General features: G+C 40.9%; 52 protein-coding genes and 1 pseudogene (2 of these 53 running past the window's edge). 21 read left to right on the forward strand and 32 right to left on the reverse strand.

Annotation, left to right across the window (positions count from 1 at the left end):
* Window positions 1–922 carry the 3' portion of a porin gene (locus L4C38_RS04655; RefSeq protein ID WP_428796368.1) on the forward strand. Its footprint begins 47 nt before the window's first position, so only the last 922 of its 969 coding nucleotides appear in the window; the start codon falls outside the window, past its left edge; the stop codon is at window positions 920–922.
* Window positions 923–1,150: 228 nt separating this feature from the next.
* Here the strand turns inward: L4C38_RS04655 and L4C38_RS04660 are convergent, their stop codons facing one another.
* The 16 genes from L4C38_RS04660 to L4C38_RS04735 form a co-directional block, all read right to left on the reverse strand.
* On the reverse strand, window positions 1,151–1,591 hold the full coding sequence (locus L4C38_RS04660; RefSeq protein ID WP_428796369.1) for a hypothetical protein: 441 nt from the start codon (window positions 1,589–1,591) through the stop codon (window positions 1,151–1,153).
* 214 nt (window positions 1,592–1,805) lie between these two features.
* The gene (locus L4C38_RS04665) at window positions 1,806–2,465 is read right to left on the reverse strand and encodes a hypothetical protein (protein ID WP_428796370.1); all 660 of its coding nucleotides are present in this window, start codon (window positions 2,463–2,465) and stop codon (window positions 1,806–1,808) included.
* Window positions 2,455–3,732 carry a hypothetical protein gene (locus L4C38_RS04670; protein ID WP_428796371.1) on the reverse strand — a complete coding sequence of 426 codons (1,278 nt, stop codon included), beginning with the start codon at window positions 3,730–3,732 and terminating at the stop codon, window positions 2,455–2,457. The genes L4C38_RS04665 and L4C38_RS04670 overlap by 11 nt, the downstream gene beginning before the upstream one ends.
* 10 nt (window positions 3,733–3,742) lie before the next feature.
* Window positions 3,743–4,825, reverse strand: a complete 1,083-nt coding sequence (locus L4C38_RS04675) for a glycosyltransferase family 4 protein (protein ID WP_428796372.1) — start codon at window positions 4,823–4,825, stop codon at window positions 3,743–3,745.
* Between the two features lie 2 nt (window positions 4,826–4,827).
* Complete coding sequence (locus L4C38_RS04680) at window positions 4,828–5,784, reverse strand: glycosyltransferase (protein ID WP_428796373.1); 957 nt, start codon at window positions 5,782–5,784, stop codon at window positions 4,828–4,830.
* Window positions 5,781–6,842, reverse strand: a complete 1,062-nt coding sequence (locus L4C38_RS04685; protein WP_428796374.1) for a glycosyltransferase — start codon at window positions 6,840–6,842, stop codon at window positions 5,781–5,783. The genes L4C38_RS04680 and L4C38_RS04685 overlap by 4 nt, the downstream gene beginning before the upstream one ends.
* Window positions 6,843–6,851: 9 nt before the next feature.
* Window positions 6,852–8,018, reverse strand: coding sequence for a nucleotide sugar dehydrogenase (locus L4C38_RS04690; RefSeq protein WP_428796375.1), 1,167 nt, complete (start codon window positions 8,016–8,018; stop codon window positions 6,852–6,854).
* Between the two features lie 78 nt (window positions 8,019–8,096).
* Window positions 8,097–8,996, reverse strand: coding sequence for a glycosyltransferase family 2 protein (locus L4C38_RS04695; RefSeq protein ID WP_428796376.1), 900 nt, complete (start codon window positions 8,994–8,996; stop codon window positions 8,097–8,099).
* A 16-nt stretch (window positions 8,997–9,012) separates the two neighbouring features.
* Window positions 9,013–11,214 (reverse strand): GumC family protein, encoded by a 2,202-nt coding sequence (locus tag L4C38_RS04700; RefSeq protein ID WP_428796377.1) that lies wholly within the window; start codon window positions 11,212–11,214, stop codon window positions 9,013–9,015.
* Window positions 11,215–11,259: 45 nt separating this feature from the next.
* The gene (locus L4C38_RS04705) at window positions 11,260–11,844 is read right to left on the reverse strand and encodes a polysaccharide biosynthesis/export family protein (RefSeq protein ID WP_428796378.1); all 585 of its coding nucleotides are present in this window, start codon (window positions 11,842–11,844) and stop codon (window positions 11,260–11,262) included.
* A 26-nt stretch (window positions 11,845–11,870) separates the two neighbouring features.
* Complete coding sequence (locus L4C38_RS04710; protein WP_428796379.1) at window positions 11,871–13,271, reverse strand: undecaprenyl-phosphate glucose phosphotransferase; 1,401 nt, start codon at window positions 13,269–13,271, stop codon at window positions 11,871–11,873.
* Between the two features lie 725 nt (window positions 13,272–13,996).
* On the reverse strand, window positions 13,997–14,746 hold the full coding sequence (gene pstB, locus L4C38_RS04715) for a phosphate ABC transporter ATP-binding protein PstB (protein WP_428796380.1): 750 nt from the start codon (window positions 14,744–14,746) through the stop codon (window positions 13,997–13,999).
* Window positions 14,747–14,796: 50 nt separating this feature from the next.
* Window positions 14,797–15,660, reverse strand: coding sequence for a phosphate ABC transporter permease PstA (pstA, locus tag L4C38_RS04720; RefSeq protein WP_428796381.1), 864 nt, complete (start codon window positions 15,658–15,660; stop codon window positions 14,797–14,799).
* A gap of 15 nt (window positions 15,661–15,675) precedes the next feature.
* The gene (gene pstC, locus L4C38_RS04725) at window positions 15,676–16,608 is read right to left on the reverse strand and encodes a phosphate ABC transporter permease subunit PstC (protein ID WP_428796382.1); all 933 of its coding nucleotides are present in this window, start codon (window positions 16,606–16,608) and stop codon (window positions 15,676–15,678) included.
* Between the two features lie 96 nt (window positions 16,609–16,704).
* The gene (locus tag L4C38_RS04730) at window positions 16,705–17,526 is read right to left on the reverse strand and encodes a phosphate ABC transporter substrate-binding protein (RefSeq protein ID WP_428796383.1); all 822 of its coding nucleotides are present in this window, start codon (window positions 17,524–17,526) and stop codon (window positions 16,705–16,707) included.
* 262 nt (window positions 17,527–17,788) lie between these two features.
* Window positions 17,789–19,657: a fructose-specific PTS transporter subunit EIIC gene (locus tag L4C38_RS04735; RefSeq protein WP_428796384.1), complete on the reverse strand. Its 1,869-nt coding sequence runs from the start codon at window positions 19,655–19,657 to the stop codon at window positions 17,789–17,791.
* 231 nt (window positions 19,658–19,888) lie between these two features.
* Here L4C38_RS04735 and L4C38_RS04740 point away from each other — a divergent pair, with 231 nt between their 5' ends.
* Window positions 19,889–20,188 carry a PTS fructose transporter subunit IIB gene (locus L4C38_RS04740; protein WP_428796430.1) on the forward strand — a complete coding sequence of 100 codons (300 nt, stop codon included), beginning with the start codon at window positions 19,889–19,891 and terminating at the stop codon, window positions 20,186–20,188.
* Window positions 20,189–20,199: 11 nt separating this feature from the next.
* Window positions 20,200–20,976: a PTS sugar transporter subunit IIA gene (locus tag L4C38_RS04745; protein ID WP_428796385.1), complete on the forward strand. Its 777-nt coding sequence runs from the start codon at window positions 20,200–20,202 to the stop codon at window positions 20,974–20,976.
* Window positions 20,977–21,001: 25 nt separating this feature from the next.
* On the opposite strand, the gene L4C38_RS04750 is transcribed toward L4C38_RS04745, so the two are convergent.
* Entirely contained in the window at window positions 21,002–21,841 is an 840-nt protein-coding gene (locus L4C38_RS04750) for a helix-turn-helix transcriptional regulator (RefSeq protein ID WP_428796386.1), read from the reverse strand.
* Between the two features lie 369 nt (window positions 21,842–22,210).
* Here L4C38_RS04750 and L4C38_RS04755 point away from each other — a divergent pair, with 369 nt between their 5' ends.
* The 5 genes and pseudogenes from L4C38_RS04755 to L4C38_RS04775 form a co-directional block, all read left to right on the forward strand.
* A complete protein-coding gene (locus tag L4C38_RS04755) occupies window positions 22,211–24,118 on the forward strand; it encodes a fructose-specific PTS transporter subunit EIIC (RefSeq protein ID WP_428796387.1) in 1,908 nt (635 codons plus the stop codon).
* Between the two features lie 80 nt (window positions 24,119–24,198).
* Entirely contained in the window at window positions 24,199–25,416 is a 1,218-nt protein-coding gene (gene manA / locus L4C38_RS04760) for a mannose-6-phosphate isomerase, class I (protein ID WP_428796388.1), read from the forward strand.
* A gap of 242 nt (window positions 25,417–25,658) precedes the next feature.
* Window positions 25,659–26,471 carry a crotonase/enoyl-CoA hydratase family protein gene (locus tag L4C38_RS04765; RefSeq protein WP_428796389.1) on the forward strand — a complete coding sequence of 271 codons (813 nt, stop codon included), beginning with the start codon at window positions 25,659–25,661 and terminating at the stop codon, window positions 26,469–26,471.
* 325 nt (window positions 26,472–26,796) lie between these two features.
* Window positions 26,797–26,961 carry a hypothetical protein gene (locus L4C38_RS04770; RefSeq protein ID WP_428796390.1) on the forward strand — a complete coding sequence of 55 codons (165 nt, stop codon included), beginning with the start codon at window positions 26,797–26,799 and terminating at the stop codon, window positions 26,959–26,961.
* 48 nt (window positions 26,962–27,009) lie between these two features.
* Window positions 27,010–27,456, forward strand: a pseudogene (locus L4C38_RS04775) (HAD-IA family hydrolase); the annotation flags it as partial.
* Between the two features lie 221 nt (window positions 27,457–27,677).
* Here the strand turns inward: L4C38_RS04775 and L4C38_RS04780 are convergent.
* The 3 genes from L4C38_RS04780 to L4C38_RS04790 all read right to left on the reverse strand — a co-directional run bounded on the left by L4C38_RS04780 (window position 27,678) and on the right by L4C38_RS04790 (window position 30,006).
* Window positions 27,678–28,112, reverse strand: a complete 435-nt coding sequence (locus tag L4C38_RS04780) for a MarR family winged helix-turn-helix transcriptional regulator (RefSeq protein ID WP_428796391.1) — start codon at window positions 28,110–28,112, stop codon at window positions 27,678–27,680.
* Complete coding sequence (locus L4C38_RS04785) at window positions 28,105–28,521, reverse strand: SRPBCC family protein (RefSeq protein ID WP_428796392.1); 417 nt, start codon at window positions 28,519–28,521, stop codon at window positions 28,105–28,107. The genes L4C38_RS04780 and L4C38_RS04785 overlap by 8 nt, the downstream gene beginning before the upstream one ends.
* A 435-nt stretch (window positions 28,522–28,956) precedes the next feature.
* Window positions 28,957–30,006: a quinone oxidoreductase family protein gene (locus tag L4C38_RS04790; RefSeq protein ID WP_428796393.1), complete on the reverse strand. Its 1,050-nt coding sequence runs from the start codon at window positions 30,004–30,006 to the stop codon at window positions 28,957–28,959.
* Between the two features lie 121 nt (window positions 30,007–30,127).
* On the opposite strand from L4C38_RS04790, the gene L4C38_RS04795 reads away from it, so the two are divergent.
* The 3 genes from L4C38_RS04795 to L4C38_RS04805 are packed head-to-tail and all read left to right on the forward strand — an operon-like array spanning window position 30,128 to window position 32,456.
* Window positions 30,128–31,033 (forward strand): LysR family transcriptional regulator, encoded by a 906-nt coding sequence (locus L4C38_RS04795; protein WP_428796394.1) that lies wholly within the window; start codon window positions 30,128–30,130, stop codon window positions 31,031–31,033.
* Window positions 31,034–31,089: 56 nt separating this feature from the next.
* A complete protein-coding gene (locus L4C38_RS04800; protein WP_428796395.1) occupies window positions 31,090–31,476 on the forward strand; it encodes a tetratricopeptide repeat protein in 387 nt (128 codons plus the stop codon).
* 38 nt (window positions 31,477–31,514) lie between these two features.
* Window positions 31,515–32,456, forward strand: a complete 942-nt coding sequence (locus tag L4C38_RS04805; RefSeq protein WP_428796396.1) for a DUF1848 domain-containing protein — start codon at window positions 31,515–31,517, stop codon at window positions 32,454–32,456.
* 128 nt (window positions 32,457–32,584) lie between these two features.
* On the opposite strand, the gene L4C38_RS04810 is transcribed toward L4C38_RS04805, so the two are convergent.
* The gene (locus L4C38_RS04810; RefSeq protein ID WP_428796397.1) at window positions 32,585–34,042 is read right to left on the reverse strand and encodes a DUF3360 family protein; all 1,458 of its coding nucleotides are present in this window, start codon (window positions 34,040–34,042) and stop codon (window positions 32,585–32,587) included.
* Window positions 34,043–34,406: 364 nt separating this feature from the next.
* On the opposite strand from L4C38_RS04810, the gene L4C38_RS04815 reads away from it, so the two are divergent.
* The 4 genes from L4C38_RS04815 to L4C38_RS04830 all read left to right on the forward strand — a co-directional run bounded on the left by L4C38_RS04815 (window position 34,407) and on the right by L4C38_RS04830 (window position 40,800).
* Window positions 34,407–36,968: a DUF294 nucleotidyltransferase-like domain-containing protein gene (locus tag L4C38_RS04815; RefSeq protein WP_428796398.1), complete on the forward strand. Its 2,562-nt coding sequence runs from the start codon at window positions 34,407–34,409 to the stop codon at window positions 36,966–36,968.
* Window positions 36,969–37,319: 351 nt separating this feature from the next.
* The gene (locus L4C38_RS04820; protein ID WP_428796399.1) at window positions 37,320–37,760 is read left to right on the forward strand and encodes a PTS sugar transporter subunit IIA; all 441 of its coding nucleotides are present in this window, start codon (window positions 37,320–37,322) and stop codon (window positions 37,758–37,760) included.
* Window positions 37,761–37,771: 11 nt separating this feature from the next.
* A complete protein-coding gene (locus L4C38_RS04825) occupies window positions 37,772–39,172 on the forward strand; it encodes a PTS fructose transporter subunit IIBC (protein ID WP_428796400.1) in 1,401 nt (466 codons plus the stop codon).
* 260 nt (window positions 39,173–39,432) lie between these two features.
* Window positions 39,433–40,800, forward strand: a complete 1,368-nt coding sequence (locus L4C38_RS04830; RefSeq protein WP_428796401.1) for a helix-turn-helix transcriptional regulator — start codon at window positions 39,433–39,435, stop codon at window positions 40,798–40,800.
* 37 nt (window positions 40,801–40,837) lie between these two features.
* On the opposite strand, the gene opgC is transcribed toward L4C38_RS04830, so the two are convergent.
* The 4 genes from opgC to L4C38_RS04850 all read right to left on the reverse strand — a co-directional run bounded on the left by opgC (window position 40,838) and on the right by L4C38_RS04850 (window position 45,002).
* On the reverse strand, window positions 40,838–42,397 hold the full coding sequence (opgC, locus tag L4C38_RS04835; RefSeq protein WP_428796402.1) for an OpgC domain-containing protein: 1,560 nt from the start codon (window positions 42,395–42,397) through the stop codon (window positions 40,838–40,840).
* Window positions 42,398–42,661: 264 nt separating this feature from the next.
* Window positions 42,662–42,895, reverse strand: coding sequence for a hypothetical protein (locus tag L4C38_RS04840; RefSeq protein ID WP_428796403.1), 234 nt, complete (start codon window positions 42,893–42,895; stop codon window positions 42,662–42,664).
* Between the two features lie 199 nt (window positions 42,896–43,094).
* A complete protein-coding gene (locus L4C38_RS04845; protein ID WP_428796404.1) occupies window positions 43,095–43,835 on the reverse strand; it encodes a sulfite exporter TauE/SafE family protein in 741 nt (246 codons plus the stop codon).
* Window positions 43,836–44,159: 324 nt separating this feature from the next.
* Window positions 44,160–45,002, reverse strand: coding sequence for a DUF6279 family lipoprotein (locus tag L4C38_RS04850; protein ID WP_428796405.1), 843 nt, complete (start codon window positions 45,000–45,002; stop codon window positions 44,160–44,162).
* A gap of 217 nt (window positions 45,003–45,219) precedes the next feature.
* Between L4C38_RS04850 and L4C38_RS04855 the strand changes: the two genes are divergently transcribed.
* The gene (locus L4C38_RS04855) at window positions 45,220–45,582 is read left to right on the forward strand and encodes a cystatin domain-containing protein (protein ID WP_428796406.1); all 363 of its coding nucleotides are present in this window, start codon (window positions 45,220–45,222) and stop codon (window positions 45,580–45,582) included.
* 102 nt (window positions 45,583–45,684) lie between these two features.
* On the opposite strand, the gene L4C38_RS04860 is transcribed toward L4C38_RS04855, so the two are convergent.
* The 4 genes from L4C38_RS04860 to L4C38_RS04875 all read right to left on the reverse strand — a co-directional run bounded on the left by L4C38_RS04860 (window position 45,685) and on the right by L4C38_RS04875 (window position 50,607).
* Window positions 45,685–47,295 (reverse strand): RCC1 domain-containing protein, encoded by a 1,611-nt coding sequence (locus tag L4C38_RS04860; RefSeq protein ID WP_428796407.1) that lies wholly within the window; start codon window positions 47,293–47,295, stop codon window positions 45,685–45,687.
* Window positions 47,283–48,002, reverse strand: coding sequence for an EAL domain-containing protein (locus L4C38_RS04865; protein ID WP_428796408.1), 720 nt, complete (start codon window positions 48,000–48,002; stop codon window positions 47,283–47,285). Before L4C38_RS04865 ends, L4C38_RS04860 begins: the two co-directional genes overlap by 13 nt.
* Window positions 48,003–48,042: 40 nt before the next feature.
* Complete coding sequence (locus L4C38_RS04870) at window positions 48,043–48,330, reverse strand: ribbon-helix-helix domain-containing protein (protein ID WP_428796431.1); 288 nt, start codon at window positions 48,328–48,330, stop codon at window positions 48,043–48,045.
* Window positions 48,331–48,699: 369 nt separating this feature from the next.
* Window positions 48,700–50,607 (reverse strand): methyl-accepting chemotaxis protein, encoded by a 1,908-nt coding sequence (locus L4C38_RS04875; RefSeq protein ID WP_428796409.1) that lies wholly within the window; start codon window positions 50,605–50,607, stop codon window positions 48,700–48,702.
* Between the two features lie 437 nt (window positions 50,608–51,044).
* Here L4C38_RS04875 and L4C38_RS04880 point away from each other — a divergent pair, with 437 nt between their 5' ends.
* Window positions 51,045–52,088 (forward strand): OmpA family protein, encoded by a 1,044-nt coding sequence (locus tag L4C38_RS04880; protein ID WP_428796410.1) that lies wholly within the window; start codon window positions 51,045–51,047, stop codon window positions 52,086–52,088.
* 4 nt (window positions 52,089–52,092) lie between these two features.
* Window positions 52,093–53,508, forward strand: a complete 1,416-nt coding sequence (locus tag L4C38_RS04885; RefSeq protein WP_428796411.1) for an RCC1 domain-containing protein — start codon at window positions 52,093–52,095, stop codon at window positions 53,506–53,508.
* On the opposite strand, the gene L4C38_RS04890 is transcribed toward L4C38_RS04885, so the two are convergent.
* The gene (locus L4C38_RS04890) at window positions 53,499–54,407 is read right to left on the reverse strand and encodes a LysR substrate-binding domain-containing protein (protein WP_428796412.1); all 909 of its coding nucleotides are present in this window, start codon (window positions 54,405–54,407) and stop codon (window positions 53,499–53,501) included. The two genes, L4C38_RS04885 and L4C38_RS04890, sit on opposite strands and share 10 nt — an antisense overlap.
* A 199-nt stretch (window positions 54,408–54,606) precedes the next feature.
* Between L4C38_RS04890 and L4C38_RS04895 the strand changes: the two genes are divergently transcribed.
* On the forward strand, window positions 54,607–54,780 hold the full coding sequence (locus L4C38_RS04895; protein WP_428796413.1) for a cystatin domain-containing protein: 174 nt from the start codon (window positions 54,607–54,609) through the stop codon (window positions 54,778–54,780).
* Window positions 54,781–54,995: 215 nt separating this feature from the next.
* A complete protein-coding gene (locus L4C38_RS04900; protein WP_428796414.1) occupies window positions 54,996–55,355 on the forward strand; it encodes a hypothetical protein in 360 nt (119 codons plus the stop codon).
* A gap of 79 nt (window positions 55,356–55,434) precedes the next feature.
* On the opposite strand, the gene L4C38_RS04905 is transcribed toward L4C38_RS04900, so the two are convergent.
* Together L4C38_RS04905 and L4C38_RS04910 are read right to left on the reverse strand one after the other, a co-directional pair.
* On the reverse strand, window positions 55,435–56,082 hold the full coding sequence (locus tag L4C38_RS04905; protein WP_428796415.1) for a DUF8692 domain-containing protein: 648 nt from the start codon (window positions 56,080–56,082) through the stop codon (window positions 55,435–55,437).
* A gap of 361 nt (window positions 56,083–56,443) precedes the next feature.
* Complete coding sequence (locus tag L4C38_RS04910) at window positions 56,444–56,644, reverse strand: restriction endonuclease subunit S domain-containing protein (protein WP_428796416.1); 201 nt, start codon at window positions 56,642–56,644, stop codon at window positions 56,444–56,446.
* Window positions 56,645–57,119: 475 nt separating this feature from the next.
* On the opposite strand from L4C38_RS04910, the gene L4C38_RS04915 reads away from it, so the two are divergent.
* Window positions 57,120–57,671 carry the 5' portion of an AAA family ATPase gene (locus L4C38_RS04915; RefSeq protein WP_428796417.1) on the forward strand. 405 nt of this gene lie beyond the right edge of the window, so 552 of the gene's 957 nt are visible here — the first part of the coding sequence; its start codon is at window positions 57,120–57,122; the stop codon falls past the right edge of the window.

Raw genomic sequence — 57,671 nt, forward strand, 5'->3', positions numbered from 1 at the left:
ACCTTCAGTCAGCTACGAATTAATTGATAATGATCTTGCCTATCTGCACTTCTATGGGGATATAAAAGCCAGAGCGCTTATTCTTGACGAACAGGACAATGATTACACATTTGGTGATTCTAAAGTTGGTATCCTAGGTCTATATGCCATAACAGATTTGATTGCTTTAGCTGGCGGGTTAGAAACTCAAGTTAACTTCGATGCCGATGAAGATAAAGATGAAGACGATATATTCGTTTCTCAGTATTTTATTGGTCTATACGCAGAAGCAATTGGACGACTCACTTACGGTAAGCACAACACCTCTTCTGATGACTTAAATGGTGTCGACTACTCTGAGGCATTTGGCGGCGAAGCAAACCTAAACGCAGTTGGAGTAAAAGGCGATACAATTAAGTATGTATACGACAATGAACTCTTTGCACTTAACGCAACCTACGGCTTTGAAGATGGTAACCAAAAGCGAACGGTGAAAGAGCTGTTTGGTCAATATAACCTCGCAGATCTCGTGTTAACCGGCGGTATTGGCAAGACAGACACGAATACCCAAAACCATCAAACCGACGCGACTTATTTTCAAGTAACAGCTCGTATGGAAATGGGTGACACCAATCTAGGTCTAACCTATTACAACCAAGACCTAGACAATAATTTGCAACCAAGCCAATCCATCGACAAAAACGCCTTTGCATTGTCAGGGCAAATCGCATTTACACAAAGAACAACAGGCTACCTTGGTCATGAGGTTATTGAGCAAGATTCCAATTCATCAGCGTTAAACGGTACAAGAAATAATTCATACATTGGGCTTTCATTTGTACCGATAGAATATACAAAATTATTTACGGAAGTTAACTACGATACCCCGGTAAGTTCGCACGATGAACTCAATATAGCGTTAGGTGCCGTAATAGCTTGGTAAAACATCATGATTATACCCAAGTCGCCTCAAGATTCAGGATTCACATGCTTGAGTTTATTTGGGTATATACCCAAGAAACTTGAAGGTGCAGGTAGGCGGCAAGTAAGAAAGCCCCCTGAGCATAGGTGAACTATGTGATTGGGGCGCACGAACACAGCCAACACCGCTGCAGCTTCAAGTATGACGGGTATAAAAGAAGGTTTAATTAAACACAAACCTTCCTCTTTGTTAGTTAGCAGAGATAGGATCTTTTTTAGTTGGAACATTGGGAGTTGGCGCGGCAACGACACTCTGTATACCTGCCGCCGTAGCATCCGCAATAACGGTTGGGTCAATACCAGCTTCGATGGCTGCAATAGTAATATCCTGACTCGTCATCTCCAAACTACGTGCAATCTGCGCGATTAGGCTTATATGTTGAGGATAGTTAGCAAAAATTTGCGTCAATATATCCGTCAATTCTCCAGGCCTTAATTGAGTAGCCGTTGTAAGAAATAATGCTAAGTTATCCTCAATCGTATAATTTCCAAATTGCTCAACAAGAACAGTTGGTGAGGCAGTTAAATCATCAAACAACATATTTACTTGTTGTTGAGACATAACCTCAGCCCTGGCTAGGTTGGCCAAAGACAATACGGTTAATACACTGATAAATTTAATAATTTTCATTGTTACCCTAATCTCCTCAATGTCATCATATAAACCATAGCCATAAGAACAGCTTAGCCATCGTTTAAACCCAGCGTATACCCAAAACACCTGAAGATGCAGGTAGGCGGCAAGTAAGAAAATCCCCTGAGCATAGATGAACTATGTAATTGGGGCACACGAACACAGCCAAGACCACTGTAACTTCAAGTATGACGCGTATAGAAAAACCTCACTACTTACGGCAATAATAAGGCGTTAAACCATTAAACTTTAATAGTGAGCATGCTCGCCCACCCACTATCGGCTTTTTAAGTAAATCATCAAATTGCCATATTTTCATTGCATATTTTTCATGGTCCAACAAATATGAAATCGCTATTTTTTTATCTGCTACTGTTAATTCAGGCCAATTAGACAGATAAAAATTCAATGATTCCATTAACGTCAGTTTTTCAAAATTGCCTAGCCTTTGAGCCAACTTAAATTGTGCTAGAACATCATCAAAACTACCCCCTTCACGCCACATTTGATTCGCTCTGAAGATAACCACTTTGGAATCTAACGGTTTAAGCATTTGCTGAGATTCAAATTCAACTGATGATAAGTGATTGTAATGCTCAACAAGCGTTGGGTTCCCTTTTGCATTAAAAGCGAGCCAAGAGTAATAGAGTCCGTATGTTTCATGATCATTAAATGGAACCCAAACTAAAGGTAAAGGTTCCATTGCGCCTAAAAGATCCGGGACCATTTCGTTATTCGATAAAGGCTCAAACTCAACCAAGTGATTTTTGCGTGATTGACTAAGGTAATCATCCGCCCCTTTAAACACCGCCAGCACAGTGACAATTATAATAAGAAACAAAAGACTGGCTAAGCCGACTTTATGATACATGTATAGCCCCACCGCTCTCTAACTGTCGAGATCGCTCAATGTCAGCCTTAAGATTCTTTGACACGATAGAATAACGAAGCACTAAAAATCCAAGAGCGAATGGTGCAATGTAGCGCACCTCTATCGACATAAAGAAAGTCGTCGCCAAACTCAAAAACATCAAAATTGCGAAGTCATATGGCATACGATTCTTAATAAAAAACATCAGCAAACGACCAACGTACTTACAATAGAAATAGACGAAGAACACACCACCAAAAATGGTCCAATCAAAGAAAAATGACTTAGTAGAGACACTTTTTGTCTCACCGACAACCAAATATGCGGCAAATTCGGTGAAATTGAATAACCGTGGTGCTAAACCATCCATGAACTCCATTGCGACTGCGCCGTATTCATACATTGATGGCAAGTAGCCAAAAAATCCCCCGCCAATAGGATTATGGATCAGCGACATGATAGCAGTCATTACAGCAGTACCACGTGTCGCTATACTAGAATAGCGTTCGACATCATTAATAATGGAGTCACCCAAAAACAAATAGAGGAATATCGTACTAAAACCAACCAGAATGACTGACGCTAATAGTTTATGAAATAGATTAATGCGGTTAAAAATAACAAAGGTAACCAGTAAAGTGATAAAAAAGCTGATCAGCGTTCCTTTTGAAGTAATAAGAACAACGCTCGCAACTATTAATGGCGCCAACAATAAGAGATTAATTCGATATATAGCGGCAACCATTAATAATATCAACACATACTGAAAACCAAAAGTGCTGGCTTCCAATGTAAAACCTCTCATTCGATGCGGTGACATAGCAAAGTTATGATGAATAAATGAAGGACTGTTGATAAAACCACGAGCGACTAGATTGAGTGCAAATGACATAACAATAACTGTCGCCATTATCATTACACCCTGATAAACAAGCTTTTCATCGTGGCGCATCACGGTTAAAAACACGATAACGAGAGGAATGAATAGCAGAGCAAATCGTAAGCCACGGTCCAATAAAAACACTTTATTGTAGTCACTATAAAATAACGCTAGCAATACAAATGAATAAGCAAAAAATCCAAATAGCAGTTTTATCGTACCAAACTCAATCTTAGATAACTGTTTGTAAGAAAAAACAATCTGTAGCGCAATTAATGGGATAAGCGTAATACCAAGAGGTGCAGTAAACACACCGCCTATAGAGGCGAGTGCAGTATTCTCAAACGGAATCATAAAGCAGAATAATAGAAACAGTCCTCGTTGCACTCATTAACTCCTATCTAAGCTCTACGAAAGATTGGTAGTAGTTGCGATTCATTACATCTTCATGAAAATTCTTTTCAAAATGAGCAATACAGTCACTTCGCTCGATCTCTTGATACATCTTATCCTGCAATACGCGAGCAGTAAGTTCCGAAAGACTATCAGGTTTGGCTTGATCAAATATCCATCCTGTACTGTTCGTTACCATATCAGCTAGCGAGCCGGCGTTTGATGCAAGAACAGGCGTACCATTTCGAAAAGACTCGGCAACGATTAAACCAAAACCTTCCCACAACGAAGGAACCACCACGAAATCCGCTTGCTGAAAATAGCGATCTAAATCGGTATTTTCCACCCAACCTAGCTTGTTTATTGTCACTTTGTCTATCGATGCATTGAGTAAGTCCACGAGCTCTGGGCTATCATTTCTCACTGGCTCGCCTATTACATTGAGCTCTATCGGGTTGGGTAAGTGTGCTTGTTGCTTCAAAGCACACAAAAAACGGTCAAGCCCTTTTTGTTTGTCCAATCGACCTACAAATAGTATTCGTGTCACTCCATCTATATTGTCAACGAGATCTGAGACCAAGACACTCCCCTTCACACCATTCCAAACCAATGAAGCTTTAGTTGCTTTCAAACCGATCTGTAGCGCAGAACGATATTCATGTTGCGAGATACAATAGATTTGGTCGCAAAACACCGCCATGATTTTCTCAACAGCTACATAGATGGATTTGTAAACGCGCTCTTTCAGCGCCGAATCATAATGAATATCAAATGCCCAACCATGGCTACAATAGACTAATTTAACTCGGTGCCATTTAGCTAATGGCCATAAAAATGGGCGAAGTAGCCCTGCAAACGTGCTGTGCAAAAATAGGATTTGGTACTGTTTGACTTCCAACTTGAAATAGAGAGCCCAAAGCAACATCATGACATTGAAAGGACGAAAGCCTTTGTTACCTAGCTCCAATTTAGATCGGTTATATCCAATCGCTAAAAAGTGATTATCCACAAAATGAGAACGCGACAAAGATTCAAAATAGGTTTCGATGCCACCTTGTGTTGTTTCAGCTATATTCAAAACCTTCATATTCACCTCATGATACTTATTTTTCGTAAGGCATAATGATTGAATAAACCATCAAACTTAAATAACACCCGCAACGTGAATACAATCACCGAGTAACGACTCAATCTCGGAGTCGTTTTTCCAAACAAGAAGTGACTATTGCTAATTATTTTATCAAACACTTCTTTTTCGCTCGTCTTGTTTTTGACAAGAAACTTGAGCAAATTTATATAGCACGTGGACATAAATAAATTCACATCAGACTCAAATGCTTTCTTTTTCGCTTGATAGGATATTCTTTCAAACGCATCAATGTGGGTGGTATCTTTACTTTTCAGCGGGCTGTTAATTGCAGAACCTTGACGGAGAACATGGTTGTAAAGCGGTTTTCCACTAATAAAACACTGCTGAGCGATGGATAAATATTCGATAATAAACAATACATCTTCGCTGAAATGTAATGATTCATCGAAGCGCAGATTATGTTCAATTAGTAACCTGCGCGAAACCATCAGCCCACATACATGTATACGAATTTCCTTAGTCAAAAACTGCGAAAGAGCACAGTTGGAAGTCACTTTTTGTTCATGGTTTTCAACAGTCGTGATTTTAGTGTCTAAGATTTTTCGAAAAGAAAACAAAATTGAATCAATATCGACTTGCTTAACAAGAACATCATCAAGATAAGCGAATATACCCAATTCAAAGCTATCATCTGAGTCTAGAAATAAAATGTACTTGCCACTTGCTTGTTCCACACCACAATTTCGTGCACTAGAAACACCGCCATTCTCTTTTCGAACCAACTTTATTGCAGGCGAATCGATGGGATATCTTGCTGCTTGCTTGGAACCATCATCAACAAGTATCAATTCGATATCTTGCTGTTGCCTAGATGCTTGTTCAATTAGAAACCAATCAATAATTTTTTTGGCATAATCGAAAGTATTATAAATCGGCACAATGACTGAATATTTCATGCAATTGCCTCCTGCCAAAGTCGATTTACAACCGAGATTTCCGTCTCCTTTGCTTTGTCTAGGGAATTGGACGAAAGCTGGTTAAACAGGACATCGTTTTCACAGATTTCTACGATTCGATCTGCGAATAACGCGCAGTTCCCTACTTCAACTTTGTACCCGTTAACACCATCCTCCACGATCCAAGGTAGCGCATCAAACGTATTAAAAACAACAACAGGCAAACCTTGGCTCCTCGCTTCAATGAGCGTTTGACCAAAGCCTTCATAATGAGATGTCATAATAAAGAGGGCGTAGTCACGCAGTACAGAAGCGACATCATTGGTAGAGCCTTTAAAAGTGATCTTATCGTTATTAGCGATCAGTTCGCGTAGTCTATCCAACTCTTCGGAGGTCCCATCCCCATAGATATCTAAACTGTAAGCCTCCGGTAATCTTGCCAATACATCGACCATGCCAGTAAAGTTCTTCTGTCCTTCATCGATACGCGCAACCGTGACTAGTTTTTTACTTAACTTTGGCTGGTTTACTGCTGTTTCAATTTTGCATCCACGAGGAATAATCTTTACCTTGTGTTGAAACTTAGGAAAGAGTGCCAGCAATGCTTTTTTATCCTGCTCGGTATATACAGAAAACACGTCTATATATTGATGCAGAAACGACATCAACAGCTTTGAAAATGGCTTAAAATACACGTCAAACTTATTCGTTTGAACAAGTACAACTTTACTGTTTTCGCGCACCTTGCGTGGTAAATACAAAAGATCATTAGGATGAAACAAAACGACGACATCTTGCGAGGTAAGATTGAGTTCTTTGATACGATTCACTTGGTTAAGTTTAGTTTTATACTTACTCTGCTTACCGTAATGTAGATACTTAACATAACCAGATTCAGAATAGTGTTCTGTACTAGGTAAATGTTCAAACAGCTCATAGTTCTTACATTCAAATAGCTCTAAATTTTTGCATTCAAACAAACTATGCAAACTACGAATAAGAGTTTCGACTCCGCCCATCGTGGTCGACTTTTGTGGGTTTATCGTAACCAATTTCATATTCAAACCTTAATCACTACCAAATAAATCGCGGGTATATACTTTCTCAGTAACATCAGCTAGCTCTTCAACCATTCGGTTGCTCACAATCACGTCACTGATTTGCTTAAACGCGGCAAAATCATTTAGCACTTCTGAATTGTAAAAGGTCGGCTCTTGTAGCAGTGGTTCATAAACCACAACCTCAATCCCCTTGGCTTTAAGTCGTTTCATGATGCCTTGAATACTCGATGCGCGGAAATTATCTGAACCAGACTTCATGATAAGGCGGTAGATCCCAACAACTTTTGGCTGCCTTGCTATGATGGCATTGGCAACAAAATCTTTGCGTGTGGTATTGGCATCAACAATTGCTTGGATGATGTTGTTTGGAACATCTTGGTAATTTGCCAATAGCTGCTTGGTATCTTTAGGTAAGCAGTAACCACCATAGCCAAAGGAAGGATTGTTATAGTGCGAACCTATTCGAGGGTCTAGCCCTACCCCTTCGATGATTTGACGAGAACTCAAACCATGACTTTCTGCGTACGAATCTAACTCATTGAAATAGGCGACACGCATAGCTAAATATGTATTCGAAAACAACTTAACCGCTTCCGCTTCTGTCGAATTGGTAAACAATACCGAGATATTCTCTTTCTCTGCCCCTTCAACTAACAAACTTGCGAATGCTTTCCCTCTTGGGGAATCTTCACCAACGATAATGCGCGAAGGATGCAGGTTGTCATACAATGCTTTACCTTCACGGAGAAACTCTGGCGAGAAAATAATATTACTAAAGCCAATATCTTGCTTTACTCGCTCGGTGTAACCGACAGGAATGGTCGATTTAATCACGACGACACTTTGTGGCGAGTATTGCTTCACATCATGAATCACTGACTCAACAGAGCTGGTGTCAAAATAGTTGTTTACTGGGTCATAGTTGGTTGGTGTCGCGACAATGACAAAATCTGCGTTCTTATAGGCTAATTCTTTGTCTGTTGTCGCCAAAAGATTCAACCTCTTTTCAGCCAAAAACTGCTCTATTTCTTGGTCAGAAATAGGTGATTGACGACGATTGATCTTATCCACTTTCGACTCATCAATATCAAGCGCAACCACTTGATGATTCTGAGCAATTAAAACCGCATTTGAAAGACCTACGTAGCCAGTTCCAACGATTGTCACTCTCATAATTTTATCCATAAAATTAGTCATTTAAATATAATTCATTCGCGAAATGTATTGCGGAAACAATTCATCCGTTGTTACTTATTTACTTAAAAACCGCTCTCGAATTCGACTCGGTTTTTTTAAATAGAAATAGGTCCGACTGGGTAGCAAGGTTATTTTGCTTTGAAAAAGCAGTTTGAATACTTGGTTGTAGTCTTCCCAATTCATGACCTTGTGAAAATTTTTGATCATCTTGTAGAATGAATAAGACTCTGTCGGAATACCATTACTATGGATATACGCCACACGACGCATTTGTACATCAAACCTCGACCGGACAGCGGTTGAAGTGAAGGTTCCGGTAATGGTACCTTGCCCTTTCGTCACGCAATAAATTGCATCGAGATGAGAAGCAATGCTGTTTGATTTATAACCGGAAACCAAAGAAAACATCACGTCATTCCAAGCGATTACCTGATCAAAATAGAGACTTTTCCCTTTTATGAAGGAGGTTCGATAAACCTTGCTCCATGGGACAGCAAAATGAAAACGAATGTCCTCATTACCAGTCTCTATATGTTGCTTTACAAGGTTCGCCCAAGTTTCATGTCTATCGGTTGTCTCACCAGTCACTTCACACTGACTGATCGGTGCAAAGTATGTAATGTCATTTCCAGCCAACTTCCCATCAAGAATACTGAACGCATCTTGGGTAAAAAAATCATCCGCATCGGCGAAAATAGTATACTCAGAGTCCAAATGCTTTAACCCGACATTTCGGGCTGCTCCAGCACCCTTAACGCCGGAATCATTCGCGTAAATTGATAAGTTAAGCTGAGGGAATTCTTCCGAAAAATAACGGGTATCCGGCGTATCCTTGCTATTGTCATCAACAACAATGACCTGAATGTCACTTCGCTGTGGAATTGACGCTAGCAACCTCTCTAAACCCACTAAGCTGTTATAGTGCGGCACCACAATCGAGTATTTGAAGTTCATAGTTATCCTTGAGCTATTAAGCTTTTTGACCTTCAGTTTCGGCATCGAGGTTGTAGATATAGTCCCCATAGACATAATCTTGCTTACCCTTGCTTTCACTAATTTGGTTAAGTATCACCCCTTCAAATTGCACGTCGTGTGTCATGAATCGAGAAATGGTATTTCTGAGTGTCGTAATACGCGTACTTGACGCTTTCAATACCACGACAACTTTTCCGGTAATCTTGCTAACGATCATACTGTCGTTCACAACAAGCGCTGGCGGAGTATCAATCACAACTCTATCGAACCGCTCCTCTAATTGAGCAAGTAATGATGAGAAGCGATCTGAACTGAGTAGCTCTTGCGGATTTGGCGTTGGCATCCCCGCAGGCATAACCGTTAAGCCTGTTCTATCATCAACAAACAAACACTCCTCTAGATCAGTATTCATTAACAAATGATTGGTTAAGCCGGGCTTAAAACGCTTATGACCAAACCGCTCCGAAATAGCTGACTTACGCAGGTCACAGTCAATCAATAGGGTGTTTTCTACTCTAGAAAATGCCAATGCCAAATTAATGGAACACGTAGTCTTACCTTCGTTTGGTAATGACGAAGATAAGGTAATAAATTTATTCTCGCGATTGGTTAATGCCAATGCCGTCCTAGTCGAACGTACTGATTCATTGAAGTTAATATGCTTGTCGCTAAAAAACACATTACTGTCTAATGAGTCTTGCTTATCCCTGCGTATCTTAGGAATACCACCTAGCGGGACTAAACCCAGTTTTTCTTCACAATGCTTAACCGTGGTAATGGTGTTATTGAGTAACTCCAGCAACATAATTGCGGAAACTGCCACCAACAATGATGCGACCATAGCAAAGCCGACGATTAACTTTTTACGTGGTTTCGCCTGATATTGTGGCGCTATGGCTTGGTCGGTAAAGCGAGCATTGCGTGAATCAAAATCACTCGTAGCGGTCGTTTCTTTTTGACGGTTTAAGAATATATTAAGAACATTTCGATTGGTTTCTTCTTCACGAACCAATGCATCATATTGGCGCTTCTTGACCGTCAAACTTTGAAACTCTTGTTTTTTCTTCTCAAGCTCTCGCGAGATCAGTCGCTCTTGAGAGCGAGCCGTTTGTACCTCTTTACCGATACCACCTACTAGCTGACTAATTAACTGATTCAACTGTGATTGCAAGTTTCCAAGCTTTGCAGTCACCGCGATCATTTTTTCATGCTTAGGTCCATAAGTTTTTGACAGCTCACTCTGGTCTCTTTCTGCGTCAGCGAGAAGAGCACCTAAATTAATCACTTGCGGATGTTTGGAAATCGCTGGAACTGATGATGCATGATCAACTGAGAAAGAGTTTCCACTGTTCAATGTGCCATATGCTGACTCGAGTTGGATTCGTTTATCGGTGACCTCACTTAGGCGAAGGATTAAATCATTAATTACGGTACTGGCTTGCACGTCAATCCCACTGTCATCAACCAGTTTTTCTTTTGCTAGGAATTCAATCAGTGTGTTTTCCGATTTTTTAAGTTGCTCTTGCAACTGCTCCATACGCCCAGAGATCCAGCTGGATGCATGTTCAGTTGCATCTAAGCGTGCTTGCAAGCCTTCCATGATATATGCTTCACCAACGGCATTAGCGATATCCGCAGCGAGTTGAGGGTCGAGTGACTCAAACGTAATTCGGACTAATTGAGTTTTACGAATTGGGGCTATTGAAAGCTTCGAATGGAATCGGTCCAGTACCGCATAACGAGTTCTGGCAGATACTTTGTCTTCCGGTTCAGGGCGTGCTTTATCTTCCGAGCGAAACATGGGCAAAGCTTTCACACTGCCAAAGAAAGACCGTTTGGGTTCAATGTAAGGATTAAACTCCGGCAAGTTATCCAAAGCAAGTTTGTCTATCACGCGCTCAGCAATTGAACGAGACTTCAGTATTTCAAATTGAGTCAGGTAATACTCTTGCTGACTAGAGTCAATGCCAACAACTTCTTCAATAGATACGGCTTTGGTCGTATTTGACTCAATTAGTAACGTCGCAGTCGCTTGATAACTTGGCTTAATGGTGAGAGTAAACAACACCGCAATAGCAGTAACCAAGACCGTAAACAGTAGGATCTTCAACCCGTTGTTTTTTAACAAGACGACATACTTGCCAAAATCAACCGATTCCCCTTCCATTGTGTGCTTGTTTTCACTTAGTAACTTCATAGTCTTCCTATAAATCGACAAAAACTAACCATCTAGATTTAGCTACTACCAAAATGAAGCGACGACATAAATCGTGTCACCCGGTTGAATAACTTGATACAGCTCAGCTTCCGTTTTTGTATTTTTTTCAAACTCTTCAGAAAGCTGGTCAGCAGTCAAATTAGCGTACTTATTTTCATCACTCGATTTCGTTCTATAAGCACGAGCACTGCGTCGATATTTGCTCATTACTCCACCAGCCAACGAAATTGCTTTTTGTACTGTAAGACCTGGTTCGTACTCGTACCCACCAGGCTTATTCACCAAGCCATTGATATAAACATTACGGTATTGAACAATAGCGACGTTGACTTTCGGGTTAACTAAATAGTCCCCTTTCAGTCCCATCGATATCTCGTTTTGCACTTGACGCAAGGTCTTGCCACCCAACTTGATCACACCTAAGTAGGGATAATCAATCACTTCTCTGTTATCAATTTTTTGCTCAGCGATCGTTAGATTTTCTTCACCATAAACTTTTATACTGATCACATCTCCGGCAGCGAGCTTATATAACTCATCTATATTGGCGTGCGCGACACCAATATATAAACAACCAATTACAATGAATTTAAATATCCGAACAATCACGAGTTCACCTAATACTTTCATATATTTTAGTATGCTGAATTTCCGATAAATCCTTTAAAAATAGTTAGGAAAATTATTTTTAAATCGAAGAACAACGACCACTGGCGAATATAGTTAAGATCATACTCAACACGCTTTTCCATCTTATCTACAGTATCCGTTTCACCGCGATATCCGTTAATTTGCGCCCAGCCCGTAATACCTGGCTTTACCTTATGACGCAGCATGTATTTATTCACAATTTGACGATATTCTTCATTGTGCGAAACCGCATGAGGACGAGGACCAACAATAGACATTCGACCTTGTAATACATTGATAAACTGCGGCAATTCATCGAGAGAAGTTCTGCGAATGAATGCACCAAACGGTGTCACTCTTGGGTCGCCTTTTGTCGCTTGCTTTACGACGTCACCATTGTCCATTGAGCGCATTGACCGGAACTTCCACACCTTGATTTTCTTACCATCAATGCCATAGCGATCTTGCTTAAAAATAACCGGACCCGATGAAGACATCTTTACTCCAATCGCTACGGCAAAAAGTACTGGGCTTATCAAGAGCAAAATCAATGTCGATACGACAATATCTTCTAAGCGCTTAATAAAAGTCGACATGCCGTAGAATGGAGTATCGTGAATACTCAGGGTTGGAATGTTGCCAACATTTCTCCAGCGTGATTGTATCAAGTCATAGGTAAAGAAATCTGGAACGATATAAACCCGTGCTGTGCTATCGGAGAAATAATTGATTACTTGCTTAATTCGGTTAGACGCTTCCATAGGTAGCGCGACGTAGACATGGCGAAAATTACGCTCTTTTGCCATAGCTAATGCATCATTAATTGAACCACTAATTTGGATTGCGCTCTGCTCTTCAGAGAGTCGTTCTTCACTACGGTCATCAAAAATACCGACCAAGCGCATTCCATGTTCATGCTTTGATTCGATTTCTTTTGCTAAAGCAACGCCTGCAGGAGTAGCACCTATGATGATCGTTTTCTGTGTATAAGACTCAGCCCTCGCAGAAGAACGAATTTTCATCGTCAATAACCGGAAAAAAATAAGAGTCACTGGCGTCGCCACAAACCATATAGTTAAGGTGACACGGGAAAAGAGGTCTGTAATTTTGAAGCCAAACCCAATCACCAGCACAAACCCAATGGCACACAGCCACGACAGCAATATTGGAGCCAATGTTTGGCGTAGTGAGGAGGCAAACGAAGGGTTATACACGCCTAAAAGTTCAGCCAGCACACTAAAAGAAACCACTGCGATACTAGTGACTAGAATATAATAGATATTCCATGACCCAACATAGAGATATGATGTAATCACGATCGTCGCGATAATAATGGCAATATCAATTACACGATAGGCAATGATCTGTTCATCACCATGTCTTTTAATTATCCCGCTTTCTCTCATAACGCGCTTCCTTGGCTTTCACGTCACTCTAGCGACCCACAAAAAATTCAGGATCACTTACAGGAACGATAAAAATTGGCCATTAATTGACCGTCAACTGACGAAGCCATAGTTTGAATTTTTTCTGACAAAAAAAAACCATTATTATTTCTATAATTAGTGAGTTCCAAATAGTGAGAGTGCAAAATGCTTTAAATTTAAGACAAATCAATATCAGTTTTAAAATAAAGTACTGAAAAGGTATTTATGTGATATATATCACTTTGATAATATTATCTAAAAGTAAATTATTAGCATTTTTAGGCGAGGAGTCATTCTAATATCAAACTTAATAACCATGGCTTAAAAATATTTAACTAGACCATATCTATTACAAGTGACCATGTTTATTTTCCCAGTAGCTCTGTCACATTAGCATTCGGATAGGTTGGTATTTCTATATCCCCATGAATTCGTCATTGGTTAAATTGTGCCTTTGATAGCACTGATTTAGTTATATTCTATACAGAAATAAAAAAAGCCCCTCGTTTATTGAGGGGCAAAAGAACCATCGTTTATAGTTATAGTGTTGTATAGCCCAGTGACTTCAAGATGCAGAATTCAGCGTCTTGAGGTTATAAAGGTGCAGGTAGGCAGTCCCCTGAGCATAGGTGGACTATGTGATTGGGGCGCACGAACACAGCCAACACCGCTGCAACTTCAAGTATGACGGGTATAAGCATTAATTAGCCAAAGTCACCATTCACATACCCTTGCGTACGGTCATCACGCGGTGTACTAAAAATGACATCTGTCGCGTCATGTTCTACCAACTCCCCCATTAGAAAGAACGCGGTACGGTCTGAAATACGGCGCGCTTGCTGCATTGAGTGAGTAACAATAACAATGGTGTAGTTTTTCTTTAGTTCTTCCATTAACTCTTCAATTTTGTGCGTTGCGATCGGATCAAGAGCAGAGGTGGGTTCATCCATCAAAATGACATCTGGTTCCATTGCAATTGTACGGGCGATGCACAAACGTTGTTGCTGACCACCAGAAAGACCAAAAGCGTGTGATTTTAGACGATTTTTCACCTCATCCCAGAGTGCAGCACTGCGTAGCGAACGTTCAACGACCTCATTGATGTATTTCTTATCTTTAATACCTTGAGCACGAAGACCATACGCAACATTTTCAAAAATACTCATTGGGAATGGGTTCGCTTTTTGAAACACCATCCCTACTTTAATTCGTAAGTCTGCCACATCGATGTTGCCATAGATATCTTCCTCGTCCATGGTCAACTTACCTGTAATCTTCACGCCTTCAATTAAATCATTCATGCGATTCAAACAGCGTAACAGCGTCGATTTACCGCAACCTGAAGGACCAATTAACGCAGTGACCTGTCGCACAGGAATTGGTAGGTTAATCGCCTTCAACGCTTGGTTTTCGCCATAAAACAAATCTAAATTTTCGATGTTAAACTTATTCATAATGTCATCTCTTAATTCTTAAATTCTTTCTTGATACGTGTGCTATTTGATTAATAGCTAGCAGTATTGAAACGCTTTGCAATCAACTTAGTGAACGTGTTGATTAAAAGGACCACTACTATCAGCACCGTTGCCGTACCGTAAGCTTGATTCCATTCTTCAATGGTAAATAGCTCTGTCGTTAATTTGTATAGGTGTACCGTTAGTGTGCGTCCAGAATCAAGAAGTGAATCAGGGATTCGCGCCACCATACCAGCGGTTAGAAATACCGGTGCAGATTCACCAATAACACGACCAATACTTAAGATAACCGACGTTAAAATACCGGGGATAGCACTAGGTAAAATCAAGCGCCAAATAGTGTAAATTCTTGACGAGCCTAGGGCGTATGACCCTTCTCGATATGTTTGAGGCACAGCCATAAGCGCTTCTTCTGTCGTGCGAATAATCACTGGTAGAATTAGAATGCTCAATGTTAATGCACCAGATAGAATCGAGAAGCCTAAGCCCAGTATCTCGACGAAAAAGGTCATACCAAATAGACCAAAGATGATCGATGGAATACCCGCTAGTGATTCTGTACAAAAACGAATCACCTTGACCAAGCGGCTGCCTACTTTTGCGTATTCAGTTAAATAGATCGCGGTCATAATACCGAGTGGCGCCGCAACTGAGATTGATGCTATCACCATATAGACCGTCGAGACGATCATAGGGAAAATACCGTGTTCATCGCCAGTGCGTGTGTAATCGTCAGTAATAAAGTTCCAATCTACATGCTGTAAGCCATTCGAAAGGATGTACCAAATAATCCAGAACAAGAAACCAACGGTTAGGGCTGCTGCCCCCCAAATTAAACCAGTTAAGATATTATCTGTAAGCTGGCGAGATTTTTTTAATTTTGCGTAATCCATAGTCAACACCAGTAATTATTTAGCTTTTTGACGATTGAGATACAGCAAAGCTGCATTCAACATCATGATGAACACCAGTAGAACGACGCCTGTCGCATAGAGTGCATTGGCATGTATGCCACTTGCGTACGACATTTCAATCGCAATATTTGCTGTTAGTGTTCGTGCTGAATCTAAAATTCCTTCTGGCATTGCGGGAGCGTTGCCCATCACCATGATGATTGCCATTGTCTCCCCCAATGCACGACCGATACCTAAAATAACACCGGTCATAATGCCTGAACGCGCGGCAGGAACTAACAGCTTAAAAATGGTGTAGATCTTAGATGCACCTAAAGCAAGCGAACCTTCTTTATAGGTCCGAGGGACGGCTCGAATTGATGTTTCTGATACCGTGATTACTGTCGGTAATATCATTACGCCCAGTACAATGATTCCCGCCAAAATCGTATTGCCTGCAGGGACATCAAAGATATTTTGGATTAATGGAACAATAATCACCAAGCCGAAAAATCCGTATACAACGGACGGAATACCCGCTAATAGCTCAACCGCTGGGCGAATAATATCAGCGAGACGCTTTGGTGCTATTTCTGCAATAAAAATTGCGGTTAGGACCCCAACAGGCACTCCCACAACGACGGCTCCAAATGTAGACACCATCGAAGCAACAATCATAGTCGCCACACCATATAAAGCCGGTGGTAACCAATCTTGTCCCAACACGATATTCTTAACCCCTACCTCTTGGAAAGCAGGAATGGATTCTTTAACAATGAAGTAGGCGATAACGGCAAGCGATACAATACCGATTACCGCACTGGCAAGAAATAAACCGTGGAAAATGCGCTCTTGCCAATCTACGCGCTTCTTAGTGCGCAGTCCCGATTTAACTACTTGAGTCACTTCAGAGTTCATAAGCTTTTCACTATTTGTTGCGATGGTCATAAAAAATCTCACTAGGCTAACGGTATCAATCTATTAGCCGTGAAAGAAAAGGCTCAGCCCAATGTGGACTGAGCAATTTAAAGTTGTTCAAGTAAATTAGTTAACTGAGATATAGCCGTTTTTGTCGACGATAGTTTGAGCTTCATCAGCGATCATCCAATCAAGGAACTTCTGCGCCTGCTCAGAAGGGTTGCCTTCTTTGTATAGTACTAAGAATGGGCGCGCCACCTTGTAAGACTGGTTTTTAACGTTGTCGACTGTTGCAGGAGTGCCGTTGATTGATAGCGCATTCACTGAGCTATCTACCGTGCCTAAAGAGATATAACCAATTGCGTATGGGTTAGAAGCAACCATCGTTTTAAGCGCGCCATTACCATTTGCTACTTGAGCACGTTGCGAAATAGCTGATACCTTCATGCCAGAGATTTTTTTCTTAAGCTTCATGATATCTTCAAATGCACCACGGGTACCCGAAGCGGTATCACGTGTAATGGCTACGATAGGCTTGTCTGCGCCACCAACATCTTTCCAGTTGGTGATTTCACCTTTATAGATTGCCGTTACTTGCTCTGAAGTCAGACCTTCGAGGTCATTTTTTGGGTTAACTACAACCGCGATGCCGTCTAACGCTACTGTCAGTTCTTTCAGTTCTGGTTCTTTTTCAGAATCTTTTAGGTTGCGTGAAGACATACCTAAATCTGCACTACCTTTTTTCGCAGCTTTTACACCAGCTGAAGAACCAGGTCCCTGTACTTCAATGAATACGTCTGGATTCTTCTTCATATATGTTTCAGAGAAAACTTCCATTAGCGGAGTTACACTACTAGAACCAACCGCAGAAATAGTTTCTTTCGCTAACGCTGGAGTTACTGCTAGTGTTCCAAGTAGTGCGAGTGCACCGATAACTGTCTTTTTCATCACAATTTCCTTAATGGCTTGATTGCCGTTGTGTTTTATTCAACGGTGCTCACTTTAGGTTTTTAATGTGACAGTTATATTTCACTTAATTGAAGGCTATATGACAGTTCACTTGCTGACTAACCAAATTGCTTAATTAGTCACCTAAAAGCTAAAAAGCCAGTCAGATTACCTGACTGGCTTTATGCCCAACTCTCGTTGGCTTGCAGGAGCATAACCGTCTGGGGGAGTGACAATTATACTTTTAGGATCTAGTCATTACTCATCGAGTCGATTGCAACAATGGCATCGCGCTCAACATCGCATCTTTTGTGCTCACATCAACAATTTTTATATTGTTAAATCTTTCTGGTTCTTTGATGGCAACATCATGAGCAAATATTACCACCCTTGCTTTTCTTACGTCTTCAGCGGTAATTCGGTTATTGATACCGTTTGCACCTTGAGTCTCTACCTTTATTGTCATTCCTAAGGAATACGCCGCTTTCTCTAATGATTTAGCCGCTAAGAAGGTGTGCGCCACGCCTGATGGGCATGAAGTGACAGCCAGTACTTCCGCATCTCTTTTTCCCTCACTTGGCGCAAATGATTGTTTTGGTGACAATAATTCATCATCTTCTGTCACTGTTTTCTTCAAAAAAATCACTATAATCGCGGTCGTCAATGCGCCCGCTAACGTACCAATAATATAGCCAAGTTTGCCATCGACGACTGGCAATACAATCCAGCCGCCCCACGGAGCATGGTTCAAGACATGAAACATAAAACCAATCACATTGCCCACTATGCCACCAGCAACAATAGCGGGTAACACGCGCGCTGGATCTGCCGCCGCAAACGGGATAGCGCCTTCGCTTATACCAATCATTCCCATGATGCCCGCAGCCTTGCCCGCTTCACGTTCATCACGTTTAAATTTCTTCGGTGCCAGTAACGTGGCAAGCGCCATTCCTAACGGTGGTGTACAAATTGCGATTCCCACCCCACCCATCAACCATGGTTGAGTATTCACTTGTGTTTGAGCAAACAAAGTCGCGACTTTGTTAATTGGCCCGCCCATATCAAATGCCGTCATTGCACCCAATACCGTTCCCAATAGCACTTTACCCGAGCCAGCTAAACCCGCTAGCCACTCATTTAAGTTCATCATGGCGTTGGCGATTGGTGCGCCAATCAGCCACATAACGGCACCACAAGTAACAAAGGTACCGATAAGGGGATAGATAAAAATAGAACTGAGCGAACTCATGCTATCTGGCAATCGGATTTTTTTGAGCGAACTGACGGTAAAACCAGCGATAAAGCCAACAATAATGGCACCGAGGAAGCCAGTATTGTAATGACTAACCGCAATCCATGACCCAATCATCCCTGGCGCTAAACCGGGCTTATCTGCAATTGAATAGGCAATATAGCCGCCTAATACCACGGTAAATAACGTTAACCCAGCAACACCCATTTGCGCGACATCAGCCAATACTCCCGTTTGAGGTAAAGCCCCCTGCCCTGACAACATAACAGATAGAGACAACAGCACCCCACCCGCGACGATAAACGGGATCATGTGTGAAGTACCAAACAACAAGTGTTCTTTCACTCGCGCAATACCTTGCTTCCAAGGAGTGAGTTGTTCCGGAACGAAATCAACACCTGTTGAATTTTCAAAACCACTAGTTTGAGATTCAATATCGAACAACAGCTCAAGAGCCTGCCTAGGTGACTCCACAGCCTTTAACTGCGCAACGAAATCATCTTCGATTAACTTGGTCGATACTTGCGCCAGTACTTCAATATGATGGTGGTCATCGCCATTTGGTGACGCAAGCATAAAAAACACATCGGAAAGTTCACCGTCCTCAGCACCATAATCAATACCAGTACGGCTGATACCGATGGCGACAGCCGGCGCTGCAACCGAATTACTTTTTGCATGAGGGATAGCGATCCCTTCTTCAAAGCCAGTATTTCCGATTTGCTCTCTCTGCCAGATATCGAGTAAGAACTGGTCTTTATCAAACAGCTTCCCAGCGGCATCAAGCATCTCGACCAATTCAGATAACACTTCCTGTTTGGTTTGAGCTTTGAGATCTAAACAGATGGTGTTTGCATCAATTAGGGTGGTTATATCCATTTTCATTTACCTAATACTTAACCATTGATGTCCGTATATATACCCTTCTAGCAGTGCATATAAGGTTAACCAGACAAGTGACTGTGCGATATAGTACGAAACAAGCATTAACTGGAGTAATGTACCACAGCTTTTAAACTGTGATAGAGCTCTTACCTTTAGCTGGTTTAGATCAACGCTTTGTAGCGCTGATATGCTAGTATCCTGCGAAAATAAAAGCCGAGAATGACCATGAAAATTGTAGCGGTGACAGCATGCCCTACCGGCATTGCACATACTTATATGGCTGCCGATGCGCTTGTAAAAGCAGCGCCTAAATTCAACGTTCAAATCAAAGTCGAAACACAAGGTGCAATGGGAATAGAAAACCTACTTACGCCCCATGATATCGCCCAAGCCGATAAGGTGTTGATCGTATCAGATATCGATATTGAGCAAGCTGCACGTTTTGAGGGCACGAACAAGGTCCAAATTCCGATTGAAGACGTATTGCTTAATGTTGAAAAAGTCTTTCTTATTCATTGCCGCTAATCATTAAGCCGATGAACGAATACCAAATAACATTTTTAGTCGATGATGTTACTGGCAGTGCTCATATAGCACTGCCACTTTGCCGAATAGCAAAGAAATTCAAAAGCTCTTTGCACATTATCAATATCACACAAAATCGCTGCGCAATGCTCACTAAGTCATCAGCAATGTTGCGCGCTGGATTACAACAAGGCGACCTGTGCCAAATTACCGCCATCGGTATTGATGCGGAATTAGCATGCTTTGTACTCAAAGATATTGTTGCCGAACATTTTAGCTTGATCGGCGCACATATAAATTATCAGTTTTCAAGTCAACTTGCCGAGCGTCTACCACAAATATGCCCACCATGTGAGATCCAATGGCATTATGCTAAAGCACATACTGAGCTCACTAAGTTCGAGTGTTTGAAAGGACTTTCCCAACTCATTTATCCCCAACACCCAGATGAATTGATTCTTGCATTTGTGAAGCGTGAAGAACGTTCATCAACCTGCGTCACCCCTGGGATTGCCTTGCCACACGTTATGTTTGCTGATGTTACCGATATTTCAATTGCCGTGATTAGCAATGATAAAGCCATTGATTGGGCATCTAAAATGGGAGCAGTTCATATCGCGATTGCGTTGGTTATGCCGCTGTCGCCAAGTCGAGAACAGATCATAGCCGCCACAAACCTCACTCGTAACTTACTAACAGGTCAAATGGCGGAGCGACTTCTGCTAACCCGTTGCAGTGTCGATCTACAAGCGTTGCTGATGTACGCCATGTCACGCTTATTAGCCTGACATTATTCACTATATATAAAACAGCTTAAACTGAGCCTCGATACTCCGTTGGAGTACGACCAGTACGAGTTTTAAATACACGACAGAAATAATTCACATCCTTAAAGCCACACCGTGCCGACACTTCGTTTAATTTGAAGTTGTACTTCTTGAGCATAAACTTTGCTCGGTCGATCCTTACCCAAGTAATGTAGTCTGCCAATGTCATATGCCCTTGCTGCCTAAATAGACGAGACAAATGATTAGCTGAAATACTAAAGCGAACCGCAATGCTGTCACGAGTAATTTGGCGATGAAAGTTCTCTTGAATATAGATACAAATCCCTTGATAGAGATCTTGCACCCGGCTATGAGATTGTTCGATTGGTTGATCTAGCATGATTTTGCTGTATTGAAGCAACGCTTGAAGTAATAACTCATCCATTGGCTTTTTATTGCTTTCACGCGCCAATGAGCTCAATGCTTCTAAGATATTATCGATAGCAAATCCAGAGCGAGTTTGAATGCTGTGCTTTTGAATATCGTAAAAGTTTGCTTCTCCTTTGCGCTTACTCACCAAACTCAAACCTAATTGCCTGCGGCCAAACAACATACTTAGCACTGAACAGTTAGTATCCCAATCTGGTTTGTTCCAACAGTTTGGGGGAATGAAAATCGCGTCACCCTGTTTCGCTATAATCTGGCTGATCTTACGCTCATGATCTTCCATTTCATTAATATACTCTCCATCTAATACCAGCTCTAAACGTGGAAAGTTAACCTGATAACTGCACTCAGAAGGAGTATGAAAATCGCCTGCAAACCAAATGTTGTGAAACGGCTCTCGCTCGCTTAATACCGAAGAAATCAAATCATGGAAAATCATTTTAATTACTCCAAAAATGCATGCTGAATGCTATAAAGAAGATATACATTGCTCGACTACAATACACCATAGTACCGAATCACAATTCGAACTATAGGTTACAATATTTTAGTAAAAGCACCAATCCTATAGTGGGAACTTGCTTATAACTCTGGCAAACAGCGTCAAGCAGATAAATACAGCTTATCAGTACTGATGATTAAACAAGTTACATATAAACAGTACTAGCACTCATAGCGATCGACATCACACCCTAACAGTTGGGGTACAAAAATCCAGTAAATGGTATTTTTATTCACTTCATTGTTTTTATAAATTCACTCAAGCTGACGACATCACATAGAGAACAATAAACCAATGGGGTGTGGCATGATCACAAAACTTATTAATCAAAATTTGATTGCACTTGATTTGCAAGCGAGCTCAAAAGAAGACGTTTTCCATGAACTGATTGAAATACTTCACTCCCAAGGTCGTATTTCAGACAGGGACCAATTTCTAACTGATATTAAAGCGCGTGAAGAATTAGGTAACACAGGTTTCGAAGAAGGTATCGCGCTGCCACACGCTAAAAGTGCCGCGGTTATTGAACCAGCAGTTGTGATTGGTATTAGTCGTAAAGGTATTGAATACGGAGCAGAAGATGGCATGCCATCAAAACTGTTTTTTATGATTGCTTCCCCTGATGGCGGCGACAACCACCATATTGAAGTATTGGCTGAGCTATCATCTAAATTAATCGAAGATGGCTTCATTGACCGCTTCCTTGCTGCAGAAAACAACCAACAAGCACTCGACTTGCTGCTTGAGAAACAACAAGACCAAACGGAAAAACCGGATTCATCAGAATCAAAAGGCTTTATCATTGGAGTTACTGGCTGCCCTGCTGGTGTTGCACACACCTACTTAGCTGCAGAGGCACTAGAAAAAGGTGCGACTGAACTGGGTTACCAAATCAAAGTAGAGACTAACGGCTCTATTGGCGTAAAAAACAGCCCAACAGATGAAGAAATTGCCCGCGCAGAGGCCATTATTGTCGCTTGCGACAAGCAAGTAGATATGGCGCGTTTTGCTGGCAAGAAGCTGATTGAAACCAACGTAAAAGCCCCTATTCGCAACGCAAAAGGGCTGATTAACGAGGCGTTAAGCGCGCCAACTTACCAAGCCGATACCACACCTAAAAGTCAATCAAGCAGTGAGAAAGCATCTCAAACACGCTCAGATCTCTACCGCTACTTGATGAATGGCGTGTCACATATGATCCCATTCGTTGTGACTGGTGGTCTACTGATTGCTCTTGCTTTGGCGATTGGTGGTGAACCAACTGAAGCTGGTATGGCGATTCCTGCTGGCAGTCTATGGAACCAGATCCTCGAAGTGGGCGTGGTAGCCTTTACCTTAATGATCCCAATTCTATCGGGTTACATCGCTTACGCGATTGCTGATCGCCCTGGTCTTGCTCCTGGCTTAATCGGCGGCTGGATTGCTAACAATGGTTCATTCTATGGTGCAGAGGCTGGTACCGGCTTTATCGGTGCAATCATCGCCGGTCTATTAGTGGGTTACTTTGTTAAATGGGTAACATCAATCAACTACCACAAGTTTATTCAACCACTTGTGCCTATCATGATTGCGCCAATTACGGGCTCACTGTTTATTGCTGGTCTATTCATCTTTGTTATTGGCGCGCCAATCGCAAGCCTAATGGATGGTTTAACTGCCATGCTAACCAGCCTAAGCACTGGTAACGTCGTATTACTGGGCATCGTACTCGGTGGTATGGCTGGCTTTGATATGGGTGGCCCATTTAACAAAGTGGCATTCCTATTCTCAGTAGGCATGATTGCAAGTGGTCAAACACAATTCATGGGCGCAATGGCATGTGCTATTCCTGTTGCCCCTCTTGGCATGGCAATGGCGACCGTATTAGGTCGTAAACTTGACCTATTTGAATCATCAGAAATTGAAGCGGGTAAAGCTTCAGGTGCGATGGGCTTAGTCGGTATCTCTGAAGGTGCCATTCCATTTGCAGCGCAAGACCCGATGTCTGTTATCCCTGCTAACGTGCTTGGTTCAATGGTAGCGGCAGTAATGGCATTCTCTTTCGGTATCACTAACAGCGTGGCGCATGGCGGTCCTGTTGTTGCTCTACTAGGTGCTATGAACTTCCCACTTCTTGCGCTTTTATCTATGGCAGCAGGTGCGACAGTGACGGCTGTAACATGTGTCACTCTTAAAAAAATCCGCAAAGCGAAACAAATTGCAGCCACTGCATAACTCGCTATAAACTCTCATGGTCTAAGCAATTTTGTTTAGGCCATGTTGCATTACAAGCTTGCAAATTTATGGTGACAATGATGTCTGAGACTCTGAACAAAAATAATCAAACTCTACACTCTGTATTCTTCCCAATGACCAATGTCATCCAAGATTATGCTTGGGGAAGCCCAACGTCGTTCAAGCAACTTTTTGGTACTGAAAACCTAACTGGTGGGCCTCAAGCTGAGATCTGGATGGGGGCACACCCGAATGGCTGTTCAGTAATAGAAACAAACGGGCAAACAACTAAGCTTTCACAGCTGATTGAACAGAACATCAATGACGTACTAAGCGAAAGAGTTGCCAACCGCTTTGGTGAGCTGCCTTATCTATTCAAAGTGCTTGCCGCGGAAAAAGCGCTATCTATCCAAGTTCATCCAAACAAACAACAAGCAGAAAAAGGCTATGAACTTGAACAGCAGCAAGGTATTCCCCACTCTGCTGGCAACCGTAATTATAAAGATCCAAACCACAAACCTGAGCTGGTTTATGCACTAACCTCGTACCAAGCGATGAATGGCTTCCGCTCAACTGAAGAGATCATTGCTAACTTCTCTCGTTTAGACATTCCTGAATTGGCAGCGTTACTTGCGGCTCTAGTTGAAAACCAAACGGCTCAAGGGCTGAGTGATTTCTTCTCTGCTCTGCTCTCTCTAGATGGCGAGAGTAAAGATAACGCACTAACGGCTCTAATGGCGTACGCAAACCGCTCTCAAGACCCATTAATGGCACTGATTGTTGAACTAGAGACCCAATACCCAGGTGATATCGGTCTGTTTGTACCGTTAACACTCAATATCATCACTCTTGAGCCTGGTCAGGCAATGTTCTTAGATGCGGAAACGCCACACGCATATATCAAGGGAACTGGTCTTGAGATCATGGCGAACTCAGACAACGTGCTGCGTGCTGGTCTAACGCCAAAATACATGGATATTGAAGAACTCGTTGCTTGTACGATTTTCGAAGAGAAGCCTTTTAATACATTGCTGCTAGAGCCAAAGGTAAATGATGAAGTGCTGGAATACCCTATCCCAGTGGAAGACTTTAAATTTGCCATTATTCCAAGCTCTACTGCGCGCGTGATTGAAATCGACAGTGCAGAGATCCTGCTACCTCTTGATGGCGCAATGACGCTGACTCACCGCAATGGTCAAAGCTGCGTAATTGAAAAAGGTCAGTCTGTATTTGTGCCCGCTTACGCACAAAGTTACACCCTAGAATGCCAAGGTCGCGTTGCGCGCGCTTATTGTTAATTCTAGCTAGTTTCTAAGTACTTAAGCCCTGCAATGCGGGGCTTTTGTTTGTCTGGGTTAAAAACTCAGCCATATTCTATTTGTGTGAGTTCTTGTTAACTAAGATTAATCTGAAATATTATCGTCATTTTTACATTTGGTTTAACCAAAGCAGCATAGCTCTCTCATTCTAAACAACTCTACCTTTAAAATTATCAATTCATTGCCTACGTTGGTGGTATGACCACTATCCGGAAGCCACTATGTCAACACAGCCTCGTATTACCTGCGAAATTGATGAAAACCAAATCGCTATTGTTACGCTAAATCGCCCCGATAAACTCAACGCTATTGATATGGAAATGTTCCAACAAGTGAATAGGTTAACCAAAAAGCTTAAAAAAGAGCGACTGATTAGGGCTGTTATTGTGCAAGGTGCCGGCAGTGATTTTTGCTCAGGTTTGGATGTGAAGTCATTATTAACGAACAAAGTAGATGCTCTCAAATTACTGTTCAAATGGTGGCCAACAATGCCAAATAGTGCGCAACGTTTCTCGTTGGGCTGGCGTGCCATCCCCTGCCCGGTGATCTTTGCTATCCATGGTCGGTGTTGGGGAGGAGGTTTACAGTTGGCAAGTGGTGGTGATTTTCGTATCGCATCTCATGACGCGAATTTTTCGATCATGGAAGCAAAATGGGGGTTAATCCCAGACATGGGCGGAGCCGTCGCATTTAGAGAGCTGATGCGACAAGATCATACTCTTGAGTTAGCGATGACGGCAAAAGTGATTGATAGTGACGAAGCCCATAGAATTGGCTTAGTAACAAAAGTTGCAGACGATCCCTTTAGTGCCGCTTACGAGTTAGCATTAGAATGTATTAATCGCTCACCAGACGTATTAGCGGCAAACAAAAAGCTCTATAACCAAACGTGGTGGTCATCTGCTGGTAAGGCGCTTTTTCTAGAAACTTGGTATCAAATTAAAGTGGCTTTAGGGAAAAACCGATCGGTTGCGATCAGCAGAGAACGAAAGCCGGATTCCAAGCGTGACTATTTACCGCGGAAGTTCAAGTGATCGATTCATAAACCGTAATTTTTTAGGTCGTACGCAGTGCCTTATCGCGACCTTTTTAAAGCATCGCAGTCCAACACCGAGCTAACTAATTTGGCTAGCTCAAAAATGCTCCGAAACGATTTAGTTCAAAAATTCATTTACATCCAACCCATCTCGGTCTGCGATAGCTTAAATCATCGCCGTATTCTCGTTACAACTCCTGCATGTGATAGAATTTACTCTGTTTAAGTATTCGTCTGGTTTCGACTAGGACGTTCCGCCTAGATATCTGTAGCAGATGATATAAATTAGCGTCAAATTAAAAAATTTAGAATGGAATATTTTTATGGGCTATGCCGCAATTTTCGATATGGATGGATTACTGATTGACTCAGAACCATTCTGGAAAGAAGCAGAAAAAGAGATTTTTTCATCTGTCGGCGTGCAAGTATCGGAACAATTAGCAGATAAAACAGCAACGATGACAACTCGTGAGGTAACCGATTTTTGATTTTCACAATATCCTTGGACTGGAAAAAGTCTAGATGAAGTTGAACGTGAGGTAGTTGATAAAGTTGAAGCATTAATACTAGATCATGGTTCTGAATTAGCGGGAGTAACCAATCTACTTAATTTATTAAAAGAAAAAGGCTTTAAAATAGGTCTATCAACCAATTCACCTTACCAGTTAGTACCTGTCATTTTAAAAAAACTAGGTATTCACCACTATTTTGACGCTATATCTTCTGCGGATGATATTTCTAACGGAAAACCTGCTCCTGATGTATATTTAGCGCCCCTCCGTAAATTGGATATTGATGCTAAATATTGTATTGCATTTGAAGACTCCTTTTCAGAGTTAATGGCTGCCAAAAATGCCAAGCAAAAAACTATCGTAGTGCCTCATGCTGAAGTATACGATCAAGGAAAATTTGATATTTCCGACTTAAAGTTACGCAGTCTTGCTGAGTTTAACGGAAAACATTTGAAAACTCTGCTGGTCTAGGTTTCGAGACTAAAGTACCTATAGGTTTTTCAAAAGAGGCAGTGTAAAGCTAATCTGACACCTCACATGCTCCTGAAATTCGTAACTCACTTCTGTCCAGAGCCTTCTTAGGCTGAACTTTACCCGTGTGTGATTCAGGCGATTTTGTGGGATTTGAGATAGATAATAATCGATCCCACATGTGTGAAATTTTAATCGGCAATTGTTATCGTTAGATTCGCTTAACTATTTTTAAGGCTTAGTAGCAGAGAAGTAAATATTGCTCTCTGGTCTTGTAGGCTCTCGAAGTATAGCTGGTCTAACTCTTCTACCTGCGCGATGGCTTTTATTGTTAGAGATTCTCCAGTTTCCGAGAGTTTGAGCGAAAAACTACGTGTATCTCTAACGCCTTTATCCTTGATTATGATTTCATTAGCGACTAGAGTCTTCATCGACTTGGATAGTGTCATCTTATCCAAGCCAGTGATACTGACTATTTCTGCTTGTGTTGTTTCGTTTTTATTCTTGTTACACCATAGTATGGAGGCGAGTATAACAAACTGAGTATGATTAATATTGAGAGGCTTAAGGTGCTTCATTACCTCTGAATGCCATTTATTGTAAACAACCCAGAGTTGTAGACCTACGCTGTTCGAAGGAAGTTCGTGCTTAAACATTGTTTTCAGCCATTTTTTTTAGTCCTTCAAGAGTAGACGGTAGACCTTTATAGATTTTCTTTCCAATGACTTTCCCAAACAAAAAGCTAGTTAAACCAGAAAACTTAACTCTATGAATTACTTGAGTTACTTTTCCATTGACCTGCAAATGATGCTCAAATGATAGAATGCATAATGGTAGTTTACTTGTTACTGTAAAGTGCTTATTTGGTATAGCATCTGCAATTACAATCCGTGATTTAGGTCCATTACTCGGCTTCAGAATACCTTTAGTGCCTTTCTTGAATTCTCCCATGAGATGAGAGTAGTCAACTTCTTTATCCCATTGACTCCAATTTTCGACATCGGTATATAACGAATATATATCTTGAGGTGAGGCTTTAATGAAAATACGTTCTTCAAAAATCATTCTGTTCCATCTCGACTGGAAGTTGGTAAACTAGTTTACTATATTTTATTGTGGGTATGTTTGCAAGAGCAAGTAAGTGTATTTGAATAGGAGGTAGGAGTGCGCGCTTAATAACTCTTGTCTATAGACATTTAAAATGGGAACGAAGTTAACAATTTACCATACCTGTAGTTATTCATTATTTGCTAATTTAGTAAAATCACTGACACGGAATTGTCCAATAGTGATTTTGGAAGCAATTAAACTTTATTGTTCTCTGAAACCTGAGTAATTACGAGGGCATTGAAGTAGTTTGGTTTTTAAAGTCGAGAGGCGCTACTTTGGAGGCGCCTCGGTGACATTCGAACCGATCACTGTTACTTTTCCGTCATAATATTTGCTAGTGAACTGATTTTTCTCTCTTTCGGCTCGCACTTTTGAGTAAGTTATTCCAATCTAAAGCTTTACCTGATTGGTGTCAGGTACAGAAGGAAAGTCGTTACATTGAACGATGACTTTTCCGATAGTGGTACCGCTTTCTAATAATTCATGTGCTTTTTGTATCTCTGCCAAAGGAACAGTGTGGGAGACTATCGGGTCAATCTCTTTTCTATCGAGCATACCAATAAGAGAAGTCAGCGCTTCTCGATACCATTGCTTATTTTTGTTTACTTCCGATGGCAGCGCACAGAAAAACGCTTTTTTACCATTGGGTATCAAGTTGAGCATGGTCAGCTGAATTGCTCCCGATATCATGTTAAGTAGCCCGCCAAACTGTCCCCCTGAAAAACCGTAACTGACGACAACTCCCCCTTGCTTTACTGCACTGAAGCTTCGATTTAAGTTCTTCCCCCCGATTGGGTCGAACGCGGCATCGATACCTTGTTGGTACTTCGACCTCACCACTTTCACAAAGTCTTCGGTTTTATGGTCTATAGGAATCGCGCCATGATTTGCCACGACAGCGTGCTTATTTGAGGAAGCAGTCCCTAAAACGTTAACTCCAGATCTACGTGCGAGTTGAACCAATGCCGAGCCGACACCGCCTGCGGCGGAGTGCACCAAGATGGATTGTTGTGATTGAATGTTCGCTTTATTGAAAAGCATGCAGTATGCCGTTAAATAGTTAAGGGGAAGGCTACAGACTTTAGCTGGGTCTAAATGTTTGGGAAATTTGACTAATAAATCCGCGGGGATTGACAGGTATTTGGAATAGCAACCAAATTGCGGATTCAAACCGACGACATAATCTCCAATGTTAAAGTCAGTGACTTGACTACCCACTTCGTCGACGACACCTGAAAAATCGTATCCAGGTATGAAAGGTGGCTTTGGTGCGAGAGGATACCCCCCTCTGCGAGCCATAATATCAGCCCAGCCAACGCCTGCTGCAAAAACTTTGATTCTCACCTCATTAGCCCCGAGGCTAGATAGCTTCTGTGTTTGAAGCTCAAGGCAGTTCGGTGCACCATATTGATTAACTACTGCACTCACGTTACATCGCATATTGAAGACTCCTATGAAAACTAAGCTCGATAAATCAACGCAAAATAAGGCGGCATGGCGCTAATTTACAAGCGAGTGCAATGAGTTTAATATTTGTAAATAGTCTAAAGAACAGCTAAAAATGACAGGTGGTTATACAAATATGGATATTGATTGGCGATCTTGGCATTTGTTTTTGGCGATAGCCGAACGCGGTAGTTTGAATAAAGCGGCTCAATCCTTAAATAGCTCACAGCCTACATTGAGTAGGCAGTTGCTCTTATTAGAAAAGCAGTTGGGTCGCACATTATTCGATCGAAGCACTAGAGGTTTAGTGCTAACTGACTTCGGGCAAACTTTGCTCGAAGAAAGCAGAAATATGGCGGCATCTGCTGATAAATTGCAAAGACTTGTCCAAGGACAAGATATTACTCTATCAGGTACTGTGCGATTGTCGGTTAATGAGATGGTAGCTCAATACTATTTGCCATCCGTTTTGCCAGAGTTCTTGAATCTTTATCCGAGGTTACAAGTACAAGTTGTTGTGACTAATCAGATTACCAGCCTTGATAAACGCGATGCAGATATTGCGATTAGAATGGTTCGCCCTCAGCAACAAGATCTGGTAATGAAACATCTGTGTGACATTGCGCTTGGCGCATATGCTAGTGATTGCTATCTAAAAACCGCTGGGTGCCCCACGACCCCAGAAGAGTTTTCTCAGCACAGACTATTAGGTTTTGACCGTGACACGCAGTTGGAAGAAGGCGCTGCGGCTCTGGGCTGGTCAATCAAAAATGAAGAACTCTATTTTCGAACCGACAATATGCCGTTAATGATTGAATTGGCGAGTAATGGTGGTGGAATCGTATTTACGCATTCAGAGGTTGCTGAGAAAGTGAAACTCACACGAATCGATTGCGGAATTGAGATCCCCCCGCTACCAGTGTATTTAACCTGTCACCGTGATGTTCAGCACAACCAAAAGATACGTTCACTGATGGATTTTTTAACAGACAACCTATTTAAGCCGTGGTTAAAACGCTGATACGAGCGTTCGATTAGCTCTGGACGTCATGGAGAAGTGATGGGGTCTCCGAGCAGGTGAATACCTTATTTTCGGTGGAAACAATCAATATGCTGTGTGGTGACAAGCTCTATAGTGAATATAGCTTTGAACAACTCATTGCTGCTGCTAGAGGCGGTGATACTGACTCTAAAATTCAAGTGGCGATGATGTATATGCATGGTGTCGGAATCACACAAGATTTTGATAAAGCACAATATTGGTTTAAGTCGTCAGCCAATGATGGTCATCCACAGGGTTTAAAAATGTATGGATACACATTCTATGGTACCAACAATAAACAAGCATTTGAGTACATTAACAAGGCTGCCCAACTTGGCGACATAGAGGCTCGGTACCTAACTTCAAAGTTCTATCTTGAGGGTTTAGGCGTAGGAAAGAACAAAAGTAAATCTATATACTAGTATAACAAAGCAATTGAAGCTGAAATCTGAGCGAAAGTATGATCATTAGCGTTAGCCGTAGAACTGATATCCCAGCTTTTTATACTCCATGGTTTATGAATAGAGTTCGTGAGGGGTTTTTATTAACTAGAAACCCTTTTAACGCCCATCAAATTAAAAGGGTTTCCCTGTTACCAGAAGACGTAGAACTTTTTGTATTTTGGACTCGAAACCCTGCTATGTTGATGAAGCATCTTAATGATCTCGATTCTCTAGGGTATAAATACTATTTCCAGTACACGGTTACTGCCTACCCAAAGCAACTGGAAACTAGAGTTCCCCGTCCCCACAAAGCGATTGATATTTTTGTAAAATTAAGCGATAGAATAGGTGCCGATAAAGTTATATGGAGATATGACCCCATACTGTTGTCCAACCTAGTTGGTATAAATGAACACAAGCGAGTATTTTCTAAAATTGCATCAAAGTTGGCCGGCAAAACCCATAAAGTTGTTATTAGCTTTTCTGACTTTTATAAGAAAACGGAAAGAAACTTAAACCTAATTGACGGTCTGACCTTTGCTGATATAACAAAAATGCCAGGCGAGCTAAACGAGTTATCTAGTTACATGGCAAGAGTAGCCAACGAACACGGAATGGAAATAGAGAGCTGTGCAGAGGAAATTGATACTGAGTCAATTGGAATCAAACATGGTAAGTGCATTGATGATCGCTTGATAAAATCAGTGTTTAACTTAGATGTGAATCCTATAAAGGATAGTGGTCAAAGAGAAGCTTGTGGTTGTATAAAAAGTATTGATATAGGTATGTACAATACATGCCTTCATGGTTGCTCATATTGCTATGCTACTTTTAATGAGAATGTAGTTATGAAAAACAAAAGTCTCCATGACCCCAAAAGCCCTTTTTTAATTGGAGGCACAGAAGGTATCGATCCGAACCTACTATTGACACCTATAGTACAAGGTTCATTGTTTTAATGAGTAATGCGGTGAGAATACCTGCTCTCAACTCTACATACTCAAAAAATAGGAGCAGGTCTTGCCTTCTGTTATTAATACAACTGTCTTGTACTACAAAAGATAAAACCTGCCCCATATGATATTTGTTAGCCGATCAGCGCTGGAATACCAGGTAATTGCCCAACCACAGCCAATGAACCCACACAAACAACAAACGCTAGTCCAGGAATAAGATATTTATCTTTTGCTGATAGCTCTTTCGCACGTTCATGATCACCAATCAAACCCATGTTATCCAATAGCATGGTTGTTGCCCAACCGAATACTGGGTTAACAAATGCACAAGCGAAGATACAGATACCAGCACTGAGCGAATCTTTATGCTTGTGGATCATCTGCATACCTGCTTCAAGTAGGGGTAAGAACACGCCAACAATCAGTGCAACGCGAAGTACAGGTTCCCACATTGCAAGATCCATTGGGTAGCCAATAACGGCGGCAGCAATACACATGATACCGGTTAGAAGCGCACCACCAGGGATAGGACGTTTAGCGATAGCGGCAGGGATCATGTAGGTACCCCAAGAGGAGGCTAGATTACCACCACCAAGGAATGAACCAATACCTTGACGAATTGACGCAACCATCATTGTGTCATCTACGTCCATTAGAACGCCTTTCGCTTCTTTCGGGTAGTTCAGTTCTTGGAACACGCGGTGACCAAGGTAATCAGGTGACCACATCGCAACAGCTAATAAAGCAAATGGTGTGACGGCGATGAAGTGCTCTAGATTTGGCCAGCCTAGTTGCCAACCTGTGTCTTCTCCCCACCAGTAGAATGGGCTGAAGTGTGGAAGCCCAGGTTCGGTCGTAAAGGCAAAATCTGCCCCTAAAACATAGGCAACGATACCAGCAATGAGAGAACACAACGGGATAGCCAGCCAGCGCTTATTGACTTTAGCAAGGTAAGCGTAGACTGCTAAGGTCACGCCAATAACTGCAAACGAAATGTAGCCTTGATCGGTACTTGAAGCCCAAGCTTCGGTTTTATTGATCTGACCAATCAGACCTACAGCCCCTAAATAGATAAGCAGCCCGCCCCGAACGCCAACACCAGTTAGTGTCATCAATTTTGAGCCACCTTTGGTATAAGCGAGGATAAAACCGAACATACATACCATTATTCCCAGAGCCAACGGGTGTCCCCCAGCAGCTGCAATCAAGGGTATCAATGGAATCATTGGGCCGTGAGTACCCGCTAAATTAGAGTTTGGGTTCAAAATTGCAGAGAATAGGATTACAAACAGAGCACCAGCGATCAGTAGCTCATAGCGCACGTTTTCTGCAACAAACTCTGGGGATAACCCAAATTGTGCCGCAAATACAGCAACCATTGCGGTTACCATTACCACTTTACCGATAGTTGCCGCTAATGCGGGTACTAAGTCTTCAAGCTCGACACTGTAATCGCGTGAAGGTAAGTGAATACCCCAGCGGCGAAAACTCATTATTTTGAGATCGTGGTTGAGAAACTCTTCGCGGTTCTCAAATTCATGCGCATTTTTACGCATATCCCTATAGAAGGGTTTACTTTTTTTAGACATTTCGTCTTCCTTTGTATTGAGACGAAGTTGAACTATGTCAATTAGCGTTCCGCTTACACTTGGTATACTGACCTTCGATCAGTACGAGACGACATCCCAGACGCTACCAGCGCCTTATCTCATTGAAAAGATAAGAAAAAACATAGAACCACTTCGTTGATGAAAACAAGACAACTCTTGGGCATCTTGTCAAAAATCACGTCAAAACATTGCGCTCATACTAGGAAAGAGGTATTGCCTGATTATTGATTTCGATTAAAAAATCATCCAATGCATTGGCTGAACGAATACTTTGTAATAAAAATGCTACTTACAACACGTTATTGACGTAAATATCAATATGCAAGGAAGTGACTAAAACGCCATGAAAATTTCTGAACACGCAGATCGAACCGAACACTTATTCGGAATTAGAGCTGAAGATATGCATCGCTGGATCGATGGCTTTTTTGATTACAATGGCCAAGACCACTGCGAGACAATGGCAAAAGAAGTGGAATTTGACCCTTATTCACATCGTCGATTTCGCCATTGTAAAGAAGCATTAGCGGAAGCGATTCGAGAGTTTGGCGGCAAGTATACAAACCAGCAGATCAAAGATGTATTTGAAACGCATATTCGAGATGATTACCACGGGTATTTACCAACAAGAGCAGACTTTGAAAATAGCTCTTTTACTGCCAAATATCACGATACCAGTCATGAGGCTCAACTAGGTGACGTGCTCGACGAAACTGAACTAGCCGATTATTTCAATGGATTAGACGCGGTAAAAAATGAGCATGATTCACCGCTCAGTCGATTCGGGCTACGGATCGTTTTACCCACCATCAGTGCAATTGTTTTATTTGTTACCGCGATAATCTACCTTATTTTGCCTTTAGTTGAAGACTCGATGGTGGGGCAAAAACAACAGATGCTTAAAGAGCTAACGTCTACTGCGGTGAGCGTTGTTGACCGGTATGTCGGTATGGAAAAAAGTGGCGTCCTCAGTTTAGAAGAGGCGCAACATAAGGCGGCGATGGACATTCGTTCAATGAGGTATGGTCCTGAAAATAAAGATTATTTCTTTATCACTGATATGCATCCCCGCATGATCATGCACCCCTATCGAAGCGACTTAACCAACCAAGATTTAACGCACTATTATGAGAGCGGTGAAAGCTCTGATTTCCCAATTTTTGTTGAACTCGCCAAGTTAGTAAAAGCGTCCCACGAGGGTTACTTAGAGTATCTCTGGCAATGGAAAGATGACGCGACGATCACTGCGCCAAAAATGACCTATGTAGAAGGCGTCGAGGAATGGCAGTGGATAGTTGGTACGGGCGTTTACCTTGAAGATGTTCAACAAGAAATCGAACGCCTAGAAACCACGCTTTACCGAGTCTTTGTAGCTATTACTTTGGGTTTAGCCCTAATCATGCTTTATGTCATTGCTCAATCAAAAGCGATTGAGAAAAAGAAAATGCGCGCTGAAGTGGCGTTGCATGAAGCTAAAAACCGTTACAAGGCGTTGGTTGAATCTTCCAATGAAGGTTACATTTTGGAAGCCGATGGGAAGATTGTATTTTCAAATACACGGTTACATCAACTACTCGGATATACAGATACTGAGCTAAAATCACAGACGATTTGGCAAGAGCTGTTTTCAAGCGCCGAACAAAACAAACGAGTGTTACAGCACTTACTGCGGTTGTTTACCCATGACACCGAGCCTAGCGAGTTTGAGGCGCAAATCATAACCAAAAGTGGACGAGAGATTGATATCATCTTGAGCACTTCTCGTATCTTCCTCTCAGAGAAATTAGGACACGTCATCTCTTTTAGACCTATCGTTCGCAAGGTTTACGGGGCAAGTTTCCATTCCACGACTCCAAATTCGGGGTACCACAAAACAAGTAGCTGTATAGTTGCGGATATTGAGCAGGGCGAAAGTCACTCTCATGTTATTGAATCGCTTAATCGGCTAACCGATTTGATTCGTGAAATGATTGCTTCGGGTACGCGCCCTGAGCATTTAAGAAGACTTATTGGCCATACTTATGACGCGGCTATCTGTCGTTTTATTGAGTTAACCATCGAAGAAATCGGAGAGCCTCCGGTGCCTTTCTCATTCTTGTCTTTTGGTAGTAATGCTCGACATGACATGACCCTTTTCTCTGATCAAGACAATGCCATTGTATTTGAAACGCCTGATGATCAAGACTTAAAAACCACTCGACGCTACTTTTTGCATTTAGCTGAAAAGGTCTGCGCTATGTTGAATCAAGCAGGCTATAGCTATTGTGATGGCTTGATTATGGCTTCCAACCATCAATGGTGCTTAAGTGAGAAGGAATGGCAAAGTAACTTCACTCGGTGGATTGAGGAAGCGACGCCAGAAGGGATTTTAGAGCTCAACGTTTTCTTTGATATACGCTCTACGTTTGGTAACGCGAAGCTAGCAGATGGTATTCAAGCCCATATTCAAAAGCAATTAGCGATAAAACCGGAATTTCTGCGCGTATATGCGCAAAATTGTCTCAACCATTCGATTCCGTTAGACAGCGATGGGCAATTAATCACAGAGCAAAGCGAAGGCTGTGAAGCAATAAATCTCAAAGATTGCTTAAGACCAATGGAGATTTTCTGTCGCCTCTATGCGCTCAAGCATGATATCCGTGACAGCAACACAATTGAGAGGTTAAAAGGGCTTCATGTTGCGCAAGAGATCGACGCAACAACCTACCGAGAAATGGTGTATATCTTCGATCATATTTGGCAACTTCGTTTTATGAACCAGATCATTGAGTACAGCGATCTAAGGCAAATTAACGATACGCTAGCGGTCAATGATTTAACCATCTTGGAGAATCAGAATCTTACTAATGTTCTGAGCCGAATTTCTATGTTTCACTCAAAAGTACAGCAAGATTTCTTGTCTTAGGTAGTGATATTAACTTCAACGGGAAGACACTCTAAGATTCTATGCAACAGCGTAGAATCATTGTGTCTTTCGTTGCGCTTAAGCTACCGTTAAAGCTCATCTAGAATCGTACAATCATTAATTCCTCCGTCCCTACGCCTCACTCCCTATTCTCAAGTCAGCCGTATACGATAAGGTTTTCGTGTGCCCGTTAATACAGCTTCAACTTCAATTAACCAAAGTAAAATAATGACCGTTATCACAGTTGGATTTGCTTGATACAAATCTACAGTAGATGAGTTTTTTTTGCTATTTCGCTTATTAAGTACATGGATTAATTTTAACTCAGAACATTAAAACCATGAGTTAAACATGATTACACAACTAACTAACGTCAAATTAATTAAACATGAACTTCAAGCTGAAAATAAAAAACAAGTGTTTGAAGAATTGGCTCAGCTGCTATTTAACGACAATCGAATTAACAATAAAGAAGCGTTCTTAGCAGACATCGAAACACGTGAATCTGTTAGCGTCACATCAACGGACGGTATCGCCTACCCTCACGCTAAAAGTAAAGCGGTAATTGAGCCTGCTATTGCTGTTGGTGTGAAGCATGACGGCATCGAGTATGGTGACGAAGATGGTATTAAACCTAGCGTATTTTTTATGATTGCTTCACCTGACAACGGTGCAGACCATCATATTTATGTACTACAAGAACTATTTGGCAAATTCAGTGATGAGTTTATCGAAGAAATTAACAATGCACAGAATGAACAACAAATTCTAAATATTTTAATCAATTCATAGGTGGATTAATTATGAGTACCCTAACAGCTCAAACTACCAATAATAATAGTGATTTTAAAAAGACACTCAGCAAATTAAAAGGACATCTACTTTTTGGTACGTCACACATGTTGCCTTTTATCGTTGCTGGTGGTGTTCTGCTTGCACTTGCGGTAATGGCTTCAGGTAAAGGTGCCGTTCCTGCAACAGGAATATTAGCTGATATTTCTAATATCGGTATTAAAGGTCTGGTTCTATTCCCAATCATCCTTGGTGGATTCATTGGTTACTCAATCGCTGACAAACCAGCCCTAGCGCCTGCCATGATCTCATCTGGCATCATGGCTGACATGGGCGGCGGTTTCCTAGGCTGTATCGTAGCTGGTTTCATTGCTGGTGGCGTGGTTTTCCAACTTAAGAAAATCCCACTATCGCCTAACATGACAGCCCTAGGCGCATACTTTATCTACCCTCTAATTGGTACTCTAGTTTCTGCTGGTATCGTTCTTTGGGGTATCGGTGAGCCAATCAAATTCTTCATGGCTTCTATGAATGAATTCCTTGCTTCAATGGCTGGCGCATCTAAAGTGGTTCTAGGTACTATTCTTGGCGGTATGACTGCATTCGATATGGGCGGTCCAATCAACAAAGTAGCAACGCTATTTGCTCAAACTCAAGTAGATACTCAACCTTGGTTAATGGGTGGCGTTGGTATCGCAATCTGTACGCCTCCTCTAGGTATGGCGCTTGCGACTTTCCTATTCAAGAAGAAATTCTCTAAAGAAGAGCAAGAAGCAGGTAAAGCAGCAGCAATCATGGGTTCAATCGGTATCTCTGAAGGTGCTATCCCATTCGCAGCAAACGACCCAATGCGCGTTCTTCCTTCAATCGTAGCGGGTGGTATCGTAGGTTGTGTATTTGGCTTCCTAACAGATGTTCTACTACACGCACCATGGGGCGGTCTAATTACTGCGCCAGTATCAAGCAACATTCCAATGTACGTAGTGGGTATTGCACTAGGCTCACTAACAACGGCACTTATCGTTGGTTTCTGGAAACCAGTTGCTGAAGAAGAAGCAGAAGAAGAGCAAACAACAGCGCCAGTTCAAGCAGCTGTAGCTCCAGTAGCAGGCGAAGGCGAGTACGATGTAGTAGCCGTTACTTGTTGCCCATCAGGTGTAGCGCACACATTCATGGCAGCAAAAGCACTAGAAAAAGCAGGTGCAGCAGCTGGTATCAAGATCAAAGTAGAAACTCAAGGTCAAAACGGCGTGCAAAACCGTATTACCAACCTAGACGTTGCTAACGCGAAACTTGTTATCCTTGCACACGATATTCAGGTTAAAGACGCTCACCGCTTTGCCAATGCAAAAGTAATCGAATGTTCAACTAAAGAAGCAATGAAGCAAGCTGCAACATTGATCGTGAGTTAACTATCTCTCCGTTCGTTCTGCTTTGTTTCGACAACTAAGCAACGAATACTAAAAAACCGATACTCTCACCTGTATCGGTTTTTTATCATCTGTACCCTCGCCTCTTGTTTCAATTCTGATGAGGCTTTATTACGACTCAAACCCAACAAGCCTAAGAGCTGAGATGACATTCGCAAATATGGGAATGGTAAGGCTTTACGCCTTGATAGAATGAAAGCTATCTATAGAGTGTCGGTATCAACCGTTACATTGAAACATCCATGAATCAAACACTTATACTGACGATTATTGATATTATAGAAAATCACCTTCCGCAACCAATCAGCGTAAGTGACATAGCCAAACAATGCGGTTATAGCCGCTCATATATCCAACATCAATTTAAAGCAGCAACTGGTTACAGTCTCACGCACTATCAACGTTCTCGCGCCTTGAGCATAGCGGCAAATCGTTTAGCTGAAGGCAAGCATCGTGTGTTGGATGTTGCTATCGAATTAGGTTTTGAATCACAAGAAGCTTTCGCACGTGCTTTTCGACAGCATTCTTCAGTTGCACCTTCACATTTGTTAGGTCGGAATGTATGGGCAGAGCGAATGTACTTCCCACGCTTGGGGGCAAACCAACTCGCTCATCTATCTACACTGCAAACTCTACCGTTGACTCTGGTGAACCAACCAGAAACACGCTGGGGTTGTTACGTATTTACTGTTGATAGCTCTCAACGAGATATAAAAGTCATTACTGATGCCATCAATTTAGCCCATCAATCTTTGATGTTAGAACCTTACGCCGAGCAACTCAATTTCCAGCAAATGCAGATATTAGAATTTCGTCAGCACAACCAAGAGGTGTCTAGTACTTATCCTCTATCGATTGGAATTCCATTTACCAACGATGATGTCATTCCAAATTCACTACTGGAAATACGTCTGCCGACATCACGCCTGATTTCTGTCTCTCTACCAAATCCAAACTACGTACCGACGCTCTTCTACACCTTGTATCAACGGCTCTATAATGAACATCAGCACTACTTTGGCGGCTTACCGGCGTTTTGGAATTACGATCCCCTAACAGGACAATTACACCATAAGTGCCGAATTGAACCATGCAACAGCATCGATTTCGACCCAATCGCAAAGTGGTTCGCTAAAGAAAATGAGCTGACTCTTGATCTAAGCTTGGTTCCACTATTTTCAGATTCAATTCCTAACAACAAACGAGCAGGAACACGCCGCTTAACCACTTTATTAAATGATTTACTCGGGTTGCTTCAAGACACTCCTATCAATGTCGCATTTCACACACCAACAGAAAACAAAGATAGCCAATATCAATATTCCGTAAGTAGCACCAAACACCATGACATTGAAACACATCAAGCGAATGCAGTTTCCTGCAAAGGGACATATCTATCCACACAATGGAGTGGTGACGATGTCTGGCAATTAGAACATCAATTAGAGCAATTTTATCTGCGCCTTTCACAGCATAAGCGATATAAATATCGCGCTGCACCGGAAATATTTCAGCAGCTCTCATTCAATAACAACAGAATCGAATTTGAACTGCTTACCCCTATTGAGCTCTGCACTGCCACAAGACAAAAATCAGTTTGGATGATTTGAAATTACCCAAACAAGCGCACACGAGTAAAATACACATTTAGAGATTCAAAAACTGTATCGTTTGGTGCGCTTTTTCAGGGTGAGAAAACTGCACCTGCCTCATTTTCGGAGGACCTTGCAACGCCGGGTTATTTGAATATCCGAACCCTTCTGTTGGCATTCCCCTTGGACCAGTCGTCAATTGATTGTTGCCATCATCATCTTGATAAGCAAATATCGCATACTTACCTGTTGGTATTTCTTTAATCTCAATCCCTGACTTCGCTTGTTCCGGAGAGTAACCTTGAGCATGAATGCTTGGCATTCCAGTTAAGCTATCTTGCTCACTGTAAACCAGCACAACTACGGGACCTTCGCCTTGAATGTTATTGATCTTAACAACCAAAGGCGCAAGACCATTGTCATCAACTTCGACAACAGGCACCACGGCTGGTTTAAACATAATCGACAGTAATAAAGCAGCCGTTATCGCCCCACCACCGCCCAAACTCCAGCGTTTCCTTGTAGAAAGGTCTCCACTACGTTCGCGCATCCATGCAGGTATCCAAATAGACGCGGCACACAACAATACAAGTACTTCATAATGAGATTCAAATCGCTGCGTCATCAACATCGGAGCCATGATATAAATCATCACGGTATGCCAAGCGAATACCTGTAAAGAATGTCGACCAATATAACTCAGCGGTTCAAATACCAACCAAGTCGGACGCATTCGAATCACCACCGCCACCAAATATGCAAAAATGGCAATATTAAATAGTCGGAACCAGCCTAACTCCGGTTTATCTGCCAGCGAATACAGTACTCCTTGATGGAGCCCCAATGAATTAAAAACACCATGATGCATCAACATAATCGCTAAAGCAGTTATGGCTGCAATTATAGCTAATGGCGCCGAATACCAACGGAAATTCGCTTGGTTAGCCGCGTACCCAAAGGCGGAAGCGATCACAAACATAAACTGCCATGCAAATGGGTCAAAATAGCCGGTTTGCAAAGACAAATCTGGCGATATGTTTGTCAACAAACTCAGTAGAACACTATCAGAAATACTACCACTCACACCCCATATCACTGCACTGATGAGCAATACCCACACCATCCAACCTCGACGATAAGCCGCAATCAGACCGGGTAACAGAAACATGTACATGATGTACAAGGGTAATATTTCAAGATAATTAGGCTTGTTGACCAACAGAAAACTGAGGATGGTAGATGACCACGGTGCTTCTACTAGGCTCGTTAAATTAGGTTGTAAGGTTTGAGCAGCCTCCGGAAGATAAACGCTGCATATACCAAACCAAGCAAAAACAATCACAAGACAAGCAAAATGGTAACGATAAATAGTGAGCGTTCTGCCCCATGCTTTTTGTCTGATTTCGGTATTGGATAATTTAGCTTTGCTGTAAATCGCTCCAGCTAAAAAACCGGAAACGAGAATAAACCCTTCTGCTGCACCAAACTGCCCAAAAGGCTGCAAGGTAAACATTTGAAAAATGGAGTTGCCACCACTAATCCAGAACAAGTGGTTCAGCGTCATGACGATGAGCAATAGCCCTCGAATTGAGTCCAACGCAGGAATGCGCTTCATGATCAGATCCTTCTAAAAAATTAAACCTGTTAAGCAAACACTATGAGGTGATTTGGATAACTGTATTTTGATATTTTTTTGAAGGGCTCTTCTGACCAAGTGTGCTTTCTACATGATCTAACTCAATTTTCAGCCAACATCATTTTTGAGAAATGATTGGTCGAGAAGCTTAGCGCTTCTCGACTACCATATTTTGTAGCAACACAGGTTCCAGCTAACGGAGATTTGATCTCGCTACACTAAGCATCTTGAGGTTAATAAGAGCTATTCATCGATGTATATCGCGATTCTTCCCGTATGGGCTCTAACCATGGAGTGTGCTTGAGCGTACCCAACAACCTTGTCTTTGATGTACACGTACGCGGCGCATATGAGAGCAAGGACGGTAAATGAGAATAATGCGTGCATACTTAAGAACCACGCAAAGATAGCGGTAAGGAACGCGATAAAGGTGATCATACGACTGCTTGTCATCACCTGACCTAACTTTTTATTCATAACTCCTCCTCAGATAGAAAAGCACGAACAAAACTGTAATTAGTTTGGTTAGTGGCAAACCAATTTCAACCGGTTTGCGATATTATTATCTAGCCGTTAACGAACAAAAAACCATCCACAGATCTCAATTAGAACAAAATACGATAACAGCAGAGCAATCTGCGATATCACCCACAAATGGCTCAATTACTAACCAATATTAACCATACACATCAACAAAGAAATAAATCGTCATCACGATGCTTGATACGGTAACAAAATTCCTCACGTAATTTGGATTAATTTGCCTCGAAACGCGCGCCGCAACATACCCGCCAATAACACTACCAACTAGCACCGCAAGACCTGGCAACCACGCGATAACCCCTTGCGAGAGGAATATGACAATGGCACTTAATGATACACAACTTGAAACCAACAGCTTCAAGCCGTTCATTTGATTAATGTCGGTATATTTCGCCAACACCAAATAGCTCAAGACAACAATACCTAAGCCTGCATTAAAAAATCCACCATATGCGCTAACAAACAGCAACACCACCCCAAGTAACACCACGGCATGTTGAGTTTGTGGTAGCTTACGGCTCAGTTTTTCGCCTGCAATGAACAATATCGTTGCGAATAGCAATAACCATGGAATGGTTTGATAAAAGAATTGTTCTGAAATATTTAAAAGCAGAAAAGCGCCACAAGCACCGCCAAACAGACTCAGAAGTACTATAGGCAGCACAACCTCCGGCTGTTTAACAATGTCTTGCCGAAAACCATAAGCCCCACTGAGATAGCCAGCACTCACGGCAAAGGTATTAGTAGCGTTTGCCCCTATTGGAGGAATACCCACAAATAACAGCGCTGGAAAAGTAATAAAACTTCCCCCTCCGGCTACACTATTTAACACCCCACCAATAACTCCGGCAACAACAAGTAACCACCAATCCATACGACACTCCTTTTAGTGCATGTATTCTAGTTGATAGCACGACTTATCAGTATTCAACTTTAGCCAAATCAATACCCAAGTGACTTCAAGATGCAAAATTCAGAGCCTTGTCACTGGTTCCAGTTCAAGGAAAACAACGACGTGGAATAGCCATCTATTTCCTAGTTGTTTGACGAAAAAATGGTTCCAGTGACAGGCTCCCGAAGGGCGAGTTTGTTAGGTTCGCAGACTACGTTATCGATTCTTAATTTAGAGCGACTAGATTTGCAAATCAACGCCTTGCCTGCAAACCTAACAATTCTCGCTGAACTAAGCATCTTGAGGTTACTTGGGTATAAGCGTTAATTGGTAGGCAATGTCACGCCATTCGCTCAGCTCTTCCCTTAATTTCTCTGTCTGATTGACTGTCATCAAATTGACAATCTCAACTATATAACGACGACTGATTTCCGAATTATGTTTGGTGCGCATTTTCAATGGTTGCGAGTAGTACTGCTGAGGATCATAAAGGATGTTGCGAAGAGACAACTCCAACGGCTCACGTTGCGTTCTACTGGCAAACATTTTGCCCAACTCAACGCGAACTTGCGTTTGATATTCAAACCAAAACGGTGTCGTTATTCTTAAGTCCTGAACCCATGACTCAACTAATAATTGCTGTTGCGCGGTTAATGGACCAATCCATTGCGTAAGACTTTCTTCAATCCGTTGTTGGTATAGGGACTGGAGCTCGAGGTCACTTGCATTGATGTACTTTTTCTTAAATTTTATATGGCGAACACGTACTTCATTCATTAATTGTTCAACCTGCTCATCGCTCATTTGTTCGACAACATCAACAATTGCAGGAAAGAAATGATCAAGCAAACGCAAAGAGTGCTCCCTAAACTTAAGCTCCTGTTGTTCAAACTGTTGCAAGCTTAATGTCGCTGGGGTTAAAAGTAGCAACTCATCCAATTGAGAAAGGTATGCAGGAAGCTCTGAAGTGCGATGCCAAACAGAAGCACGCTCAATAGATTCACTGATCAGATTCTGTTGTTGATCATTCAATTCAACAAAGTCTTCAATATACTCAATCGCGATCCAATCTAAGTTGTCATAAATGAATTTTGTGCCACACGCCATGAGCATCATCGATGTGATAACAACAATAAACCATCGCTTCATAACTTCCTCTGTTTGATACTAACTAACGTTTATACGGTTCCAGTTTCGAAACGCACAATATCAGTTCAGCATTTAGTAAGGATTAGTGCAATGATGCGAATAATTTAACTTTCACATGACTCTAAAATACAGAATATTTTTGACAATAAGCCAAACTCCAATCACATTGGAATCAACAATAAAACTCGCAGCTCAATCAACGAGCAAGAGGAAACAGATGAGTCGATACTTCATTATCGCTGCGCTTGCAGCAACGGCACTTAGCGGCTGCGCCAACAACTCGCAACCGACTAAGCCAATCTCTCCAATATGCCAGCAAAAAGCGATGCCAGGTAGTTGGCATGAGGCTCAGTTAACACCTGAAGTCCAGCAAGCGGTCAATACGTTTATGGATCGTATGAACAATGCATCGCCTCTTAAGTCAGTTAATCAAGTACGGACTCAAGTGGTAAACGGCACTAACTACGCCATCGAGGTTCAGTTAGAAAATGGCGAATATTGGCATGGTATTGTTTACCGAAATATTCGAGGTGACTATTTAATTGATAGCTTGGCAAAACAAGGGAAGCTCTGCCCGTAATATCCCCTCAGTATTTCAGCTAACAATCAATCCACTTGATCGTTGGCTGAAACTCTAAAGTCTTTCTTTTATTGCGTCATTTAGCGCCTAATGGTGTGTCGCCTAAATAGAAGTTTCAATCAATTCAATAGAAGGTTTTAGTTTATCCTCCACAAGACTAGAGTCACCGCCATAATTATAATTCCCCCACGTTAACACTGAGCCATTCTCTTGAATTGAAGCTACGCCACCGTTAAAATTGGAATAAACCTTGTACACCTTACCAATAAAATCTACGCCAGAACTATCGCCACCGTTTACCGCATCTCCCCATGAAACAACCGAACCATCATTCTTAACCGCGATGAATGCGCCACCTTTAGCTATATATAGCTTCTCTACACCACTACTCAAATCTACGCTTGAGCTGTCTCCACCTCTTAACGCATTTCCCCATGAAACAACCGAACCATCATTCTTAACCGCTGCAAATGCATACATGTTTGAATATATCTCATTTACACCTGCGCCAAAATCCACCGATGAACTGTCTCCGCCATATGAAGGGTCTCCCCACGTAACGACTGAACCATCATCTTTCAACGTTGCAAATGCAGAAAAAGTTGAATGGATACTCTGTATACCTCCACTTAAATCTACGCCTGAACTATCGCCTCCTCTTGATGCAAAACCCCACGTGACAATTGAGCCATCATTCTTAACCGCAACAAATGCAGATTCTCCGTTTGGGTAAATCATTTGCACATTACCACTAAGGTCAACGCCAGAGCTATCTCCCCCCGAGTTTGCTTTCCCCCACGTAACCACTGAACCATCATTCTTAAGTGCTGCAAACGCAAATGAAGTTGAAAATATCTCTTTTACACCACTACTAAAATCCACACCGGAGGCGTCTCCACCACTATCAGCATCACCCCAAGTGACCACGGAGCCATCCTCCTTTAGTGCCACAAATGCAAATAAGTTTGAATAGATAGCATGTACACTATTATTAAAATCGATACCTGAACTGTCACCGCCTTCGTAAGGAGATCCCCAAGTTGTGACCGAACCATCACACATCAACGCAGCAAATGCACCTCTTGTCGAGTAAAGCGCCTTCACTCCTGCAGTTAAGTCCACACTTGAACTGTCACCCCCTTTGCTAGAGTCGCCCCACGTAACGACAGAGCCGTCATTTCTAACTGCAACAAAGGAATAATAATTTGAAAATAGACTTTTAATCCCACTACTCAAATCTAATCCAGAAGGAATGTTACCACCGTTGGAAGCTCTTCCCCATGCAGTTACGGAACCATCATTCTTAAGAGCAGCAAAGGCAGCTGCTGCTGATTCAATACTGACAACGACAGAAACACGGTTAACACTGTATGCTGATGTTGACTGCTTATAATCATCCATTCCTATAATATTAATACGAACATCGAAACCAACATCTTTGTCCGTTAACTCATAGGTACTTTCGGTTCCAACCGTCTTATTATCTATTACCCATTGATATTGATACATTGCCTCATCGCAAGTCGTACAAATTACATCAGGAACTAAAAAACCATTCCTATATTTTAACTGTAAACTGGTGATTTTAGGGTTAGGCGGAAGTTTTATTTTGGTAACACTGTTAAACGCTCCCTCAGAATCACATCCTAAAAGTGTTATCAATAAACTTGGAACAAATAATTTCTTCATAACCATCATAATTAAGTTAAACAAATAGAATTATCCAGCAATGAAGTCTCAGCCGTACGAGGTTTGCTGATATAGAATCCTTGCCCATATTGAGCGCCGATAGACTTCACAAAATCATATTGTTTTTTACTCTCAATACCTTCAACAACGACACATAGACCACTAGACTTAAGAAATGAAACAAATTTTTTGAATTCAACTGAGCCTTTATGAAACTTACACATCCTTTCCATGATATTTTTATCAAATTTCACCTCTGTAAAAGGCAAAAATAAAAATTTTTCAAAGCTATTAAAGCCACAACCAAAATCATCTAGCGAAAATTTAGTTCCGAGAGAACTGAAAGAAGCAAAATTATTTATCAACTCATCACTAATAACACACTCCGAACTCTCTGTGAGCTCGATGGTTAGATCGCCAAATGGAAAACTAGATTTCTCAAACAAATGGATAACCTTTAACAAGAGATGGCTGTTAGACAGGTCCACCCACGAAGCATTCAGGTTAAACTTGGTATTCATATCAAAATAAACTCGATCTTCAATCAGATTTTTGACAACTGAGATCAATAACGGTTCTTGAATCGAACTCGCTGTTAACCTAATCGTATCTAACGCGCCAAACTTTATATCACCCATTTTAGATCGGCATAAAACTTCATATGATTTAATATCACCACTATCTAAACAAACTATAGGTTGATAGGTATTTGTAATTATTAATTTATCCATCTAATATCTCCCTATATAGAACCAGAAAAATACATCCGAATCATTCTGTGAATGATTCATTTTCCAAGAATACAATGCAATACACTCTTAATAGTGACGTAAAACTGTTATAGTCAACCCCACTTTCAATCGCTTCTGAATATATTTCTGAAATCAACTCCGAGCGCGTTTTGTTTTCTTTATCTGCAATGCTCTCTAAAACATCCCAATACTTACTTTCTATTCTTAAACTTGTAGAATGTCCCAGAATTCTAATTGAACGAGACCGAACAAGTAGATTGTTTTTATCCATATAATTAAAACGACTACACATACCCCTCCTACACATCACTAAAGAACTACATGTTTAAACACTTACCGGTATAAGGAACATTTAAGCCTTAACTCTGATATTATTTTCTTTCCACAAGCTTTTATTTCATCGTCAACATATGTATGTTCAAAATCAATTGTTTCAATTGTATTTAAGATACCAGACAATACTTCATCATCAATATGGTTACTTTTCTCCAGGACATAATCAATTTTCTTTGCTTCCATCTTCAGCAGAAACAGAACTGATTTAAATAACCGATCACTCTTTCTACTCGCTTTAATTTCATTTAATAAAACGATCGTATCAACACATGAATCACACATTGACACGGTACTATATGCAATGATTAAATCCGTACTACAACCACATAGTTTGCATCTGTTAATTGTCATATTCCCCACTACTACCACCTACCTTAAAGAAATTCAAATCACTTGATATAATTTTGATCAAAGATGATATTTCACCATTCAAAGACTCAACGTTATTAATTTCTTGTAAGCTTTCCCTTACTGCAGTATTTATTTCTTCTAATTGTTCTGATACTTTTTGCGTTACTAATGACTGTTCTTCCGATGCAGTCGATACTGTTGAATTGACATCTGATAATGCATTAACTTTTAATTCTATTTCGGTAAAATTCACATCCAAATCAGAATATAGACCTTGAGACTCGGACATCAGTTTAATATTGTTTTGCATTAACTGATCCGATTGTTTCGCTTTTTCTTGAAGTTGTATAACAATATTTTGTATAGAAGAGGTGGATTGTTGAGTTTTCGCCGCCAACGCTCTTACTTCATCAGCAACGACAGCAAAACCTCTTCCTTGCTCACCTGCTCTAGCAGCTTCAATTGCCGCATTGAGAGCCAACAAATTAGTTTGCTCTGATATTCCATCAATTATTTCGATTACGTCATTTACGTTTTCAGCATTATTCATCACGATAGTTGATATTTTGGCTGATTCTGTAATGGATCCACCAATCTGTTCTGATATGGCATTAACCCTGCAGAGAATCTCACTCCCTTCATTGATCTTATCTATTGCTTCATTATTTAATTTTTCGGCTGATATTGCATGATGCGCAACACTCTCCGATGAGCATGAAAGTTCAGCACACGCTGTAGCTACATTTTCCAAATTAGTGTTTTGATTATGACTATTGTCACTAACGGTTTTAATATTTTTAGATATTTTTGATTGATTATCTCTAAGCTCAAATTGTACTTCGTTAGTAGACTTTAAAATTCTCGTAACATTTTCTCTCAAAAATCGAAGCGAATCGAACACTGTATCCAGTTCGTTATTACATTTTACAACTTCAATTTCTTTAAAATCCCCTTTAGCAAATGATTCAATGTAGCTAACAACCATTGGTAATCTTTTGAGCTCTAGCCTCAATACAAATATCAGACATGTTATTAAAATCAAACCAACAAATAAAACCACAACTGAAACTAAAATAACTTGCTCTCTCGTTTCATCCATAACTTTATTCTGTAAAGCTACGGTATACAAATTGAAGCCTTTAGTATCGTGCCGCATTACTGCATACGAGTCTGATACGTTATTCCTATATTTAATTATTTCATTAACCATCAATCCATCAAGTTGCGGTCTAAATTCAAATAAATTCTTGCCAATCAAACCTTTCTTTGAATTTAGCTCATCTGCCATAAAAATAATATTATCATTAGTGGTCATTACAAATTCAAACCCTAAATCTGGCATAAACTCAGATAAATCCACATCGATACCAAAGACCGCAACAGTTTTTTTATCAGTAATTATTGGCGCAGCAATCGTGATAGTGTAATCTCCTTTCCATGATTTATATGGCGCGCTTATAAACGTAGCACTCTTTCCGGATAGAACATTTTCGAACCACTGTCTTTTTTCTACTTTAGCATTAAAATCCTCAAGCCAACCATTCGAATCAAATACGTCACCATCGGTATCAACAATAAATACTTTTGAGAAATCATCATACTTATTTTCGATCTCTCCCAAAGATTGTTTTAAATTCCGTTGATTTCTTTTATTTTCAATAGTATTTAGTTTTTTATCAGGGAGAGTTTCTATCAACAATGCCATACTAGAAACCTCATCCTTTAAAACTTCCACCAATAACGCATAGACGGTTTCTACCGCTTTCCCGCTCTGAGTTTCACGCTGTTCTAGTTGCTCTTTTGCGTTATTTTGAACATATAAATACGATGCTGATGATACGAAAGCAATAATAATACCAACACAAACTGACAGCCAAATACTCATTTTTCTTAACATCAATAACCCTTATTATCATTATGGACTTTCATCGCAGATAGTCTCAAATATTCCCACCGACTCGGTAGCACCATTGCACTACACTTATTGCTAGAGCTCACATTTCATAGCTCAATACAAATTAATTTAATATTACGTTTGTTGTATTAGTTTTCGCTTTTCAAAGTTGATATTACTTAAAGTTCCAAGCCTAATCATGTTATATCTACTATTACAAAAATAAATGCATCAAGATGCATACCAGATAAAAATATCACACGTATTCAATGATATATAACCATTCAATAGATTTCTCAAACTGAATCTACAGCTGGATAAGTGTTAAAAAGTGCTACAAAATATTAATGCGACATATTGTGGTACAACTGCACTCCCAATAACGAATAAAACTGAAATATAGTCATGGCATTTTATAATTAGGTATTTTTAATAAAGTTATGCTAATAAGAATTTATATTTTTTGCTTAAGTTTAGTTGCAAGCTCTTTCGTAATAGCATCGACTGATAGAATAGCCGAAAGCAGCGTTAGCTATCCCGCTTTCATTACTGGCGTTAAGACGGGTTATCAGATAGCTACAGATGAGACATACGACGGTAAAAATCCAGATGCTTACCTCGCTGGCATTTTTGCAGCAATACAAATATCGACTAACTTGCGTTGGGATGTCGGTTTCCAATATCAAAATGACTTCAAAGCGGTGGCAACATCGACCACCATAAAAACCTCTCGTATTGAAACTGCGTTACGTTACGACTGGTATCTTAACCATGATTTAAGTCTTTATGGGCGCTTAGGCGCTAGCTATTGGGATATAGAAAAAGATAGTCCTGGCGTTTTTGAAACAATGAATGCCAAAGGTCTGTCACCATTAGGTGAAATAGGATTAGGATTCCATATTAGTCCTAATGTTCAGCTATCAACAGGTTTCCAATATATTGATAGTATCGGTAATTCAAACACTGGTGAATATGACAACTACTCGTTAGTATTCGAACTATCTTATCATTTTGCTAAAACACCAACAGTGATAGCATCCCCATCGGTTACGCCCACAACTGACAATCAAGCCAACGATACTGAAACTAATTATAAGAGCCCAATAATCTACCGTTTTACAGAAAATTTATTCGATGGCGGTTTATTGTTTGCATCCAACAAAACAAATATCGATATTAAATATATGGACACGCTAAAGAAAATTGCGACCGTGTTAAAAAAAGACTCAAAGTCCAAACTTATGATTGTCGGTCATGCCGACTCAAGTGGCTCAAAAATTTATAATCAAAACTTATCTGAGCGCAGAGCTCTCGCTGTAGCAAATATTCTAAAAGAATTGGGGGTTAACTCCGATCAATTAACCATAATAGGTAAGGGTGAAACAACACCAATAGCAACGAATGAAACAGAACAAGGACGTTCACAAAATCGCCGAGTTATCGTCACCTTCTTGGCATTCTTGTATCAAAATTCGGATGATTAATTTGATGGCTAGATATATAAATAGAACTTTCCTCTCTATTCTTTTGTCGATATTTCTATTGGGTTGCGATTCAAAAGATGCATTCAACCGAAGTCTGCCAGCAGAACCGATATCTCCTGGATCGATTATATCTATTGAGATAGTTACGAAAAACCCGCAAACATCTTTAAAACTTGGTGAGGTTATTCAGTTCGAAGCGCAAGCCAAATACAGAGAAGGTCACGTCAACAATATTACAAATGAAGCCAATTGGGCTATAAGTAAGCCGCAGATTGCGAGCATAGATAATGGAAAGGTGGTAGCGAAAAAATATGGAAACTTCGATGTTCATGCTGACTTACAAGGAATAACTGCGTCCTACCCTGATACTCAGTACGTGAAAGGTTTTGTTTCAGCGGCTATGATTAAAAATAGCTTTATAGTACTAGATAGTGAAGGGAGCGTGGTTGACCAAAACAAACCATACCAAGCTGATATAAGTGGTGTATCACACCTTTTAAACAATATTAAAAACATTTATCCCGACCCATATGATAATTATTCATTTGGTGATGCTCAGGGATTTGCAGCGGTTAAACAAGATGGCTCAGTCATATTGTTTGGAAATGTCGGAGATACTAGTTCAATTAATGCACAACTAACAAATATAAAGCATGTAATTTTAGGCTATCAAACCGGAGCTGTGCATAGGAATGACAATACTGTTATAAGTTGGGGAAATGTAACAAACCCTCTAACAGCACCGCTCTCCAACGTCAAAAGTGTTACAGCCAACGCGCAAGCATTCGCCGCTATTATAAACGACAATTCAGTGGTAACTTGGGGGAACGCGAATTGGGGAGCTGATAGCTCCAAAGTTCAGTCTGAATTAAAAAATATCAAAAGTGTATCCGCTACACGCCAAGGAGCTTTTGCCGCTATCAATAACAATAGTCGTGTCATAAGTTGGGGAGAGCAGAACGCAGGTGGAGATAGTTCATCTGTAAAAGCGTCACTAACTAATGTTGATAAAATTGTTGGAGATTTTGCTAATTTTGCAGCCCTGAAATCTGATGGGAGCATCGTCTTGTGGGGTCTTTTTTATGGACAGCCTCTTAATAATGCGTTTTTATCAAATTTAACTAATGTCAAAGATATAAATGCTGGAGAACTCGGCTTCATCGCTCTTAAATATGACGGTTCTGTAATCTCTTTTAGCAATGGTACGAATATCAATGAGTGGTCTGCACAAAAGTCACCATTTACATCGGTAGCCCTTCACAAAACACTAGGTGCTGTAGCCTTAAATGAACAAGGCGACGTTATTCGTTTGAGTGACAATAATGTCATATTCACAAATGTTTCAGAGCTATTAACAATACCTTATTCAAATATTATTGTCGCGATCTTAATTGATGGTTCTATAGCAAGCTATAAATAGTCCCGAAAACTAGCCACATTTTTAATCTTACTCATCAACCATTGATGTCCAGCGTCATTACTACGGTTCGAATGCCACATATTGCACACATTAAAATTTGTTTTATTAAATGGTGCAGTAAATGCGTGTAAACCGTAATTCTTCGCGAATCTTTCCGTTGTTTTCTTAGGTAAAATAGCAATATACTCAGTCTGAGAAACTACCGATAATAATTCTATGTAGTTCGAAGCACTATAAGCCACTCTTCTGTCTGATAATTCATTAATATCCGAACTAGTCAGCGAACTCATCCCATTTTGACAAGAAGTGAGTACAACGTGTTCTTCTTGCAAGAATTGTTTTAGTGATAACTGGCTTCCAATACGAGGATGATTTTCGCTACATACAACCATTAGCTCTTCATTGGTAATTACGTCATAACGTACGGATGCAGGCAACTCCCTCTCAATATCAATAATTACATCATATTGGTGAAAACGTAATGCCTCTTCATAATCCGGAACAAACAGGGGATTAACCTGTAATACAATGTTTGGCGCATTTTTCTTAATTTTATTGATCAATTTAGGGATAAACTCATGACTCACATATGGAGGGCAAGCTACAGAGAACAATCGAGATGATGATTCAGGATTAAAATGATTAATTCCTACCAAATGAGAGTCAACCGTTTCCAATATCGTTTTCATCGACTTACAAAGTTCTCTCGCATAATTTGTAACTTCAACGCCATAAGAAGAACGATAAAACAACTGGTCACCATAGATAGACCTTAAACGAGTTATCGCTTTACTCACGGCTGGTTGACTCAAATGTAAGCGAGTAGCTGCTTTCGACAAGTTTCTTTCTTCACAAACTGTAACGAATATTGGTATCAAATTAAGTTCTGTACTCTTCATTGCTGCTACATATGCCTTAGATTGACTATTATCGAGTCGAAACACTAACAGATCTGTTTATTCAGTACAGACCCTTATTCAACATTGACAAAAACATTGCATATGTTCACAAATAGAGTCAAAAAATAGCATTTTTTAACCTAAAACTGACAACAAATGCACAAGTAACGGTTAGCACGTTAATGATCGCATAGATTATGTGACGCCTCTCAAGTCAGCGAATCAAGTACGGACTCAAGCGGTGAACGGCACTAATTACGCCATCGAGGTTCAGTTAGAGAATGGGGAATATTGGCATGGTATTGTTTACCGCAATATTCGCGGTGATTACTTGATCGATAGTTTGCCCAAACAAGGTCAATTTTGTCCTTAATACTGCACACACACTGCAATGTCCTAGCTAACGGCGAGTCTTCTCGGCGTTAGCTCAACACCCCACCTCATCGCCTAGTATTCAGTTTTTGATGAGTTAGATACCTCATTAAATATCATCTATTTTTTTGACAACTCTCGTGATAGCGATCACATTCAATCTTATAGAAGATTAATTGACACCAAACGATTACATCAAATGATGAGGGGATGATGATGAAAATGCTGTTGGCTATTAGCGTAAGTATAATCGCGATCAACACCTATGCCACCGAGGAGGAACCAGTAAAGCCGACCATGAGCAAATGCGACACCCATGAAAAATATGCGAGCTGGAAAGAGACAAAAATAACAGCAGATGTCCATCAAGCGCTAAATCGCTTTATGCAGAATGTGGATTCGCGCTCTCCAATCAAGCAAGTATTAGATGTACGCGCGTTAAACGAAGACGGACGTTACTTCGCGTTTGAAGTCGAACTAAAAAATGATGAAGTTTGGCACGGAACTGTACATCACAATCCACGTGGCGACTATCTAGTCAACAGTATCCCACGTAAAGGAAAGCTATGCCCTTAGCTGCCCTAAAACTAAACGACAAAATATTTAGCGGCAAGGCACTTTATACCCGAATACGTATCATTAAAGTGCCAAACGCCTAATTAAGCTGTGGTGATTTTAATTCTAGCAAGCAGTTTGTTACTTGATAGCCAAACCAACTTACGATGCCTAAAAATTTAGGTCCATCTTCAAACAAATAGTGCCATGTGAAATAGGTATCTGGTACTAAATCTATTGCTACAGAGATAGTAAAACCTACAAAGAAAAAGAACAGCAGCGTGATATCACGGCTCAGTATTTGCCTTCTGAAGTTAACCACATAATAAATCAATAAAAGCGCATATAGAATAAGTACAATTTTTTCATTCAAGCCGAATACTTTCGGAAAAATCCATTCATGAAACATGAACAGATCATCAAATAAGAATGCGAAGCTTATTACTGCACCCAATAATATAAAATTGTTTCTAATTCTATCCTTTGCCCTGACTTTCAAGATGCCATAGGTAAAGAAACCGATTGAACAAGAAAACGCCCAAAGGACAATACCTAAGTTTGAGATAACACCAGTAAATGGATGCTGACCAGTAACTGAAAGTGGATCTTTCGTCAAAACTGAAATCGGCAACCCCATCTCTATACTGACAACAACAGCACTGATTAATATCAATAATGCGGGAAAGTAGAGAATTGAAAGTGACTTTTTAGGTATAGAAAACCATTGCTTTATATCAAATTTCATCATCAACTAAACTTTAGTATTATACATGGAGGTGTATTTGTCGCTGAAAAGTGGGTCTATGGTTGTTAAGCCATTTTAACGACGCAGTAGCTACTCTAATAATATTAAGTTACAAATTATTGTCCAATGAAAAACAACTCAGTTACATTAAAATCATACTTAACTCTAATTATTGGAAAATTTAGTGATAATATTTCGATGATTACTAAGTAAGCACTGTGGGATTCTCAAATGATTTGAAGTGTTCGCGAGATGCGTGATTTGGTTGTATGTTCGTTTTCGCGTGAAAGTGTAATGCGACAGGTGTGAGGTGTAAGGAAAGAAACGCTGCCGTGGCAGCGCTAAACTGTCTAGATTTGCTCAATCAATGAATTGGCGCATCTGACTTAGTATAAAACTGACCAAAATACTGCTCTAGTACTTCTGGTGTAAGCTCTCCGGCTTCTTCTAGGCGTTTTAGCTCTGCTGCTATTGCTTTTTGCTCTTCTATTGAAGGCAATGCCACTTCTGGTTCATTAACCATTTCTTGCGACATTTTCTCTAGTTCTTTCTCAAAATCATTCATGATCAATACTTACCTATAAATTCCAATCTAGAGTGAGTTTACTCATTTCCGTACACTTATTCTAGATTAACGTTCTCCAATAAAAATGACTAAATGATTCGTCTGTAGCACATCAAGCAGCCATCAAAACATCATGATCTATTATCTGTTATCGTAGGGGCTCAATCTATTTTGTTTATCGCCTATCCAAATAAAAAGGCTTATTAGGCGATCTGGTGCTCTAAAAGTGAACAACTTCTTTTTTACAGAGTTAGTATTCTATGAATTTATGGAAAGACAGCCCATTTTTTGCTCTTTTACTATTGCTTAACTAGCTGATTATGATATGAAATTGCCCTTGATATCGTTACTTAAAAACATCATGATATTGTTTCGATACTGCTAGCACTATATTAGAGAATAAGCTTTCCGCTAAATCGAACTGTTGTTTCCCCTCTTTGGGGCGCCATTTGAAATCAAGGAGTATGAGGAACCGATGACATCAACAGCATTTACAACGTTACGAACGTACCTAGAAAGCCAAATAGTCGGTCAAAATGAACTCGTTAAGCAATTGCTAGTTGCACTTCTCGCTGATGGGCACATTTTAGTTGAAGGTCCTCCGGGGCTGGCAAAGACCCGAGCGGTAAAATCCCTTGCTGATTGCATTGAAGGGGATTTCCATCGAGTTCAATTTACACCCGATCTCTTGCCGTCAGATCTCACGGGAACCGATATTTTCCGCCCTGAGACTGGGGAATTTCAATTCCGAGCAGGTCCTATATTTAACTCTTTAGTCCTCGCTGATGAGATAAACCGCGCCCCTGCAAAAGTACAAGCCGCAATGCTGGAAGCGATGGCGGAAAAGCAGATTACAGCGGGTGGACATACCTATCCACTACCAGAGCTGTTTTTGGTTATGGCGACGCAGAACCCTATTGAACAGGAAGGGACTTACCCGTTGCCAGAAGCGCAACTCGACCGTTTTTTACTTCATCTAAATGTCGACTACCCAGACGCACAAAGTGAGTTGGCAATCTTGCGCTTA

It is taken from the genome of Vibrio kasasachensis, assembly GCF_050337565.1.
Lineage (GTDB): Bacteria > Pseudomonadota > Gammaproteobacteria > Enterobacterales > Vibrionaceae > Vibrio > Vibrio kasasachensis.

Bases quoted from the DNA above. Each gene is read 5' to 3' on its own strand.
- L4C38_RS04700 (WP_428796377.1), bottom strand. From the start codon at position 11,214: ATGAAGTTACTAAGTGAAAACAAGCACACAATGGAAGGGGAATCGGTT.
- L4C38_RS04675 (WP_428796372.1), bottom strand. From the start codon at position 4,825: ATGAAGGTTTTGAATATAGCTGAAACAACACAAGGTGGCATCGAAACC.
- pstA (WP_428796381.1), bottom strand. From the start codon at position 15,660: ATGGATTACGCAAAATTAAAAAAATCTCGCCAGCTTACAGATAATATC.
- L4C38_RS04880 (WP_428796410.1), top strand. From the start codon at position 51,045: ATGCTAATAAGAATTTATATTTTTTGCTTAAGTTTAGTTGCAAGCTCT.
- pstC (WP_428796382.1), bottom strand. From the start codon at position 16,608: ATGACCATCGCAACAAATAGTGAAAAGCTTATGAACTCTGAAGTGACT.
- L4C38_RS04810 (WP_428796397.1), bottom strand. From the start codon at position 34,042: ATGTCTAAAAAAAGTAAACCCTTCTATAGGGATATGCGTAAAAATGCG.
- L4C38_RS04690 (WP_428796375.1), bottom strand. From the start codon at position 8,018: ATGAGAGTGACAATCGTTGGAACTGGCTACGTAGGTCTTTCAAATGCG.
- L4C38_RS04890 (WP_428796412.1), bottom strand. From the start codon at position 54,407: ATGAAGAGTACAGAACTTAATTTGATACCAATATTCGTTACAGTTTGT.
- L4C38_RS04805 (WP_428796396.1), top strand. From the start codon at position 31,515: ATGATCATTAGCGTTAGCCGTAGAACTGATATCCCAGCTTTTTATACT.
- manA (WP_428796388.1), top strand. From the start codon at position 24,199: ATGTCTGAGACTCTGAACAAAAATAATCAAACTCTACACTCTGTATTC.
- L4C38_RS04815 (WP_428796398.1), top strand. From the start codon at position 34,407: ATGAAAATTTCTGAACACGCAGATCGAACCGAACACTTATTCGGAATT.
- L4C38_RS04685 (WP_428796374.1), bottom strand. From the start codon at position 6,842: ATGAAATTGGTTACGATAAACCCACAAAAGTCGACCACGATGGGCGGA.
- L4C38_RS04865 (WP_428796408.1), bottom strand. From the start codon at position 48,002: ATGGATAAATTAATAATTACAAATACCTATCAACCTATAGTTTGTTTA.
- L4C38_RS04680 (WP_428796373.1), bottom strand. From the start codon at position 5,784: ATGAAATATTCAGTCATTGTGCCGATTTATAATACTTTCGATTATGCC.
- L4C38_RS04850 (WP_428796405.1), bottom strand. From the start codon at position 45,002: ATGAAGCGATGGTTTATTGTTGTTATCACATCGATGATGCTCATGGCG.
- L4C38_RS04755 (WP_428796387.1), top strand. From the start codon at position 22,211: ATGATCACAAAACTTATTAATCAAAATTTGATTGCACTTGATTTGCAA.
- L4C38_RS04845 (WP_428796404.1), bottom strand. From the start codon at position 43,835: ATGGATTGGTGGTTACTTGTTGTTGCCGGAGTTATTGGTGGGGTGTTA.
- L4C38_RS04785 (WP_428796392.1), bottom strand. From the start codon at position 28,521: ATGATTTTTGAAGAACGTATTTTCATTAAAGCCTCACCTCAAGATATA.
- L4C38_RS04820 (WP_428796399.1), top strand. From the start codon at position 37,320: ATGATTACACAACTAACTAACGTCAAATTAATTAAACATGAACTTCAA.
- L4C38_RS04745 (WP_428796385.1), top strand. From the start codon at position 20,200: ATGAACGAATACCAAATAACATTTTTAGTCGATGATGTTACTGGCAGT.
- L4C38_RS04735 (WP_428796384.1), bottom strand. From the start codon at position 19,657: ATGGATATAACCACCCTAATTGATGCAAACACCATCTGTTTAGATCTC.
- pstB (WP_428796380.1), bottom strand. From the start codon at position 14,746: ATGAATAAGTTTAACATCGAAAATTTAGATTTGTTTTATGGCGAAAAC.
- L4C38_RS04770 (WP_428796390.1), top strand. From the start codon at position 26,797: ATGGGCTATGCCGCAATTTTCGATATGGATGGATTACTGATTGACTCA.
- L4C38_RS04885 (WP_428796411.1), top strand. From the start codon at position 52,093: ATGGCTAGATATATAAATAGAACTTTCCTCTCTATTCTTTTGTCGATA.
- L4C38_RS04795 (WP_428796394.1), top strand. From the start codon at position 30,128: ATGACAGGTGGTTATACAAATATGGATATTGATTGGCGATCTTGGCAT.
- L4C38_RS04750 (WP_428796386.1), bottom strand. From the start codon at position 21,841: ATGATTTTCCATGATTTGATTTCTTCGGTATTAAGCGAGCGAGAGCCG.
- L4C38_RS04900 (WP_428796414.1), top strand. From the start codon at position 54,996: ATGAAAATGCTGTTGGCTATTAGCGTAAGTATAATCGCGATCAACACC.
- L4C38_RS04730 (WP_428796383.1), bottom strand. From the start codon at position 17,526: ATGAAAAAGACAGTTATCGGTGCACTCGCACTACTTGGAACACTAGCA.
- L4C38_RS04875 (WP_428796409.1), bottom strand. From the start codon at position 50,607: ATGTTAAGAAAAATGAGTATTTGGCTGTCAGTTTGTGTTGGTATTATT.
- L4C38_RS04905 (WP_428796415.1), bottom strand. From the start codon at position 56,082: ATGATGAAATTTGATATAAAGCAATGGTTTTCTATACCTAAAAAGTCA.
- L4C38_RS04870 (WP_428796431.1), bottom strand. From the start codon at position 48,330: ATGTGTAGGAGGGGTATGTGTAGTCGTTTTAATTATATGGATAAAAAC.
- L4C38_RS04910 (WP_428796416.1), bottom strand. From the start codon at position 56,644: ATGAATGATTTTGAGAAAGAACTAGAGAAAATGTCGCAAGAAATGGTT.
- L4C38_RS04710 (WP_428796379.1), bottom strand. From the start codon at position 13,271: ATGAGAGAAAGCGGGATAATTAAAAGACATGGTGATGAACAGATCATT.
- L4C38_RS04780 (WP_428796391.1), bottom strand. From the start codon at position 28,112: ATGTTTAAGCACGAACTTCCTTCGAACAGCGTAGGTCTACAACTCTGG.
- L4C38_RS04660 (WP_428796369.1), bottom strand. From the start codon at position 1,591: ATGAAAATTATTAAATTTATCAGTGTATTAACCGTATTGTCTTTGGCC.
- L4C38_RS04765 (WP_428796389.1), top strand. From the start codon at position 25,659: ATGTCAACACAGCCTCGTATTACCTGCGAAATTGATGAAAACCAAATC.
- L4C38_RS04790 (WP_428796393.1), bottom strand. From the start codon at position 30,006: ATGCGATGTAACGTGAGTGCAGTAGTTAATCAATATGGTGCACCGAAC.
- opgC (WP_428796402.1), bottom strand. From the start codon at position 42,397: ATGAAGCGCATTCCTGCGTTGGACTCAATTCGAGGGCTATTGCTCATC.
- L4C38_RS04695 (WP_428796376.1), bottom strand. From the start codon at position 8,996: ATGAACTTCAAATACTCGATTGTGGTGCCGCACTATAACAGCTTAGTG.
- L4C38_RS04825 (WP_428796400.1), top strand. From the start codon at position 37,772: ATGAGTACCCTAACAGCTCAAACTACCAATAATAATAGTGATTTTAAA.
- L4C38_RS04740 (WP_428796430.1), top strand. From the start codon at position 19,889: ATGAAAATTGTAGCGGTGACAGCATGCCCTACCGGCATTGCACATACT.
- L4C38_RS04855 (WP_428796406.1), top strand. From the start codon at position 45,220: ATGAGTCGATACTTCATTATCGCTGCGCTTGCAGCAACGGCACTTAGC.
- L4C38_RS04665 (WP_428796370.1), bottom strand. From the start codon at position 2,465: ATGTATCATAAAGTCGGCTTAGCCAGTCTTTTGTTTCTTATTATAATT.
- L4C38_RS04830 (WP_428796401.1), top strand. From the start codon at position 39,433: ATGAATCAAACACTTATACTGACGATTATTGATATTATAGAAAATCAC.
- L4C38_RS04840 (WP_428796403.1), bottom strand. From the start codon at position 42,895: ATGAATAAAAAGTTAGGTCAGGTGATGACAAGCAGTCGTATGATCACC.